The organism is Stenotrophomonas sp. YJH_SMC_101-4 (genome assembly GCF_059370395.1).
Window position 1 is genome coordinate 112758 of the sequence record NZ_JCAFTP010000004.1, and the last position, 56654, is coordinate 169411.

Sequence of the window (56654 nt, forward strand, 5' to 3'; positions counted from 1 at the left end):
CAGGCAGTGCGTGCCAGCGCCAGGCGCAGCAGTCGCGCGTCCAGGCGCTCTGCGAAATCCGTCGGAGCCTGCAGGCCCATGCGCTGCAGGTACACCGCATCGCCGTCGCCGGCCGGTTGCCGCAGCGCTGCCCAGACGGTACGCAGCTTGTCGCCGCGGGTCTGTGTGTTGGCCTTCAGCCAACCCAGCGCTTTCACCAGTACCTGCTCGATCTCGTTGAAGTCGCTGCCCAACGGATAGTCCGGCAGGCTGCCATCGGCGCGGAACGGTGCCAGCGCTGCCGCCAATGCCTGCGGCGTATTGCGCTGCAGACGCGCCGGGTCCGGTTGCGCGGTCGCCAGCAGCTTGCACGCGGCATGTGCCTGCTGCAGCAGATCGCCCTGGAACGGGGCTTCGGTGATCGCGGTCATCGCATGCACGCAGTCCTCGTCGGTCAGACCTCGCAGGTCGGCGATGCCGTACTCGTTCAGGTAGATATCGCGCAGGTGGCGCGGGATGGTGGTGTGCCCGTAGTTCCAGCGCACGTTGGACTCGCGCCGGCCCTTGTCATCGCGCGCGGCGCGGAACATCAGCACGCTGCGCGCTTCCGGCAGGGCATGTGCCATCGCCACGAAGTTGTACTGGCCACCCACGCCGGACACCACGCGGCCATCGTCCAGCGCATCCGACACCGCTGCGCCCAGCGCGGTGGCCATCATGCAGGAGTTGAAGAAGCGCGCATGGCGGCGCTGCAGGCGTTCCAGCGTTTCGTTGCCACCGTACAGCTGGTTGATCTCGCTGATGCGGCGCATGCCGATTGCACGGCATTCGTCTTCCGGCAGCGTGCGCAACCACTCGTAGAACTCCGGCGAACCCAGGTAGAACGCGCCATGCAGGTACTCGCCCTCGGCGGCCAGGGTGGCGTGGTCGATGGACAGTGTGCTGCCATTTTCGATGCGCTGCATCAGCGCCAGGTCATCGTGTACCTTGCGCTTGATCACCCCGGTCTGCACCAGCCGCCGGAAGCCCTCGTTGAGCATCTCGCTGCAGCCGTACAGGCCCACTTCGAACGGATCGAGCCCGCCGATCTCCTGCACCAGCGGGTGGCTGGCCAGCTGCGGATCCAGCGCATGCAGCACGCGGCGGTAGCGCGCGTTGTCGGTGTGGCGCAGCACAAGCGCATGGCTGAGCGCGTCGGCCAACGTGCCGATACCGATCTGCAGAGTGCCGCCGTCGCGCACCAGCGTGCTGGCGTACAGGCCGATGGCGTAGTCGGCATCGCCGACCGGCTGCCGCGGCAGCCCGAACAGCGCCGGGTACGGCGGCGGCGGGGTGATCACCAGATCGAAGAACGACACATCGACCGTCGCCGAGCCGCCCAGATAGGGCAGCTGCGGATCGATCTCGGCGATCATCAATGGGCGCGGCAGGCCGCGCGCGGTCATCGCATCCAGGGTGTCCTGGGTGATGTCGTTGTTGCACGACAACGACAGCCGACGGTCATCCGGCCGCATCGCCACCTTCTGCACGATCACCTGCGGCGCGCGCTGGGCGACCGCATCGGCGGCGTGGGTGTAGTTCAGGCTGGTGTAGCTGGACTGCGCCTGCCGCGAACCGAGCAGGGCGCCGGACTGCATGTAGAACTCTTCCACCTGCACATGTGCCGGCAACGCGTCGCGCGCGATCGCATCGGCATAGGCCAGGCGCGGGAAATCGTCGCCGAAATGGCGCTGCGCGAACGGTGCCATGAAGCGCGCTTCCAGACCGTTGCCGCGCGCCTTCGGCGGGTTGAGCGACAGCGCGGTATACAGCTGCAGCGGCCGCGAAGGGTCGTGCTCGACGCGTGCGTACAGGGCATTGAGCAACCGGTGTGGCTTGCCCAGTGCCAGCGGTGCCCCGATCCGCAGCGGCCCGTCCACGCGCGCAAACAACCAGTCGACGGCGGCGTCCAGGTCGGTGAGGTGTTCGGTCATGCGCGGCGGTCCTGCGTGTGGGGGGAGTGCTGGCATTACAGCATGTCGGGCTTGAACCGCCGTCGACGCGAGACTTCGGCGCCGGACACCATGAACTGCCCATCGCCCCGGTAGTGCACCGTGCGCGGCAGCTTCGGCCGGGGCGCGACGTGGGCACGCACGATTTCCCAGATGAACAGGTTGCTCGATTGCACCTGGCTGTCGTCGTAGAGACGGCATTCGAAGCAGGAATGGCATTGCCCGACCAGCGGCGCGCCGACCTCGCGCGCAGGTACTGCATCCAGCCCGAAACGCGCGAACTTGTCGACCTCGCGGCCGCTGCAGTTGCCGATGTCGACCACGGTATCGAGCAGCTCCACGCCGGGTACGTTGATCACGCACTCGCCACTACTGACGGCCAGTGCATGGCTGTGGTTTTCATTCCACAGGTAGGTGGCGACCAGCGACGGCGAAAAGCCCATCACCATGTGCCAGCCCATCGTCATCAGGTTGCGCTGGCCCTGCCACGCGGTACTGACCAGCACGATCGGGCCGGGTTCGAGGAAGCGGCGCGCCTGCTCGACCGGGAAATCCTTCTTGGACAGCGCTTTCATCCGGGGCCTGGGGCGGGAGGAATCGATGCTGGCGCAGCCGGGATGAACCCGGAGTCGAGGGGGCTTGACAGATGATTCGATTACGCGCGTAATCGGGTTGTCGATTACGGATGTAAACCATGACCCCGATCAGCGAAGCCGAAGCCGTTGTGATGGAGGTGCTGTGGCAGCAGGCACCGCGTAGCGCCGATGACGTGGTGGCCGCGCTGGCCCACCGCGACTGGGCCGAGCCGACCATCAAGACCCTGCTCAACCGCCTGCTGACCAAGGGCGCGATCGCTGCCGAGCGCGATGGCCGGCGCTACCTGTACCGGCCGCTGCTGCAGCGCCAGGCATGGGTGGAGGCGCAGAGCCAGGACTTCATCGGGCGTGTTTTCGAGGGGCGCGTGGCGCCGCTGGTCGCGCACTTCAGCGAGCGCGGCCAGTTGAGCGCGCAGGACATCGCCGAACTGAAGAAGCTGATCCAGGAGCTGGACCATGACTGAGCTGCTCGACGGATTGTGGCAGGCCAGCCTGTGGCTGGCGGTGGGCGCGGTCCTGCTGGCAGTAATGCGACCGCTGCTGGTGCGGATGGGCGGCGCGGGGCTGGCCTACCGCAGCTGGTGGCTGCTGCCGATGCTGCTGGCGGCACTGATGCTGCCGTTGCCGCAGGTTGCGTTGTTGCAGCAGGTGCCCACGCTGCCGCTGAAAGTGATGCCCGGTGCCATCGATGCCCTGAACGGGCCGTCGTTGCCATGGGCCGGGCTGTTGCTGGTGCTGTGGGCATTGGGCACGGGCCTGTGCCTGCTGCGCGACCTGCGCGCACAGCGTCGTTTCGAACGGCGGATGGGCCCACTGAAGCCGCGCGCCGATGGCAGCTGGCAGGCCAGCGGCGACCCCGGCCTGCCGGCGCTGGTTGGCCTGTGGCGGCCGCGCATCGTGGTCGGTCCGGCATTCGACCAGCAGTTCAGCGCACAGGAACAGGGGCTGATCCTGCAGCACGAGCGCAGCCATCGCCGCCATGGCGATCACTGGGCCAACGGCGCTCTGCTGCTGGCGCGCGCGGTGTTCTGGTTCCACCCGCTGCTGCCATGGGCGGCACGCCGCTTCCTGCGCGATCAGGAACTGGCCTGCGATGCCCGCACCATCGGTCCGCAGCCTGCGCTGCGCGGCCTCTATGCCAGCACGCTGCTGAAGGCGCAGCTGGTCCACCCGGTTGCGCCCGCGGTCTGCCATTGGCGCAGCCAACCCGTGTTGAAGGAGCGTATCGCCATGTTGAAGCAGTCCAAGCGGAAGGCATTGCCGTGGGTGTCCGGGCAGGTGCTGGTGGTCGGGTTGTGTGTGGGCATGGGGGCGGTGGCATGGGCCAGCCAGGGCGGTGCGGCCGGTGGCACCCGGATCGGTGTCGAGCCGTTCGAACATGCGCAGGACGATGCGGCCAAGGCGGGGTTGGACCGGCCGATCCAGGTGGACAAGATGCCGCCGCCGTCCTATCCGAAGTCCGCCGTCGAGCAACGCCAGGTAGGCGTGGTCAATCTGCGCATCGAAGTGGATGCACAGGGCCATCCGACCGATGTGCGGGTACTCAGTGCGACCAATCCGGGGGTGTTCGACGCCGTCTCCATCGCCGCCGCGCGCAGCTGGACCTATCGTCCCGCGGTGAAGAACGGCAAGCCGGTGGCCGGTGCCGTACGCATTCCGATCACCTACGCCATGGATGACACCGAGGACGCGAAGTGAAGTCCGCGCCGCTGTTGATGATGGCGGCGCTGCTGGTGGGGTGTGCAACCCAGGATCGCCTGACCACCGTCGATACCCGCAGCGAGAATGTCGGTCACCAGCGCCTGCAGCCGCAGGCGGGCGGCGGCAGTGGGCAGCTGCAGGTGTATTCGCTGGGTGCGACCGAGGGCTACCGGATGCCGCAACTGTACGCGGCACCGGACCCGGAGGTCGGTGATCGCGACCCGCGTGCGGAACTGGCGCCGACCACCATCTGCCTGCAGGTGGTGGTTGATGCCAACGGCGACGTCGAGCGCAGCCTGCCATTGACCGATCGCCCGGAGTGCGCGGCAGGTGCTGCGGGCGAGAATGCGCCCCTGCTGCAGGCAGCGCAGGAAGCCGTGGCGATGTGGAAGTACTCGTCCGCAGCGGTCTGCCACTTCGCGGCCGGCAAGGTGCCTGCCAATCGCGGTGACTGCCGGGGCGCCGAGCGTGTCGAGCCGGTGGCCGTCACCCTGCAATATGCCTTTACCTTCGAGATCGTGAAGGGCCAGCACGTGGTGCGCACGCAGGGAAAATGATCGCTCGCGATGACCGGGGTAGCGCCGGGCCATGCCCGGCGGGCGCAGCGGCGTGGATCAGGCCCCGCCCTGGATGTTGGCCTTCACTGCGGGCTGCATCAGCTTCGGTTCTTCCAGCGTCGCATCGCGGGCCTGGCGCACGCTGACGAACTCTGCCTCGGCTACGCCGTCGTGCACGTGGATGTTGTGCGCGCGCTGTTGGCCGATGGTGGTTTCGTTGGCGAACCCGCGGCCACCCGGGCCGTAGTCGTGGCAGACAAACACGCGCGTCGCATCGGGCAGGGCCAGCAGGCGCTGGATCGAGCGGTACAACTGCGCGGCATCGCCGCCCGGGAAATCGCAGCGGGCAGTGCCGCCGTCGGGCATGAACAGCGAGTCGCCGGTGAACAGCGCATTGTCGATCAGATAGGCGATGCTGTCGCTGGTGTGGCCGGGCACGGCGATCACCTGGCAGCGCAGTTCACCCAAAGCGAAGGTTTCGCCATCGCTGAACAGGTGGTCGAAGATCTCATCGGCCGCGGGAAGCTGCAGGCCATAGCGCGGTGCAAACGTGGCCTGCACCGCGCGGATGCCTTCACCGATGGCCAGCGTGGCCTGCGGGAAGCGTTGCTTGAGCCGGCGCCCGGCCGACACATGGTCGGCGTGGGCATGGGTTTCCAGCAGCCAGCGCAGCTGCAGGCCCTGTTGTTCGATGGCCTGCAACGCGGCATGCAACGGCGCTTCACTGCTGGCGTCGGTATCCGGGTCGTAGTCCAGGACCGGGTCGATCAGCGCCGCCTCGCCGCTGGCCACGTCGCTGACCAGGTAGCTGAAGGTGTTGCTGTCACGGTGGAAGAACGACTGCACCTGGACCGACATCGGAACTCTCCTCAGCGCGTGCCGAGCACGCGGTTCAGCAACTGCGCCAGGTTCTCACCGGCCAGTCGCAGCTGCGCTTCGGCCAGCGGCCGGTAGCGCTCGGTGTATTCGTCACCGATTTTACGCGTGGCCGGATAAACGCCAGCTTGCATGGAGATGCGGCAGCTGGCTTCGGCCCACGTCTGCGGGTCGCGCTGCGGGTGGGACTGGCGCGCGAGCTTCGGTGCGCGCTGGCTCTGCAGCACCGGCAGGTAGCCGGCGTCGTCCAGCTTGCGGGTGTTGAGCATGCCGCTGTCCCACAGCGAGTGCAGGTTGGTACCGCGGTTGCCGAACTGCAGCTGGAAATCGTTGCCGCCCTTGTCGTGGGCGTAACCGGCGTGCATCGGCTGGTGGATGTCGCCGACCAGATGCACCACGAACTTCAGCGCCTGCAGGCGCTCGCCGTCGGTCAGGCTGCGATCGCCGAGGATGGCGCTCTGTGCCTTCAGGGCCTCGACGATGCAGTTGCCGTTTTTGCAGTGCTTCGGTGCTTCGTAGTGGCAGTTGTCTTCGGCGATGTTGACGTAGTGCCAGCCGGCCGAGCGGCGGCCCAGGCCCGGGTCCTTGGCGCGCAGCTGGTCGGCCCACGGCGCGATGCTGGCCAGCGTGGCGTCCGGTTCGGTGGCCAGCAGGCGGTCCACTTCGGCGCGGGCGGTGGGGTTGAGGCGGGCGTCGGCGACTTCGGCGACAAGGCGGTGGCCTTGCGCGCCCCAGGCATGTGCGGGGGCGGAGACGGACAGCAGGGCCGGCGCCAGGGCGGCGGCGAGGAACAGGGAGTGCAGGGCTTTCATGCGCACATTCTAGCGGGGTAGGTGGATTGAAGAGCGGCGCGTTCCTGTTCCGAAGTGGGAGCGCAGAGGAATGGGTTTACGGCGTGTCCCGGCTCCGCTCCCCGCCTTGCCCCAGCTCCGGAACCGCTTCAGTCCCAGGCACAAAAAAGCCCCGGCAATCACCGGGGCAACATGCTGCGAGGGTTTTGCGTGCGGCGGGGGAGCGGGGGCGAAGCCCCCGCGCTCAACACACCGCTTTAGAACTTGAAGACGTACGAAGCGCCATAGACCAGCGGATCGATGTTGACCGTGCCGATCTTCTCGCCGTTCAACTTCACCTTGCTGTCGATGTCGATCCAGCGCATGTCCACGCGCAGCGCGCCCTTCTCGCCGATCGCGAAGTCCACGCCCGCATGCGCGGCCAGGCCCCACGAATCCTGCAGCTTCAGGCGGCTGTCCTTCAGCGCACCGGTGGTGTCTTCGCTGAAGAAGGTGGTGTAGTTCACGCCCGCACCGATGAACGGCGACACCTTGCCCTTGCTGTTGAAGTGGTACTGCACGGTCACCACCGGCGGCAGCTGCTTGGTGCTGCCCACGCGGCCCAGGCCATTGATGTTGATGTCGTGCTTGAACGGCAGCGCGGCCAGCACTTCGATGCCCAGGTTGTCGGCGATGAAGTACTCACCGGTGATGGTCGGCTTGACGTCGTTGTCGACGTCGACCTTCAGGGTGTGGCCGGCCAGCCAGCCGTTGTTCGACTTCGGGGCCACCTGGTGCACGCCGGCGGAAAGGGTCCAGTCGCCCTTGGACTGGGCCATGGCCGGGGCGGCGGCGAGCGACAGGGCGGCGGCCAGGCTGGCCACGATCAGGGGGGAGGTCTTGCGCATGGGGGTGATCTCGTTGCTGGGTGGATGTGGCCAGTTTCGGCCTCACATCGCGCTAACGCTTTGATCCGGATCAAATCCTGTCTGCCGGCCCGCTGCCCGCCGGGGCTGGCCCGCGGTGGCCAGCCCCGGTTTGCTAGACTTGTGGGCCCTATCCATCCCGCCGCACCCGTCGCGGCCGCAGGAGCTTGAGAACATGGCAATCAAGGTTGGTATCAACGGTTTCGGTCGCATCGGGCGTAACGTCCTGCGCTCGGCGGTGCTGAACTTCGGCGACGACATCGAAATCGTGGCCATCAACGATCTGCTGGAGCCGGACTATCTGGCGTACATGCTCAAGTACGACTCCGTGCACGGTCGTTTCAAGGCCGACGTGGCGGTGCAGGGCAACGACCTGCTGGTCAACGGCAAGAAGATCCGCCTGACCCAGGAACGCGACCCGGCCAACCTGAAGTGGAACGAAGTGGACGTGGACGTGGTGATCGAGTCCACCGGCCTGTTCCTGACCAAGGAAACCGCGCAGAAGCACATCGATGCCGGCGCCAGGAAGGTCATCATGTCGGCCCCGTCGAAGGACGATACGCCGATGTTCGTCTACGGCGTGAACGACAAGACCTACGCCGGCCAGGCGATCGTCTCCAATGCTTCGTGCACCACCAACTGCCTGGCCCCGCTGGCCAAGGTCATCAATGACAAGTGGGGCATCAAGCGTGGTCTGATGACCACCGTGCATGCGGCTACTGCCACCCAGAAGACCGTCGATGGCCCGTCCAACAAGGACTGGCGCGGTGGCCGTGGCATCCTGGAAAACATCATTCCGTCGTCCACCGGTGCGGCCAAGGCCGTCGGCGTGGTCATTCCGGAACTGAACAAGAAGCTGACCGGCATGAGCTTCCGCGTCCCGACCTCGGACGTGTCGGTGGTCGACCTGACCGTCGAGCTGGAAAAGGAAGCCACCTACGCCGAGATCTGCGCTGAAGTGAAGGCACAGAGCGAAGGCCCGCTGAAGGGCATCCTGGGCTACACCGAAGACAAGGTCGTGGCCACCGATTTCCGCGGCGAGACCTGCACCTCGGTGTTCGACGCCGAGGCCGGCATCGCCCTGGACGGCACCTTCGTCAAGCTGGTCACCTGGTACGACAACGAGTGGGGCTACTCGAACAAGTGCCTGGAAATGGCCAAGGTCGTCGCCGCCAAGTAAGGCCGGCGAAGATCGCACGCGGACCCCGGCCTGGCCGGGGTTCGTCGTTTATGGGGCCAGCCCTGTCGTAGCATGGGCCGGTCGACCGCTGCCGCTGGGGCGCGGGATTGCAATGGAAGCATGCAATGGAAGCATTGATCGCCCTGGTGGTACTGGTCCTGCTGGCCATCCCGCTGCTGCTGGTGGTGGCGCTGGTGATGATTGCCGGCCTGCGCCGCCGTGTGGCCGCGCTGGAAGGTGCCCTGGCCGCCGCGCCGGCCGCCCGGCCGGTTGCAGCCGAGCCTGCGCCAGAACGGGCTGCGCCCATGCCTGCGGCCGGCGCCGATCCGCCGTTCCTGCGGCCGGTGGCGGCTGCCGCACCGCCTCCGTCCCAGCCAACGCCGCCGCCGGTGCGCGAAGTGGTGCCTGCAGCAACGGAGGTGCCGCGCCCGGTCGCACCACCGCCGGTGCCACACGCGCCGTTGCAGCCGCCGTTGCCTTCCGAGCCGGCGCTGCCCAACTTCATCGAGCGCGGCATCGGAGCGGTCAAGCGCTGGTTCACCGAGGGCAACGTGCCGGTCAAGATCGGCATGCTGGTGCTGCTGGCCGGTGTTGCCGCGCTGTTGAAGTACGTCAGCGACCAGGGCTGGCTGGTGCTGCCGATCGAGCTGCGCCTGGCCGGTGTCACCGTGGGTGCGCTGGGCCTGTTGGCGTTCGGCTGGCACCAGCGCGAGCGCCGGCGCCTGTTCGCACTGGCGCTGCAGGGCGGTGCCATTGGCGTGTTGCTGCTGACCATCTTCGCCGCATTCAAACGGTTCGAGCTGCTCAACCCCAGGTTTGCCTTCGCCAGTTCGATCGCGCTGGTGGCCGGCCTGTGCGTGCTGGCGGTGGTGCAGAACTCGCGCACGTTGGCGGTGCTGGGCATCCTCGCCGGCTTCATGGCGCCGCTGTGGCTGTCCACCGGCAGTGGCAACCACGTGGGGCTGTTCAGCTACTACGCGGTGCTCAACGCTGGCATCTTCGCCATTGCCTGGTTCCGTCCGTGGCGTGCGCTGAACCTGCTTGGCTTCGCTTTTACCTTCGGCATCGGCACGTTCTGGGGCGTGTTGCAGTACGCGCCGGACAAGTTCAGCAGCACCGAGCCGTTCCTGCTGCTGTTCTTCGCCTTCTACCTGTTGATCCCGCTGCTGTACGCGCGCCGGCAGCCCGCCGGGCGACGTGACCTGGTCGACGGCAGCCTGGTGTTCGGCACGCCCTTGGTCGCCTTCTCGATGCAGGCGGGTATGCTGCACGAGCAGCCGATGACGCTGGCGCTGTGCGCGCTGGGCCTGGCGGCGATCTACGCCGTACTGGCGCGGGCACTGATCGCGCGCGCGTCTTACACCGTGCTGGCGCAGTCGCATGCGGTGCTGGCGGTGGGCTTCGCCACGCTGGCGGTGCCGCTGGCATTGTCTGCGCGTGCCACCGGCGCGGTGTTCGCGCTGGAAGGTGCGGGCCTGGCCTGGCTGGGCCTGCGCCAGAAACGCTGGCTGCCGCAGGTGTCCGGCGCGTTGCTGCAGATCGGTGCTGCGTTCGCCTTTGTGGCCGGCGCCGACCACTGGCTCGAAGACGCACGCTTCCTGCTCAACCCGACCGCCATCGGCGCGTTGCTGCTGGCCATTGCCGGCTTCGCGTCGGCGTGGAGTTACCAGCGCAGGGAGCGCCATGAGATCGCACTGGTCTACTACCTGTGGGGCCTGCTGTGGTGGCTGGGCGGTCTGGTGCACGAGATCTTCCGCTTCTTCCCGCAGCGCACGCAGGCCGATGCGTTGCTGGTGCTGGTCGCGGCCACGGCCTGGCTGGCGGCTGAAATGCAGCGCCGCCAGCCGGCACGCGCGCTGGGCGTAACCGCCCTGGCGATGCTGGCCCTGGGCTTCCCGCTGGCGCTGATGCAGAGCGATGCGCACCAGCAGCCGTTCGCCGGCTATGGCGCACTGGCCTGGGCGGTGTTCGCGGCGCTGGGCGTACGTACGTTGCTGTGCCTGCGTCAGGGCGGCAACACCGTGGCACGCATCGCGCAGTTCCTGTGGTGGCTGCTGTGGCCGTCGCTGCTTTCGTTGCTGGCCCTGTGGGGCGGCGGCGAGGCCGGGCTGGCACAGGGCTGGACGCTGCTGTTGTTCACGCTGCCGTGGCTGCTGATGGCGGCGCTGTCGTTGTGGCGCTGGAATGCACTGCGCTGGCCGTTGGGGGCTGCCTTCGACAGCGTGCGCCTGCCGTTGCAGTGCGTGCTGTTCGGCCTGCTGTCCGCAGGCTGGCTGTTCGGCCAGTTGCTGCCGGGGGACGCAGCGCCGCTGCTGTGGCTGCCGGTGTTGAACCCGGCCGAGCTGGGGCAGTGGTTGAGCCTGGCGCTGCTGGCGCGCTGGCTGTACAGCGGGCAGGCGCCGCAGGCACTGGTGAAGATCCGGCTGCCGCTGTTGGCATTGGCCACCTTCGTCGCGCTGACCAGCCTGGTGCTGCACGGCGTGCATCAGTGGGGCGGCCTGTCGTGGAGTTCGTCGATGATGCGTTCCAGCCTGGCGCAGACCAGCCTGACCGTGCTGTGGAGCGTGCTCGGCGTGATCGCCTGGGTATGGGGTTCGCGCCGCGGCCAGCGCGTGTTGTGGATGGTCGGTGCCGTGCTGATGGGTGTGGTACTGGCCAAACTAGTCATTGTTGATCGCCAGCACCTGGGCAACCTGCTGGGCATTGCATCGTTCATCGCCTACGGCCTGCTGTGCACGGTCGTGGGTTATCTGGCACCGGCACCGCCGAGCGCGGCGCCGACCGTGGAGGAAAAACAATGAAGACGTGGAGCAGGGCGCTGCTGCCGGCGATGTTCGGCATGCTGGCCGCCGTCACCGCACAGGCCGCCGATTACCGTACCCAGTACGCCGAACAGTGGCCGCTTACGTTGTCCAGCGCACAATCGGGTGCCTACCGTGTTGTGCTGGAACCGGCGATCTACCGTCGCGCCGGCAGTGCGGACCTGGGCGATGTGCAGGTGTTCAATGCCGCCGGCCAATCGCTGCCGTCGGCATTGCTGGCGCCGGATCAGCCGCTGGCACAGCCGCCGGTGCAGCGTGAGCTGCCGTGGTTCGCGTTGCCGCCACTGGCCAAAGCACAGCGCAACGACCTGCAGTTGCTGACCGAGCGCGATACCGATGGCCGTGTGCGTCGCGTGGAAGCCCGCGTGAGTGGTGGTGCGGCGGCGAGCGGGCAGGGTGGCTGGCTGATCGACGCCAGTGTGCTGGGCCAGCAGCCGCTGGCGGCGCTGGTGCTGGATTGGGCTGACAGTGGCCAGCCGTTGCAGGCTCAGGTGCAGCTGGACGTCAGCGACGACCTGCAGCACTGGCGTGCGATTGGCCGCGACATTCCGCTGGTGGATCTGCAGCGCGCCGGCAAGCGCCTGCTGCAGCGCCGCCTGCAGGTGGATGGTGAAGCGCGCTATCTGCGCGTGCTGGCGCAAGGCGATGCGCGTCTGCCGACGCTGCGCAGCGTACTGGCCGAGCTGCCGCCGGCACCGGCGACGCTGCCGTGGGAATGGTTGTCGCTGGAACCGACCTCGAAGGGCAAGGGCGAATACACCTTCGAGATGGATGGCCGCTTCCCGGCGGCACGTGCCGACGTGGCCAGCACCGACAACAGCCTGGTGCAGTGGACATTGTTCAGCCGCGATGACCAGAGCGCGGAATGGCAGCGCCGCAGTGCACCGTGGATTGCCTATCAGCTGCAGCAGGGTGCGCAGGGCCAACGGCAGCAATCGGCCGCGCAGCCGCTGGGCGGGGTGCATCGGGATCGCTATTGGAAGCTGGTGGCGAACCCGGCCGAAACGGCCACCGCACCGACTCTGCGCCTGGGTTACCAGCCCGAAGTACTGGTATTCCTGAGCCAGGGCGCGGCGCCCTACGCGTTGGCGGTGGGCAGCTCGACCGCGCGCCGCACGGAGGCGCCGATTGGCGTGCTGATCGAGGAACTGCGGTTGCGCAACGACCCGTCGTGGCAGCCGACGCTGGCGCGCCTGGAAGGCAGCCCGGAGCCGCTGGCCGGCGACGCGGCGCTGAAACCGCAGCACGATTGGAAGTCGTGGTTGCTGTGGGCGTTGCTGGGTCTGGGTGTGCTGGTAGTGGGCGGCCTGGCGGTCAGTCTGCTTCGGCAGAAGCCGGCGCCTTCGGCGTAGGTTCCGGCGAACGGCGCAGCCCCTCGTGGGTGGGGGTGGTCGTGCAAAGCAAAAGCAAAAGCCGCGCTTGGCCGGGCGGGGTGGGTTCGCGGGGGACGCCGCAAGTACGTCCTTGTAGGCTTGGCAGCCGCATCCATGCGGCTGACACCCCCGCGAACCCACCCCGCCCGGCCTCTGACAGTTTCCGGTTGCTTCCACCCACGGAAAGAAAAGAAGAAGAGCAAAAGCAAAGCAGCTTCGCTGGGCGCTTCTTGTAGAGCCGAGCCCACGCTCGGCTGCTCTCCGCGAAATCTCCAGCCGAGCATGGGCTCGGCTCTACAGAACAGCGGGGCCCTCGGGGTCAGATCCGTTTTCCGCAGGAAAACGGATCTGACCCCTTCTTTCTCCATCCGACATCAGAAACCGCTCTTGCCTTTGCCATCCGCTCCGTCACATGAACCTGTCGAGGCCGGGGCGGTGTGGGCTGGCAGGGGTGTCCGCGGCATGGATGCCGCGGCCAAGCCCCCAAGGACGGGTTTACGGCGTCCCCTGCCAGCCCACACCACCCCGGCCCACTCACAGCACCACGAAGCGCCAGCGCCTTGGCTGTTGCTGTTGCTGTTGCTGTGCGCCTCTGCCTGCCGCAGGCATCGACCCTCCCACCACCCGCACCCGATACAATGGCCGTCTGCCGTACCCCGGCATCCCGTCCCTGAGCCAAAGAGTTGCCCATGTCCATCGTCCGCATGACCGACCTCGACCTCTCCGGCAAGCGCGTGCTGATCCGCCAGGATCTGAACGTGCCGATCGAGAATGGCCGCATCACCTCCGAACAGCGCATCACCGCTTCGCTGCCGACGCTCAAGCGCGCGCTGGAGCAGGGCGCGGCGGTGATGGTCACCTCGCACCTGGGGCGCCCGAAGGAAGGCGTGTGGAGCGAAGCCGAGTCGCTGGCGCCGGTTGCCCAGCGCCTGTCCGAGCTGCTCGGCCGCGAGGTTCCGCTGGTGCGTGACTGGGTCGACGGCGTCGACGTGCAGCCGGGTCAGCTGGTGCTGCTGGAAAACTGCCGCATGAACGTCGGCGAGGGCAAGGACGATGAAGCCCTGTCGAAGAAGTACGCGGCGCTGTGCGATGTGTTCGTGATGGATGCCTTCGGCACCGCGCACCGTGCGCAGGCCTCCACCCACGGTGTCATCCGCTTCGCCCCGGTGGCGGCCGGTGGCCCGCTGCTGATGGCCGAACTGGACGCGCTGGCGCAGGCGCTGGATGCACCGGCCAAGCCGCTGCTGGCCATCGTCGCCGGCAGCAAGGTCAGCACCAAGCTGGAACTGCTGGCCAACCTGGTCGGCAAGGTCGATCAGCTGATCGTCGGTGGTGGCATCGCCAATACCTTCATTGCTGCCGCCGGCTACAACGTCGGCAAGTCGCTGTACGAGCCGGACCTGCTGGATACCGCCAAGAAAATCGTGGCCGATGCCAAGGCGCGTGGCGCCGACATTCCGCTGCCGGTGGACGTGGTCACCGCCAAGCAGTTCATGCCGGACGCGGTTGCTGAAGTGAAGGCGGTCGACGCGGTTGCCGAAGACGATCTGATCCTGGACATCGGCCCGCAGACCGCTGCGCAGTACGCGCAGCTGATCGACAAGGCCGGCACCGTGGTCTGGAACGGCCCGGTCGGCGTGTTCGAGTTCGAAGCCTTCAGCAAGGGCACCGAAGCGCTGGCCCGCGCCATCGCCAGCTCGCCGGCATTCTCCATCGCCGGTGGCGGCGACACCCTGGCCGCGGTCGACAAGTTCGATATCGCCCAGCAGGTCAGCTACATCTCCACCGGCGGCGGTGCGTTCCTGGAGTTCCTGGAAGGCAAGACCCTGCCGGCGGTGGCCGCACTCGACGCGCGCGGCGCATGAGTGCCGAGCGCGGCAAGGATGTGCTGTTCTTCGACCTCGATGGCACGCTGATCGATTCGCAGGTGGGCATCACCGCCTGCATCGCTTACGCGCTGCAGAAGATGGACCATCCGGTGCCGCCGCAGGAGACGCTGCTGGGCTGGATCGGTCCGTCGCTGCGGACCACCTTCGCGCCACTGTTCGTTGAACCGGCGCGGGTGGAACAGGCGGTGGGCTACTACCGTGAGCGCTTCGACGCCGAGGGCTGGCGCGAGCATACGGTGTACCCGCAGGTGGAAGACACCCTGCGCACGCTGCACGGTCGTGGCCACCGCCTGGCGGTGGTCACGGCCAAGAACGAGCCGCATGCGCGCCGCATCCTCGCCCACCTGCCGTTCGGCGGGCTGTTCGAGGAGATCGTCGGTTCGACCCTGGACGGCTCGCGCAGCCACAAGCCGGAGCTGGTGGGCGAGGCGCTGCGTCGGCTGCAGGTGCAGCCCGCGCAGTGCTGGATGATCGGCGACCGCCGCATGGACATCGAAGGCGCACGCCACCACGGTCTGCGCAGTGTCGGTGTGCTGTGGGGTTTCGGCGGTGAGGTCGAACTCACCGAAGCCGGTGCCGGCCAGCTGGCCCGTGAGCCGGCGCAGCTGACGACGCTGTTGGCCTAGGCTCCTGTAGAGCCGAGCCCATGCTCGGCTGCTTCGGCCTATGCCCAGCCGAGCATGGGCTCGGCTCTACAGAACTGCCTGCGCCAGCGTATGTCCGGCCGATGTCCGCTCCATGACCCGCGAAGTCAGGCAGCACAAGGCTGTAACCGTATACATGCGGCGTGAAGGATGTGCTAATTTCCGTTCTTTATCGGGAGAGGCCCATTCACCATGTTCGAGCGTCAGCGTCGCACCAAGATCCTTGCCACCCTCGGTCCGGCCACTGATCCGCCGGGCGTGCTGGAGGATCTGTTCCGCGCCGGCGTCAACGTGGTGCGCCTCAACTTCAGCCACGGCGATCCCTCCGGCCAGGCCAAGCGTGCCGCCGAAGTGCGTGCCGCTGCGGCCCGCGTGGGCGTGGAAGTGGGCATCCTGGCCGATCTGCCGGGCCCGAAGATCCGCATCGAGCGCTTCGCCGAAGGCAAGGTGCAGCTCAAGGCGGGTGACCGCTTCGACCTGATCGCCAGCGCCAACGCCGGCCCCGGCGATGCGACCCAGGTGGGCGTCAGCTACCTCGGCCTGCCGCAGGACGTCGGCCCGGGCGATGTCCTGCTGCTCGATGATGGCCTGATGCAGCTGCAGGTGGTCGAGGTGCAGGGCGAGCGCATCATCAACACCGTGCTCAATGACGGCGCGCTGTCTGATCGCAAGGGCCTGAACAAGCAGGGCGGTGGCCTCTCGCTGGGCGCGCTGACCGAGCGCGACAAGGAGCTGATCGGCATCGTCGCCAGGATCGGTGTCGACTTCATCGCCGTGTCGTTCTGCCGCAACGCGCAGGACATGAACGACGCGCGTGACATCGCCCGCTCGCATGGCTGCGATGCTGCGCTGGTGTCGAAGATCGAGCGCACCGAAGCGATCGAGAACCTGGAAGAGATCGTCGAGGCCAGCGACGTGGTGATGGTGGCCCGTGGCGACCTCGGCGTGGAAATCGGCGATGCCGAGCTGCCGGGCCTGCAGAAGAAGATCATCAAGGCCTCGCTGGCGCAGAACAAGGTGGTGATCACCGCCACGCAGATGCTGCAGTCGATGGTCGAAAGCCCGATCCCGACCCGTGCCGAAGTGCTGGACGTGGCCAACTCGGTCATCGACGGTACCGACGCGGTGATGCTGTCGGCTGAAACCGCTGCCGGTGCGTACCCGGTCAAGGCGGTGGAAGCGATGGCGCGTATCTGCCTGGGTGCCGAGCGCCAGTTCCAGACCGAGACCGACTTCAACGCCTCGCCGCGTAATCTGGAACGTGCCGACCAGGCGATTGCCATGGCCACCATGTTCCTGTCGCAGCACGTGGGCGTGCGTGCGATCGTGGCGATGACCGAATCCGGTGGCACCGCCCGCTACCTGTCGCGCTTCCGCGCCAAGGCGCCGGTGTTCGCAGTCACCCGCCACGACGGCGCGCGCCGCCAGATGGCCCTGATGCGCGATGTGTTCCCGATCAACTTCGACAGCCGTGGCCTGACCCCGCGCGAAGCCGCGCGGGGCAGCATCCGCCTGCTGGTGGAAGCCGAACTGCTGCAGGCCGGTGACCGCGTCGTGTTCACCAGCGGTGAGCACATGGAAACCCTGGGCGCGACCAACACCCTGCGCCTGCTGGAAGTGGGTGAAGACGGCCGCGCCAGCGGCCTGGGCGATCTGTAAACCCCGTCGGCCCCGGGTCGGAGCCGCCGTGCGGATCCGACCCAGGGTCAGATCCGCAAAGGGGCTCTGACCCGGCGCAACAGGACATCGCCTGTCCGGTGCGGACATTGGAATCGTTTCCAGACTGGCCTGCACGTCGGCGCAACGGGCGGCGGGGCTATACTTACGTTTTTCCCGCACCCGCCACAGGAAGTACATGAGCATCGAACAGCTGGCTGAAACCGCCCAGGCCATGGTTGCCCCGGGCAAGGGCATCATCGCGATCGACGAATCCACCGCTACCATCGCCAAGCGTTTCGCTGGCGTCGGTATCGAGAACACCGAGGAGAACCGTCGTGCCTACCGCGAACTGCTGCTGACCACGCCGAAGCTCAACGAGCACATTTCCGGCGCCATCCTGTTTGACGAAACCATCCGTCAGTCGACCAAGGACGGCGTGCCGTTCGCCAAGTACATGGCCGACCACGGCATGATTCCGGGCATCAAGGTGGATAAGGGTGCGCACCCGCTGGCCGGCTGCCCGGGCGAGCTGGTGACCGAAGGCCTGGACGGCCTGCGCGAGCGCCTGCAGGAGTACTACAAGCTGGGTGCGCGCTTCGCCAAGTGGCGTGCGGTGATCAACATCGGCGAAAGCATTCCGTCGGGCACCTGCATCGAGTCCAACGCCCACGCGCTGGCCCGCTATGCCGCCCTGTGCCAGGAATGTGGCCTGGTGCCGATGGTCGAGCCGGAAGTGATCATGGACGGCGACCACGACATCGAGACCTGCTACGAAGTCACCGAAGCCACCCTGCGTTCGCTGTTCGACGCCCTGTACCAGCAGAACGTGCTGCTGGAAGGCACCATCCTGAAGGCCTCGATGGTCATCTCCGGCAAGGGCTGCGATGAGCAGGCCGACGTCGAGGAAGTGGCCGAGTCGACCGTGATGTGCCTGAAGAGCACCGTGCCGGCCATCCTGCCGGGCGTGGTGTTCCTGTCCGGTGGCCAGAGCGACGAGCAGTCCACCGAGCACCTGAACGCGATGAACCAGCTGGGCAACCTGCCGTGGCCGCTGAGCTTCTCCTACGGCCGCGCCATGCAGCAGGCCGCGCTGAAGCTGTGGGCCAAGGACATGAAGGGCAACTACGCTGCTGCCCAGAAGACCGTGTACGAGCGCGCCAAGGACAACGGCCTGGCCGCGCTGGGCAAGTGGAACGGTTGATCCGTCCCATCGCTGGATGAACAAGGCAACGCCGGCATCACGCCGGCGTTTGCTTTTGCGGGTATCGTTTCCGCCCCCACGCGCCCGGCCGGTGCGTGGGAACCACATGGAAGGCCAAGGAGAAACAACATGCGTTTGGCAGCAATCACACTGGCCGTCGCCACGGTCCTGGTCGCCGGCGGTTGCAACCGTCTCGGCGGCGGTGGTGACGCAGGCAAGGCCGCGTCGCTCGATTTCGACAAGCCGGTGTCCGGCGAGATCACCTCGCGCAGCGGCATCAACTACAACGACGGCAGCCATCACCAGCTCTACCAGATCAAGCTGGAAGACAAGCAGCTGGTTGGGCTGAAGCTGACCGGCTCGCTGAGCGGCTCGATCGCCGTATTCAACAACGGCAGCCTGGTGGCCAGCAGCAACACCGGCTACGAGCGCGAGGGCGACGTCTCGCTGGCCTTCCGTGCCAACGGTGGCGGCACCTACCAGGTAGCGGTCAACGCCAACGGCTCGACCGATTACGGTCCGTACCGCCTGCGCGCCGAGAAGCTGGTGCCGTACGACGGCAAGCCGCTGGCGGGCAGCGGCGAGATCGTCGACATGCTGGCCGGTGGTTCCCAGGACTACACCCTGCAGGTGGACAAGGCCGGCCTGTACGAGATCCGCCTGGTGTCGGATGTCTTCGATCCGGTGCTGAAGCTGTCGGGCCAGGGCGTGGACGCCGAAAATGACGATGGCGGGGACAGCACCAACTCGCGCCTGACCCTGTCACTGAAGCCGGGCAAGTACACCCTGACTGCACGCGGTCTGGGCGACGGCGTCAGCGGCATGTTCACCCTGTCGGCCAACCGCATCGAGCTGCCCGGCAATCTGGTGGAACGCGATGGCACAGCGCTGCCGAAGTCGGGCAGCGTGTACACGATGCTCGACAACGACGGCCGCCGCCGCTTCCTGCTGACCCTGGACCGCCCGGCCGACGTGCGCCTGGATGCGATTTCCAGCCAGGTCGATACCGTGCTGCGCGTGGTCGGCGGCGACGTCGAGCTGACCGATGATGACGGTGGCAGCGGTACCAATTCGCGCCTGGAAGAGACCCTGCCGGCCGGTCACTACACCGTGGACGTGTCCAGCCTGAACAATGGTGCGGGCATGGTGGAAGTGCGCGTGCAGGTCGAGGGTGCCAGCGCCGACGGAGCTGCGGCCTCGGCGGCACGTGCCGCGGCCGATGCTGCCGCTGCTGTGGCCGATGACGCCGCTGCTGCGGTGGAAGCTGCCAGCCGCTGAGCGTGATCCACGCCGCGCGTGGATGACGACAACGATGTAACGGAAAAGGCCGGGCAATGCCCGGCCTTTTCTTTTACCAGCAGCGCTGCGGTTCAGTGCGCAGCGGCGAAGCCTGCATCGCCCAGCGGCGGCAGCACCGACCCGCGCGGTTCGTTGTCCGTGCTTTGTCCCGCAGCGCTCAATGCCTGCTGGTAGGCCTTTGCCGTGGCAGTGTTGAACGCCACCAGCACGATGCGCATCGGCTGTGCATGGCTGCGCTGCCACGCCAGTGTTTCCGTCACTGCGATCTGCGCGGCCTGGTACAGCGGATAGCCATACACACCGCAGCTGATCGCCGGGAACGCGATCGACTGCACGCCCAGCGACTCGGCCAGCTGCAGCGATTTCCAGTAGCAGTTGGCCAGCAATGCCGGTTCGTCGCGCTGGCCGTCGTGCCAGACCGGGCCCACCGTGTGCAGTACATGCCGCGCCGGCAATGCATAAGCGTCGGTGGCGCGCACTTCGCCGGTCGGGCAGCGCACGCCCGGGCGCAGCTCCGGCAGTTGCTCGCACTCGGCCAGCAGCGCAGGGCCCGCAGCACGATGGATCGCACCGTCGACACCGCCGCCACCGAGCAGCGTTTCATTGGCCGCGTTGACGATCGCATCCACCGCCAGGGTCGTGATGTCGCCCTGCCAAACCTCGATCTTCATGCGTCCGTCTCCTGCCTGTGAGGTGTTCCGCGCAGCATCTGCGCCGGCTGTTCCCACGGTAGGGGACAGGGCATCGATACTGCGTCATGACCGTCTCACGCGCTGCGATCCGACGGCCTTCACGCACGATGGCGGGCGACGCCTTCACGCAGGCTGAAGCAGGGCGCACGCCGGGCACGGCCCGGCGCTACCTGCAGTCGGACGTCGGTAGCGCCGGGCCATGCCCGGCGGATCGCATTACGGCAGGCCGGCCAGCCAGTCGTCGTCGGAACCCTCATTCACATCGGCGAACAGCGGCGTGGAGAAATAGCGTTCACCGGTGTCCGGCAGCATCGCCAGGATCACCGCGCCCGGTTCAGCACGGGCCGCCACGTCCAGCGCGCTGGCCACGGTAGCGCCGGCGGAGATGCCGACGAAGATGCCTTCCTCCGCGGCCAGTCGTCGTGCGGTAGCGATCGCGCGGTCATCGTCCACCGACACCAGCTCGTCCACCACATCGCGGTTGAGTACATCCGGCACGAAGTCCGGCGTCCAGCCCTGGATCTTGTGCGGCTTCCAGTCATCGCCCTTCAGCAGCGCGGCGCCGGCCGGTTCGGTGGCGATGATGCGGGTCTGCGGGCGCGCGACCTTCAGCACTTCGCCAACTCCGGTGAGCGTGCCGCCGGTGCCCCAGCCGCTGACGAAGTAGTCCAGCCGCTTGCCGGCGAAGTCGCGCAGGATCTCGGCGGCGGTGGTGTTGCGGTGGTACGCCGGGTTGGCCGGATTGGCGAACTGGCTGGCCAGGAACCAACCGTGCTGTTCGGCCAATTCAGCGGCCTTGCGCACCATGCCGCTGCCACGTTCGGCGGCCGGGGTCAGGATCACCTTGGCGCCATAGGCGCGCATCAGCTTGCGGCGCTCCACCGAGAAGGTTTCGACCATGGTGGCCACGAACTTGTAGCCGCGCGCGGCGGCGACCATCGCCAGTGCCACGCCGGTGTTGCCTGACGTGGCTTCGACGATGGTGTCGCCCGGCTTGAGCACGCCACGCGCTTCGGCGTCGAGGATGATCGCCAGCGCCAGGCGGTCCTTCACCGAACCGCCCGGGTTGAACGACTCGACCTTGGCGTAGACGCTGACCTGCGGGGGCGCCAGGCGCTGCAGCCTGACGATGGGGGTGTTGCCGACGGTATCGAGGATGGAGTCGTACAGGGCCATGGAAGCGCTCCGGAAACGGGGCCGCGCCGGGCTTCGGCGGGCGAAGGGGGAGGGCTGGCTGTTCAGGCCAGCGGCTGCCGGCTGACCGTAGCGCCGGCATATGACGCCCGGAAATGACCAGATACCTTTCTTAAACAACCTTTGGTTATAAGCTGGTGACGGCAAATGACCCTAGAGTGGACTTCCGCCCCACGCCGCCTGCCTCCCATGACGCTGACCCAGCTGCGCTACCTGGTTGCCATCGCCGACGCCGAGCTGAACATCACGCTCGCCGCCTCGCGCGTGCATGCCACCCAGCCTGGCCTGTCCAAGCAGCTCAAGCAGCTGGAAGACGAGCTCGGCTTCCTGTTGTTCGTGCGCAAGGGCCGCAGCCTGGAGTCGGTCACTCCGGCCGGCACCGAAGTGATCGCCCGCGCCCGCGCGGTGTTGGCCGAGGCCAACAACATCCGCACCTACGCGGCCAACCAGCGCCGCGAGAGCCAGGGCCAGCTGATCCTGACCACCACCCACACCCAGGCGCGCTTCGTGCTGCCGCCGGCGGTGGCAGCGATCAAGCAGGCCTACCCGCAGGTCAGCGTGCACCTTCAGCAGGCCGGCGAAGCCGACGCGCTGGACCGCTTGAACCAGGGCGATGCCGATATCGCGATCATCAGTACCGCCGGCGGTGAGCCCACCGATGGCATCGCGGTGCCGCTGTTCCGCTGGCGGCGTCTGGTGGTGGTGCCCAAGGGCCACCCGCTGGACCGCGCCGGCCGCGCCCCGGACCTGGCCGCGCTGGCCCGCCAGCCATTGATCAGCTACGAATCCTCGACCCGTCCGAACTCGTCGCTGCAACGCGCCTTCGCCGCCAATGGGCTGGTGCCCGACCTGGCACTGACCGCGCTCGATGCGGACCTGATCAAGACCTACGTGCGTACGGGTCTTGGCGTAGGCCTGCTGGCCGAGATGGCGGTCAGTTCCAACGATGAAGACCTGCGCTCGTGGCCGGCGCCGGACCCGATCAGCGAGTGCATTGCCTGGGCGGTGCTGCCGCGTGACCGCGTGCTGCGTGATTACGCGCTGGAGCTGGTGCATGTGCTGGCACCGCAGATTGATCCGCGCGATCTGCGAAGAGTTCTGGATGGCAACCAGGCCGCCGCGTGGCCGGTACCACCGACGTGGGAGTCACTGACCCAGACCATCACGGTGTGAGGTGGGTCGAGCAGGGCTTGCAGCCCTGCACCTGCCGCGGCATTCAAGCAACAGCAACAGCAACAGCAACAGCAGAAGCGGAATTCCGTGGGTTGGCGGGGCGGTGTCGGAGTGCGGGGACGCTGCAAGTACGTCCCTGTAAGCTTGGCAGCCGCATCCATGCGGCTGACACCCCGCACTCCGACACCGCCCCACCTCTGACAGATTCCGATGGCTGTTGGTAGGTGTCGACCTTGGTCGACACGGTAGATCCACGCCATGCGTGGATGCTTTTCGATTCCAATTCGAAATATTCGATTCCGATGGAGATTCATCCACGCATAGCGTGGATCTACGACAGATCGCAGAAATCTGTCGAAGGCGGGGTGGGTCCGGTTGCGGGAGTGTCCGCGGCATGGATGCCGCGGCCAAGCCCCCAGGGACGGGTTTACGGCGTCTCCCGCAACCGGACCCACCCCGCCATCCCACGGATTGCCCGCTTTTGACGTTGACGTTGACGTTGATTCAGCGGGTGCAGGGCTGCAAGCCCTGCCGATAAACCCCCTCCTGCGACCGTTCGTCGCACGAGCAACCCTGGACCCGCATCTACACTAGCGGGGTGACCCGCCTGTCCCGCCCGCAGCGCCTTCTGCTCCAGTTCGCCGTCCTGGCGACGCTGCTGATGGTGCTTGCGCCCCTGGTCAGCCGCGCGCTGCAGGCGCCGCCGATGGAGCACGCCGCGATGGCAGGCATGGACCATGCCGCCATGGGCCATGACATGCACGACTTGGCCATGGCCGGGCACGCTCAGCATGGCGCTGCGCCGGCAGCGCCCAACCATCCCGCCGATCCCCACGCCATGCACGGCGAAGCCTGCGAATACTGCGTGCTGGCCATGCGCCTGCTGCCGTGGCTGGCGGTGCTGGTGCTGCTGTTGCCGCTGCTGTGGCGGCCGCGCCTGGTGTTCCCGTGGTCGCAACAGGTGCTGCCGGCACTGCGTTGGCCGGCGCATGCCGCACGCGGGCCACCGTGTTTCTCCATCGTCCGCTGATGTCCCTATCGAATCTGCCGCACGACGCCTGACCGGGCGCCGTGCGCGCGTGCGTACTTTGGAGCTGTTCCGATGAAAATGACTTCCCGCCCCGCGGGCGCCTGCGCGCGCCTGCCGGTTGCCCTTGGCCTGGCCGTGGCCGCGTCATTGGCCCATGCTGCGCCTGCCGAGCAGGCGCGCACCCTCGACACGATGGTGGTCACCGCCGCCGCACCGTCCTCGCCGCTGCACTGGGTGACCGATCCGCGCCTGCCGCGGCAGCCTGTGCCGGCCAGCGACGGTGCCGATTACCTGAAGACCGTCCCCGGCTTCTCCGCCATCCGCAATGGCGGCACCAACGGCGACCCGGTGCTGCGCGGCATGTTCGGTTCGCGGCTGAACATCCTCAGCAACGATGGCAACCTGATCGGTGCCTGCCCGTCGCGCATGGACAATCCGCTTTCCTATATCGCGCCGGAGAGCTTCGACCGGCTGACCATCATCAAGGGCCCGCAGAGCGTGCGCTGGGGCGCAGGTGCCTCGGCCGGCACCATCCGTTTCGAGCGCGATACGCCGCGCTTCGAGGAACCCGGTCTGCGTGCCGATGCCAGTGGACTGGTCGGCTCGCGCAACCGCAACGACCAGGTGCTGGACCTGACGCTGGGCAATCCGGCCGGTTACGTGCGTGCCAGCGGCAATCGCTCGGAAGCGGACGACTACAAGGATGGTCATGGTGACGTGGTGCCGTCGAAGTGGCGCAAGTGGAACGGTGACGTGGCCATCGGCTGGACGCCGGATGCCGACACGCTGCTGGAAATCTCTGCCGGTGCCGGCGATGCCATCGCGCGCTACGCCGGGCGCGGCATGGACGGTGCTGCGTTCGAACGCACCAGTTATGCCGCGCGCTTCGAGAAGCGCAACCTGCCCGGTGCGTGGGATACGTTGCAGGCCAACGTGTACTACAACGAAGCCGACCACGTGATGGACAACTACACGCTGCGCACGCCGAACCCGCACAGCATGATGCCGATGCCGATGGCCTCGAACGTGGACCGCCGTACCCAGGGCGGCCGGGTCAGTTCCGAGTGGCGCTGGCAGGACGTACAGCTGGTGGCCGGTGTGGATGGCGAAGACAGCCGCCATCGTGGCCGCATGGGCATGGGCCGCGACACCTACCGCCAGGCCGCCTGGGAGACCGATGCCAACTTCCGCCGCTACGGCGTGTTCACCGAGTTGACCCTGGGCGCCGGCACCGACCAGCGCTGGATCAGTGGCCTGCGCATCGACCGTGCCAGCGCCCGCGATGAGCGGCAATCGATCCGCGGCATGATGGGCAACCGGCCCAATCCAAGCGCAGGGCAGACGCGCAAGGAATGGCTCGGCAGCGGTTTCCTGCGTTACGAGCAGGACCTGGCCGATGGCCTGACCTGGTACGCCGGCCTCGGTCACAGTGAGCGCATGCCCGACTACTGGGAGCTGTTCTCGCCCAACCATGGCCCGGCCGGTGCAGTGAACGCGTTCACCGGCGTGCAGCCAGAGCGCACCACCCAGCTCGACGTCGGCCTGCAGTACAAGGGGCCGCGCGTGCAGGCGTGGGTTTCGGCGTACGCCGGGCAGATCCAGGACTACATCCTGTTCACCTACCACGGCAGCGGCATGATGGGCATGAGCCAGGCCCGCAACGTCGATGCGCGCATCGCCGGTGCCGAAGCCGGGCTGGAAGTGAGCCTGGCCGAGCAGTGGAAGCTGGGCGGCACGCTGGCCTATGCCTGGGGCGAGAACCGCGACCAGCAGCGTCCGTTGCCGCAGATGCCACCGCTGGAAGCACGCCTGAGCGCGAACTGGGAAGGCGAGCGCTGGAGTGCCGGTGCGCTGCTGCGCGCGGTGACCCACCAGCATCGCGTCGCCGATGGCCAGGGCAATGTGGTCGCGCAGGACCTGGGGCCGAGTGCCGGCTTCGCCACCTTCGGGCTCAACGCAGCCTACCGCTTCAGTTCGCAGCTGCAGCTCAGTGCGGGCGTCGACAACCTGTTCGACCGCGCCTACAGCGAGCACCTGAACCTGGCCGGCAGCGCCGACTTCGGTTTCCCGGCCGATCCGGTGCGCATCAACGAGCCGGGCCGCAGCCTGTGGATGAAGGTGAACTACCGGTACTGATCCGCCGGGTGAAAAAAACCGGGGCCGGATCCCCGCCAGGATCCGTCCCCGCCCGACGCCCTCTGCCGGGCAGCTTCGACTCTACGATGGCAACGCCTGCGGTGCACGGCTGGATACACCTCGACACATGCCGACACCGCTGCTGCCAGCCTTGCACGGAACGGGTTCACGGCGCTATCGCGACGCCGGTTCCACGCCGGTAAACGCTTGGCACATATCGCTTCTGTGGGCGCTTGCCTACACTCGGCGGCCGTGGATCACTCAGGACCGTTCATGTTGGCTCGCATCGCTTCGACCCTGGCCCTTGGCCTCTGCCTGGCCGTGCTGGCCGGGTGCGCGGGCAAACAGGAGGCCGCCGCCCGTCGGCAGGGAGAAGCGGTGCCGGTCACCGCGCAGGTCGTGCAGTCCACGCAGTGGAACGACACGCTGCAGGCACTGGGTACGGCCAAGGCGCGCGAATCCATCAGCGTCACCGCCAAGGTCAGCGAGATCGTCGAGAAGGTGCACTTCGAAAGCGGCCAGCATGTTGCGGCCGGTGCGCCGATCGTAACCCTGCGCGGGCAGGCCCAGGAGGCCGCGCTGGTGCAGGCGCAGGCCACCTTCCATGAGGCCGACCAGCTGTACAAGCGCCAGCGCGAGCTGGCCACGCAGCGGCTGGTCTCCAGCGCCACGCTGGATACGCAGAAGTCGATCCGCGATGCCGCCGAGGCGCGCGTGGCGCAGATGCAGTCGGACATCGGTGACCGTCGCGTGCGTGCGCCGTTCGCCGGTGTGCTCGGCATCCGCCAGGTCAGCCCGGGCACGCTGCTGACGCCGACCACGGTGATCGCCACGCTCGATGACATCGAGCACATGCACATCGATTTCCAGGTGCCGGAAGTGGAGCTGGCCGCGCTGGGCGTCGGTGACAAGGTCAGTGCCACCAGCGTGGCGTGGCCGGGCCGTACTTTCGAGGGCGTGGTCAGCACCATCGACGCACGCATCGATCCGGCCACCCGCGCGGTGACCGTGCGTGCCGACTTCGCCAACGGTGACCATGCCCTGCGCCCGGGCATGCTGCTGGATGTGCGCCTGTTCCACCCCGAGCGCCCGGCGCTGGTGATTCCGGAAATCGCCGTGGTGCAGGTCGGTCGCGATACCTTCGTGTACCGCATCACCGCCGACGACAGCGTCGAGCGCGTGGACGTGATCACCGGCGCACGCCGTGCCGGCGTGGTCGAGATCAAGCAGGGCCTGGAAGCGGGCCAGCGCATCGTGGTCGATGGCACCGGCAAGCTGCGCCCGGGCCTGAAGGTCGCGGCCAAGGATGCGGCACCGGCCAGCGGTGTGAAGCCGGCTGACGCGCCGGCGCCGGTCGCGGCCGAGGGCCACGGCGGATGAAGCTGTCCGACATCTCCATCCAGCGGCCGGTGTTCGCCGTGGTGATGAGCCTGCTGTTGCTGGTGCTGGGCGTGATGTCCTTCACCCGCCTGACCCTGCGTGAGCTGCCTGCCATCGATCCGCCGATCGTGTCGGTGTCGGTGGACTACACCGGCGCCTCGGCGGCGGTCATCGAAAGCCGCATCACCCAGGTGCTGGAAGACGCGCTGGCCGGCATCGAAGGCATCGATACCATCAACGCGCGCAGCACCAACGGCCGCTCGCAGGTCAGCATCGAGTTCACCTCCAACCGCGATATCGAAGCGGCAGCCAACGACGTGCGCGATGCGGTCAGTCGCGTGGCCGACCGCATGCCTGAGGAAGCGCGTCCGCCGGAAATCGCCAAGGTCGAAAGCGATGCCGACCCGATCATCTGGTTCAACATGGTCTCCTCGACCATGGACACGCTGGAACTGAGCGATTACGCCGACCGCTACGTGGTCGATCGCTTCTCCAGCCTCGACGGCGTGGCCCAGGTCCGCATCGGCGGCCGCCAGCGCTATGCAATGCGCATCTGGCTGGACCGCGACCAGCTGGCCGCACGTGGGCTGACCACCGGCGACGTGGAAACCGCGCTGCGCAACGAGAACGTGGAACTGCCGGCCGGCCGCATCGAGTCGACCGACCGCGATTTCACCCTGCGCGTGGAGCGCAACTACATCAAGCCGGAAGACTTCGCGACCATCCCGCTGGGCAAGGGCCGCGACGGCTACGTGGTGCGCATGGGCGACGTGGCGAAGATCGAACTGGCCTCGGCCGAGCGCCGCGCCTACTACCGCAGCAACGGCGAGCCGGGCATCGGCCTGGGTATCGTCAAGACCTCCACCGCCAACTCGCTGGACGTGGCGCGCACCGCGCGCGCTGAAGCCGAGCGGGTGGCGCTGTCGCTGCCCAAGGGCACGCAGATCTTTGTTGCGTTCGACAACACCACCTTCATCGAAGCCGCCGTGGACCGCGTCTACGCCACGCTGGTGGAAGCGATGATCCTGGTGCTGGCAGTGATCTGGCTGTTCCTCGGCAGTTTCCGCGCCGCATTGATTCCCGCAGTGACGGTGCCGGTGTGCCTGGTCGCCGCGTTCATCGCGCTGTATGCGTTCGATTTCTCGATCAACCTGCTGACCCTGCTTGCCCTGGTGCTGTGCATCGGCCTGGTGGTGGACGATGCGATCGTGGTGGTGGAGAACGTGCAGCGCCGCATCGACCTGGGCGAGCCCCCACTGGTGGCCTCCAAGCGCGGTACCACGCAGGTCGCCTTCGCGGTGATTGCCACCACTGCGGTGCTGGTGGCGGTGTTCCTGCCGGTCGGTTTCCTGGAAGGCAACACCGGGCGCCTGTTCCGCGAGCTGGCGGTGGCGCTGGCGGCGGCGGTCGCGTTGTCCGCGTTCGTGGCGCTGACGTTGACGCCGATGATGGCCTCCAAGCTGCTCAAGCCGCATACCGGACAGGCACCGCGGGGCCTGCATGGCTTCATCAACCGCAATCTGGAGCGCCTGGCCTCGGGCTATGGCCGCGTGCTCGACCACCATGTCGACCGCACCTGGATCTACCTGCTGGTGATGGTGGCCGCACTGGCTGCCAGCTGGGGCCTGCTCAAGCTGCTGCCGTCGGAGTTGGCGCCGGCCGAAGACCGCGGTTCGTTCCAGATCATGATCGACGGCCCGGAGGGCGCCGGCTACGACTACACCGTGCAGCAGGTACAGCAGGTGGAAGCGATGCTGGCACCGCATGTCGGCCCGGACAAACCCATCGTGCGTGCCAACCCGCGCGTGCCGGGCGGCTGGGGCGCCAGCGAGGAAATGCACACCGGCCGCGTCAGCATCTTCCTGCAGCCGTGGCGCCAGCGCAGCGAGGCCACGCCGGATGTGGCCAATGAGCTGCAGAAGGAACTGGACACCATCCGTGGCGTGCGCGTGCGTACCCAGGTCGGTGGTGGCCTGGTGCGCAGCGGCGGGCAGCCATTCCAGATCGTGCTGGGCGGGCCGGAGTACGCCGAGATCGCGCAGTGGCGCGACCGCATCCTGCTGCGCATGGCCGACAATCCCGGCCTGGTCGGCCCGGATTCGGACTACAAGGAAACCCGGCCGCAGATGCGGGTCAACATCGATCGCCAGCGTGCGGCGGATCTCGGCGTGCCGGTCACCGCGATCGGTTCGGCGCTGGAAACCATGATGGGTTCGCGCCGCGTCACCACCTTCGTCGACAACGGCGAGGAGTACGACGTGCTCGTGCAGGCCGGTCGCGATGGACGCGCCAGCCCGGCCGACCTGGCCGCGATCCGCGTGCGTGCCACCTCCGGCGAACTGGTGCCGCTGTCCAACCTGGTCACGCTGAGCGAAGTGGCCGAGGCCGGCACCCTGAACCGCTTCAACCGCCTGCGCTCGATCACCATCAACGCTGGCCTGGCGCCGGGCTATCCACTGGGTGAGGCCATCGCCTGGGCGCAGCAGGTCACGCGCGAAGAGCTGCCGCAGTATGCGCAGGTGAACTGGAAGGGCGAATCGCGCGAGTACCAGAGTGCGGGCGGCGCAGTGCTGCTGACCTTCGCGATGGCCCTGCTGGTGGTCTACCTGGTGCTGGCCGCGCAGTTCGAAAGCTTCATCCACCCGCTCACCATCATGCTGACCGTGCCGCTGGGCGTGCTCGGTGCGCTGGTCGGATTGTGGGTGAGTGGTGGCACGGTGAACCTGTTCAGTCAGATCGGCATCGTCATGCTGGTCGGCCTGGCCGCGAAGAACGGCATCCTCATCGTCGAATTCGCCAACCAGCTGCGCGACGACGGAAGAACCGTGCGCGAGGCGATCATCGAATCGGCGATGGTGCGCCTGCGCCCGATCCTGATGACCTCGATCGCCACCGTGGTCGGCGCGATCCCGCTGGTGGTGGCCGGTGGCCCCGGTTCGGCCAGCCGTGGCACGATCGGCATCGTGATCATCTTCGGCGTGACCCTTTCGACCTTCCTGTCGCTGTTCGTGGTGCCGGCGTTCTACGCGCGGCTGGCCCCGTACACCCGTTCGCCGGAAGCGGTGAAACGCGAGCTGGAGAAGCAGGAAGCGGAATCGCCCTCGGTGGGTGGCCATGCCTGATCCGACCACGTTGCTGCGGGGCGATGGCTTCCAGCTGCGCCCCTGGCGCGCGGATGATCTGGAATCGCTGCTGCGCCATGCCAACGACGCCGAGGTGTCGCGGGGCCTGCGTGACCGCTTCCCGTATCCGTACACCCGCGAGGATGGCGAAGCCTTCCTGGGCGGGCGCGTGCTGGCCCCGGGCACGCTGAACCTGGCCATCGAGATCGACGGCCAGGCCTGCGGCAGCGTCGGTGCCCAGCCAGGCGTGGCCGAGCGCGGGAATACCGCCGAACTGGGTTACTGGCTGGGCCAGGCCTACTGGGGCCAGGGCCTGATGACCCGGGCGGTCGGTCTGTTCGCACCGTGGGTGATGGACGAGCTGCGCCTGTTCAGGCTGCAGGCCACCGTGGTCGACTTCAACCTCGGCTCGGCCAGGGTGCTGGAGAAGAACGGTTTCCAGGAAGAGGGCGTGGAGCGCTGTGCGGTCTACAAGCGCGGGGTGCTGCACGACCTGCGCCGCTTCGCCCGGGTGCGCACGCAGCTGCCCTGAACGCGCGGGCGGGCCGCTGTAGAGCCGATCCCATGCTCGGCTTGGGCCCCTGACGGCGGCCGAGGATGGGCTTGGCCCTGCAAAACAGCGCTACCGCAGCGGCCTTCGATCAGGGAGAATCGACCGGTCCCCTCCAGCCGACGGGACGTCCTTACAACCCGCCGACTGGAGAGAGCGCGCGTGGAAGCTACCGTACATTTCATCAACAGCATCATCTGGAGCAAGGCGCTGATCTTCATGTGCCTGGCCGCCGGCCTGTTCTTCAGCCTGCGCACCCGCTTCATGCAGATCCGCGGTTTTCTCGAGATGTGCCGCCTCACCGTCAGGGGTGAGAAATCCGACGCCGGCGTGTCCTCGTTCCAGGCCCTGGCCATGTCGATGGCCGGCCGCATGGGCATCGGCAACATCGCCGGCGTGGCCACCGCCATCGCCTTCGGCGGCCCCGGTGCCATCTTCTGGATGTGGGTGATGGGCTTCCTCGGCGCGTCCACGTCGTATGTGGAATGCACCCTGGCGCAGATCTACAAGACCAAGGACGCCGAAGGCCGCTACCGCGGTGGCCCGGCGTATTACATCGAAAAGGCCATGGGCCTGAAGTGGTACGCGCTGGCCTTCGCCATCGCCACGATCATCGCTGCCGGCTTCCTGATGCCGGGCGTGCAGGCCAATGCCATCGCCGACAGCATCATCAACGCCTGCCGTGGCACCGCGCTGTGCGGTCCGCTCGATGGCCAGGCTTTCGGCATGGAGTCGGTGCAGGCGCTGAAGCTGGGCATCGGCATCGTGGTCGCGCTGCTGCTGGGCGTGGTGATCTTCGGTGGCGTCAAGCGCATCGCCAACTTCGCCGAAGTGGTGGTGCCGTTCATGGCCGCCGGCTTCATCCTGATGGCCATCGTCATCATGATCATCAACTACGACCGCGTGCCGGAAATGTTCGGCATCATCTTCAAGAGCGCCTTCGGCACCCACGCCGCGTTCGGCGCGATGATGGGCCTGGCAGTGGAGTGGGGCATCAAGCGCGGCATCTACGCCAACGAAGCCGGCCAGGGCTCGGGCCCGCATGCTGCAGCCGCCTCGGAAGTCTCGCACCCGGCCAAGCAGGGCTACGTGCAGGCCTTCGCCATCTACTTCGACACCATGATGGTGTGCACCGCCACCGCGTTCCTGATCCTGGCCAGTGGCACCTACAACGTGTACTCGCCTGTGGCCGGCGCCGCGCCGATCTTCCAGGGCCTGGCTGGCATCCCGGAAGGCGCGGGTTACGCGCAGGCCGGTGTGGAAGCGGTGCTGCCGGGCTGGGGCTCGGCGTTCGTGTCCATCGCCATCTTCTTCTTCGCCTTCACCACCATCATGGCGTACTACTACATGGCCGAGACCAACCTCAGCTATGTGAACCACAACAAGAAGCGCCCGCTGACCGTGCTGCTGCTGCGCCTGGGCATCATCGGCATGGTGGTGTTCGGCGCGTTCCATAACGCCACCCTGGCCTGGGCGCTGGGTGACATCGGCGTGGGCCTGATGGCCTGGCTGAACATCATTGCCATCCTCATCATCCAGAAGCCGGCCATGCTGGCGCTGCGTGATTACGAACGACAGAAGAAGCTCGGCCTCGATCCGATCTTCGACCCCGATGCCCTGGGCATCAAGAACGCCGATTTCTGGCGTCAACGCAAGCTGGAGTTGTCCCGTAGTGAATGATCCCTGGAAGAACGCCCGCCGCCCGTCGTCGCGACCGCCGCGGGCCACCCCGCTGCCACCGCGTGAGGGCGGCACCCCGCCACCGCCGGGGCGTGGCAACGACGAGCTGCGCCTGTATGGCTGGAACGCCGTGCAGGCCCTGTTCGCCAAGCGCCCGCAGGCGTTGCGCAAGCTGTACCTGGTGGACGCGCTGATTCCGCGCATGCAGCCGGTGCTGAAGTGGTGTGTTGCCAACCGCGTGGGCTATCGCGTGGTGGAGGAGGGCGACCTCAACAAGCTGGCCGCTACCACGCACCACGAAGGCCTGGTGGCCGACGTGCTGCGCGCGCCGGTCGTGCCGCTGGCACAGTGGCTGGAGGATCTGGGCGAAGGCCCGGCGTTGGCGCTGTGGCTGGACGGTGTCGGCAATCCGCACAACTTCGGTGCGATCCTGCGCTCGGCCGCGCACTTCGGCGTCAAGGCGCTGCTGCTGCCGGCCGGCAGCACGCTGGCGCTGTCCGGCGCTGCCGCACGCGTGGCCGAAGGCGGTGCGGAATCGGTGCCGCTGGTGCAGCTGCCGGAGACTGCTCAGGCGATGGCGCAGCTGCGTGCGGCCGGCTTCGGGCTGGCCGCGACCCTCGTTGATGGTGGCGACGACGTGTTCCGTGCGTCCCTGCCGGAACGGCTTGTGTACGTGATGGGCGCTGAAGGCGAAGGCATGGACCGTGGCCTGGCGAGCCAGTGCGATCTGCAGGTCTCGATTCCCGGCAGTGGTGCGGTGGAAAGCCTCAACGTGGCCTCGGCCACGGCGGTTTTGCTGGCACAGTGGGCAAACCGCCGCAGCTGAGTGGCGCCCGGTGGGTGCGAAATCTACCTTGGTGGGTGCGAACCTGGGTTCGCACCGCTCCCGCCACTGCGCTCGCCGGGCATGGCCCGGCGCTACCGCATCACTCGTTCGGTGGCGTGGTCGCCTTGGCTTCGCTGCCGAAACTACCATCGGCTTCCGCGGCCAGATACGCGAATACCGCATAGGCGGCCACGTTCTGCGCCAGCGCCTTCGGGTCGATCTTGTCCAGCGTGTCGTCGGCGGTGTGGTGCAGGTGGAAGTAGTCCGAGCCGTCCTGCGCCAGCCACGCCCATGCACCGCCCTTGGCGGCCAACGGGCCGACGTCCGGGCCCGGGCCACCCTTGTCGGCCTGGTACTCGATGCCCAGTGGCTTCATCACCTCGGCAATCTGCTTCGTCGCTTCGCGCGAGCCTTCCGGGTTCGGCGAACCGGTGTTGAAGGCGTAGATGCGACCAGCACCGAAATCGCTCTCGGCAGCCAGCTGGTGCAGGGCCACGTCCTTGGCGTGCGCTTCGGCGTAGGCCTTGCCGCCGTACAGGCCTTGTTCCTCGTTGGCGAAGGCGATCACGCGGATGGTGCGCTTCGGTGCCTGCTTGAGCAGGCCGATCAGGTGGCCTGCGGCCATGGTGATGCCCACGCCCGCGCCGTCATCCACCGCGCCGGTGCCCAGGTCCCATGAATCCAGGTGACCACCAATCACCACCACTTCCTTCGGCAGGCTGCGGCCGGTGATCTCGCCGATCACGTTGTACGAGGTGGCGGTGCCATCCCAACCGCAATCCAGCGCGACCTTCACCGTGGTGCTGCCACGGGCCAGCAGGCGCGCCAGCTGGTCGGCATCGGGCACCGACAGCGCCGCCGACGGCACCGGCGTCAGGCCGTCATCGAAACGGGTGATGCCGGTGTGCGGCACGCGGTGCGAGTCGGTACCGGCCGAGCGCATCAGGAAACCGACTGCGCCCTTGCGGATCGCTTCGGACGGGCCCTTGCTGCGGATCGCGCCGCCACGGCCATAGTCGCGGCCATCGCGGAACGGCAGCATCTGGTAATCGACGAAGGCAATCTTGCCCTTCAGCGAACCGGCCGGTGCGGCCTGCAGTGCGGCCAGGTCGGCGAAGCGCACCACTTCCGCTTCCACCGTGCCGCCCGGGCTGCCGCCCAGTGCGGTGATCTGCAGCGGCTGCGGGTTTTTGCCGGTCACTGCGGCGTGCTCACTGCGGCGTTCCCACTTCGGGAAGGTCACCGGCTCCTTCCAGACTTTGTCGAAACCGAGTGCCTTGAACTTGGCCTCGGCCCAGGCCACGGCACGGGCGTCAGCCTCGCTGCCGGCAATGCGCGGGCCGATTTCGGTGGTGAGCGATTCGACCACCTTCCAGCCGGTGTCATCGGCCAGCGCCTGGTCGCGCAGCTGTGCGGCGGTGGCCAGCGACGCCGGGGGCAGGGTGGTGGTGTGCGGCGCCGCGAAGGCCGGGGCGGCCAGCAGGGCGAGGGAGGATGCGATGGCAAGGACGCGGCGACGCATGGACAGCTCCGGGAAGGGACCAAGCCTTGGAGCTTAACAGTCGTTCAGCCCGGCGCATGGGCGGGAGGTCATGGCTGGCGCGGATGCTGTTTTCCGCCAGATGCAGCAAAGCGAAAGCCCCGCCGGGGCGGGGCTTTCGCCTGCTTCTGCGGTAGCGCCGGGCCATGCCCGGCGAGCGCAGCGGCAAGATGGCGTCCCGCCGGGCATGGCCCGGCGCTACTACCTTATTTCTTCAGGCTGTCGCGGATCTCGCGCAGCAGCACCACTTCTTCCGCCGGTGCGGCCGGTGCCGCTTCCTTCTTGCGCGACAGGCGGTTGATCACCTTGATCACCAGGAAGATGGCGAAGGCCACGATCACGAACTGGATCAGCGTATTGATGAAGTCGCCGTAGCCGATCACCACCGCCGGAATCTCCTTGCCGTCCGGCCCGATGCGGGCCGGCGACAGCGTCCACGCCAGCTGCGAGAAATCCACCTTGCCGATCAGCATGCCCAGCGGCGGCATGATGATCTTCTCGACCAGCGCCGTCACGATCTTGCCGAAGGCCGCGCCGATCACCACGCCGACGGCGAGGTCGATGACGTTGCCGCGCATCGCGAATTCCTTGAACTCGGTGAGCATTCCCATTGTTGTTTTTCTCCGGTGGGGGAAGTGGACAGCGCGCAGGGTAGCGCAGGTGATGTCAGCCGGCGATCACGCCGTGGCGCTCGGCCACGTTTTCCAGGCGGGCACTGAAGCGGTCGCCGGGCTTCAGTGCGGCCACACCGGACGGGGTGCCCATGAACACCAGGTCGCCGGCACGCAGCTGCCACAGCTTGGACAGCTCGTGCAGGATCTCCGGCACGTTCCAGATCATCTGGTCCAGCAGCGCCTGCTGGCGCACCTCGCCGTTGACCTCCAGCGACAGGTTCAGCGCGGCCAGGTCGCCCACTTCCTCGGCGTGGACGATTTCGCTGATCGGCGCGGAGGCATCGAAGCCCTTGGCCGCGTCCCACGGGTGGCCCTTGTCCTTGGCGGCGGCCTGCAGGTCGCGGCGGGTCAGGTCCAGGCCCACGGCGTAGCCGTAGACCAGTGCGTCGGCATCGGCCACGGCCAGCTCACCGGCAGGCGCATCGCGGCCGATCGCCACCACCAGTTCCACTTCGTGGTGCAGGTTGGCAGTCGCCGGCGGGTAGGGGATGGCATCGTCGTGGCCGACCACGATCGCATCGGCCGGCTTGCTGAAGAACATCGGGCGGCCGCGGTCATCGGCCGCCGGCACCGCTGCGCCCATTTCGCGGGCGTGGTCGGCGAAGTTGCGGCCGACGCAGTAGATGCGGTGCACGGGGAAACTGCCGCCACCGGCTACCGGCACACGCGGCAGGGCTACAGCAGGGATCACATCGGAGACATCGGACATGCGGGCATCCAGGAAGGGCGTGCCCGCAGTCTAGAACGCATGGCGCCCGCCGTCAGCGGGCGCGGATGGCGTAAGTCAGCGCGAGACCGGCAACACCGGCTTGCGCACCACGCGGTACTCGCCCTCGACCACGGTCGGGTCGACCGGACGCGCGGCACCCGGCTTGCGCGAGGCCAGCAGCTTCCACGCCAGGCCGACCATGATCATCGCCGCACCAACAAACACGCCGATGAACACCATCGCGGCCAGGATCGCCAGGCCAAGCAGGCCCACGGCAACGCGCACCAGCGGGTGACGCGGCTTGCGCGGCGCGAACAGGGTGCGGAACTGGTTGAAGGCGGATGCGCGATTGAACATGGCGGCTCGATAGGCTGGGATCAGCGAAAACAGAGTATCGGGACGCGCCACTGTCATTGAGTGAAAAACTCGTTAAATATAGCCTGTGCTTATTACGGATCAATGACTTGTGTTCATGTCGCAGCCAGTCACCTGAGTGGGCATGCGACAATGCGGGTTTACTGTCCGAGCCTTCGCCATGACTGCCGCTGCTTCCCTGATCGCCCTTGATGCCATTGCCGATGGCGCGTTTGCCGAGGTCGAAGCGGTGGTGGATGGCGATGCCGAATCGCTGGTGCTGTACCGCGACGGCGCGCAGGTGCGTGCCTTCCTGAACATCTGCCCGCACGCCGGCCGACGCCTGGACTGGGCCCCGGGCCAGTTCCTGAAGAGCCGCGAAGGCCACCTGGTCTGCGCCGCGCACGGCGCCTCGTTCGCGCTGGACAGCGGCGACTGCATTGCCGGCCCGTGCAAGGGCGACCGCCTGCGCGCCGTACCGGTGGACGTGCGCGACGGGCAGGTTTACCTGGTTTGATGTATCGGTGTGCGGACCAACGGTCCGCACCCACCAAGCCAACAGTCCGCACCCAACAGATCAACAGGTATCCAGATCCATCCACGCATGGCGTGGATCTACTGCAGATTGCAGCGATCTGTCGAAGGCGGGGTGGGGCCGGTTGCGGGGGCGTGAGCCGCATGGATGCGGCGACCGAGCTTACAGGGACGTACTTGCAGCGTCCCCCGCAACCGGACCCACCCCGCCATCCCACGGAATGCACGCTGTTGCTGTTGCTGTTGCTGTTGCTTCGGCTTCGGCGGGTGCAGGGCGCAGCCCTGCCAACAAACCCAACCCTCAGAACATCAGGTTGATCATCAACACCACCACACAGGTGTAGATCAGCGACAGCGGTCCGCCGACCCGCCACATCTCACGCGGGGTGTAATTGGCCGGACCGGTGATCATCGAAATCACCGGGTTGGAGGCCGTCATCAGGTTGTTGGACGCCGACAGCGCCACGATCAGCGCGAACGCCGTCGGGTTGCCACCCGCCGCCAGTGCCAGGTTCACCGCAATGGGCACCATCACGATGGTCGCGCCCACATGGCTGATCACCAGCGAGAACGCCGTGGTCAGCAGCGCCAGCGCCACCTCCAGCACCCACACCGGGATGCCGGTCGGCAGCTTGTCGATGGTATGGCCGGCCACCCATGCCGCCGCACCACTGGAATCCATTGCCCAGCCGAGTGGAATCAGCCCGGCCATCATGAACACCGTCTTCCAGTTGATCGAGGCATAGGCCTCGTCCATGCGCAGCACGCCGGTCAGCAGCATGCCGGCCACACCGGTCATCAGCGTCAGCGCCACCGGCAGCTTGCTGGTCAGCGCGATCAGGATGGTCAGCGCGAAGATCGCCATCGCGATCTTGAACTTGTGCGGGCGCTGCTCGCCGGTCGGGTAGTCGGTCACCACCACGAAGTCACGGCTGCGCGCGGCCTGCGCCAGATCGGTCCAGATGCTGTGGAAGACCAGCATGTCGCCGGCGCGCAGCTGTACGTCGCGCACGTCCTCGCGGATCACCTGCTTGTCGCGGTTGATCGCCAGCAGGCTGATGCCGCGCTCCTTGCGCAGGCGCAGGTCGGCGGCGCTCTTGCCGATCACGTTGGAGGTCGGCGGCACCACCGCCTCGGAAATACCGGCACGGCTCGGGTTGAACAGGTCGCCCAGGTGCTTCAGGCGCGAAGACATGCGCAGGAACTGGTTCTGCGCGAAATCGTTGATCTGCTCGCGCGGGCCCATCGCACCGAGCACGCTGCCGACCCAGATGCGCATTTCCGCTGGCGGCGCCAGGCGGGTGTCGTTGCCGGTTTTCAGGGCCAGCAGCAGCGGGGCATCGTGCAGGTTCTCGGCCTCGCCCAGGGTCATGCCCACCAGCGGGCTTTCGGCACTGACCACCAGCTCGAACACATCGCCTTCGATGCCGTAGGTCTTGGCGAAGTAGCTCTCGGTGCGCGCGGGCGTGACCCCGTCGTTGACCAGGTTCTCTTCCTCGATCAGCTTGCGGTCGCCGTAGTAGCGGAAATACAGCAGCGAGGCGATCAGCAGGGCCACGCCGATCGGCAGCGGCGCGAACATGCGCAGCGGCTCGATGGTGGCCAGGCCCGAGGGCAGGTTGTTGTTGGCCGAGGCCAGCAGATCGTTCAGCAGGATCAGCGGCGAGTTGCCGACCATGGTCAGCGCGCCGCCCATCACGATTGCCGCCGAGATCGGCAGCAGCAGGCGCTGCAGGGTCAGGCCGGTGCGTGCCGCCAGTCGCGAGGCGACCGGCAGGTACAGCGCCATCACCGACGGGTTCTGCATGAAGGACGAGTTCAGGCCGGCGATGGCCGTGGTCATCATCAGCAAGCGCTGCTCGACGCCATGGCCACGCCGCAGCAGCCAGGCCGCCAGCCGGTTCAGCGCCCCGGTGCGGTCCAGGCCCGCACCGAGGATGGTGGTGGCGATGATGCTCATCACCGCGTTACCGGAGAAGCCGCCGAAGATTTCCTCCGGCGCGATCAGGCCGGTGACACCCAGCACCACCAGCACCACCAGCGCGACCACGTCGGCGCGGATGCGCTCGAACAGGAACATCGCCATCGTGAAGCCGACCAGCCCGAGCACGAGCTTCATGTCGTTGGTCAGCGTCAGCGCGGTATCCATGTGGGGCGCGGCGTCCTCAGGCGATCGTCAGGTGCGGTCGTACAGCAGGTCCCAGACGCCGTGGCCGAGCTTCTGGCCGCGGGTCTCGAAGTGCGTCTGCGGGCGCCAGTCAGGGCGCGGCACGCTGCCACGCGGGCCGGCGCGGTTGACCAGGCCGGCGGTGGCATCGAGCACGTCCCACATCTGCTCGGCGTAGTCTTCCCAGTCGGTGGCGCAGTGCAGGCGGCCACCCGGGCGCAGCTTGCGCACCAGCAGCTCGGCGAACGCCGGCTGCAGCAGGCGGCGCTTGTTGTGGCGCTTCTTGTGCCACGGGTCCGGGAAGTAGATGCGCACTTCATCGAGCGCGCCATCGGCGATCTCGTTCTGCAGCACTTCCACCGCATCGTGGTGGTACAGGCGCACGTGGTCGGCGTTGTCGTCGGCCAGCGCGTTCAGCAGCCGGCCCACGCCGGGCGCGTGCACTTCGATGCCGATGTAGTCGCGCGACGGGTCGTGCTGGGCGGCGAAGCGCAGCGCGGCACCGTTGCCGAAGCCGATTTCCAGCACCTTGTGCGCCGGGCGCCCGAAGGTGGCGTCCAGGTCACGCGGCTGGCCGTTGTAATCGATGCCGAAGCGCGGCCAGCGTTCGTCGAACGCGCGCTGCTGGGCGGGGGTGAAGCGCCCCTGGCGCAACACGAAGCTGCGCACCTCGCGGCGGCCTTCGCTGACGGTGAAGGGCTTGGGCGGAGCCTTGGAACCGGCGCTGTCGAAAGGATTGGTCATCAGCCGATCAGCCCATCCACCGGGGAGGAGGCGCTGGCGTAGCGCTTGCGCGGGATGCGCCCGGCCAGGAACGCCTCGCGGCCGGCCTCGACCGCCTTGCGCATGGCACTGGCCATCAGCACCGGGCTGCGTGCACCGGCAATGGCGGTGTTCATCAGTACGCCGTCGCAGCCCAGCTCCATCGCGATTGCCGCGTCCGAGGCGGTGCCCACGCCGGCGTCGACGATGATCGGCACCTTGGCGTCTTCGATGATCTGCAGCAGGTTGTACTTGTTCTGGATGCCCAGGCCCGAACCGATCGGTGCGGCCAGCGGCATCACCGCAGCGCAGCCGATCTCTTCCAGGCGCTTGGCCAGGATCGGATCGTCGGAGGTATAGACCATCACCTCGAAGCCGTCCTTGACCAGCTGTTCGGCGGCCTTGAGGGTCTGCACCACGTCCGGGTACAGCGACTTCTGGTCGCCCAGCACTTCCAGCTTGGTCAGGTTGTGGCCGTCCAGCAGCTCACGTGCCAGCCGGCAGGTACGCACCGCGTCTTCGGCGGTGTAGCAGCCGGCGGTGTTGGGCAGGATGGTGTAGCGCTCCGGCGGCAGCACGTCGAGCAGGTTGGGCTCGCCCGGGTTCTGCCCGATGTTGGTGCGGCGGATGGCCACGGTGACGATCTGGGCGCCTGCAGCCTCGGTGGCCAGGCGCGTTTCTTCCAGATCCTTGAACTTGCCGGTGCCGGTGAGCAGCCGCGAGCCATAGGTCTTGCCGGCGATCACCAGCGAATCGGGGGAGACATGAACGTTCATGGCGCGATTATCGCCTATCCGCCTGAAGATGGGATCACGCAATGGCGTGCCGGCCGCTGGCCGGCAAACCCGCGCAGGTCTCAGCCCCCGCCCAGCGCGTGCACGATCTCCACGATGTCGCCTTCGGCCAGGACGTGCTCGCCATGGCGGCTGCGGCTGATGATCTCGCCGTTGACCTCCACCGCCACCCGGCGCTGCAGCAGCTGCTCGGCCTCGAGCAGGTCGTGGAGGGTCGCCGAGGCGGGCAGGGTGCGGGGTTCGCCGTTGAGCTGGATGTTCATCCCTGCATTGTCGCTGATAGCCCGTCGGGATCGGAACGTTTGCAATTTGAACCGGGCGCCAGCTCCAGCACAGCGGGTTCCGGCGTGATCAGGCGACAATCCATGCGGCGGCGCAGCGTGAGCAAACGGCGGCGCGGTGAAACCATTGACCGTGCGCCGGCGTACGTGCGCCGGATTCCAACCTATTTACCCCACAGGAGTTCCTAGATGCAGCTCAGCAAACACCCGATCCGCTCCCTGATGGCGGCTGCGATCGCACTCGCCGCGCTGCCGGCCATGGCAGGCGAAAGTCCGTATTCCAAGGCGGTGTTCTTCGGCGACAGCCTCACCGACGCCGGCTATTTCCGCCCGCTGCTGCCTGAGGCCACCCAGGGGCTCTCCGGCCAGTTCACCACCAACCCGGGCTGGGTGTGGTCGCAGCAGGTCGCCAACTACTACGGCCTCAACAAGGACCCCAACGGCAACGGCCAGAACGGCGACAACTACGCTGTCGGCGGTGCCCGCGTGTCGGTCGAAGGCGGTGGTGCCCTTGGCGCGATCCCGTCGCTGAAGTCGCAGGCGGCCCGTTACCTGGCTGCAAACGGCGGCAAGGCTGATCGTAATGCCCTGTACACCGTCTGGGGCGGCGCCAACGACCTGTTCGCCGCGGCCGGTGCTGCCGGCGCGGGTGCGTCGCCGGCCCAGGTGCAGGGCATCATCGGCGCGGCGGCCACCGACCAGATCGCGCTGGTCGGCGCCCTGAAGCAGGCCGGCGCCCAGTACGTGCTGGTGCCGAACCTGCCGGACGTGGGCATCACCCCGCAGTTCCGCGGCCCCAACGCGGCAGCCGCCACCGCCATGTCGGTGGGCTACAACAAGGCGCTGTACGGCGGCCTGAAGCAGGCGGGCATCGAGTTCATTCCGCTCGATACCTTCAGCATCCTGCGTGAAGTGACCGCCAACCCGGGCATGTACGGCTTCACCAACGTCACCGGCACCGCCTGCAAGATCAACCCGGCCAACGCCACGGGCAGCATCATCGGCTGCAACCCGACGACCTACGTCAGCCCCGATGCGTACCAGACCTATCTGTTCGCCGATGGCGTGCATCCCACCGTGACCGGTCACCAGCTGCTGGGCCAGTACGCCGTCTCGGTGCTGGAGGCTCCGCGCCTGCAGCAGGTGCTGAGCCACTCGGCACAGACGGTCGGCCGTTCGCGTGCCGATCAGGTCAGCAACCACCTGGGCGCCCGTCCGGCCGATGGCCTGTCGTGGTGGGGTGGCGTGCGCGGTGACATGCAGCGCTATGACCACGCCGACCTGTACGACGGCGTGGCGCCGGCCGGCCTGTTCGGTGTCGACTGGGCACGCAACGGCGTGGTGGTCGGCGGCTTCGCCGGCTTCGGCCGCATGAGTGCCGACTTCGGCAACAGCCGTGGCGACTTCACCCAGAAGGACACCACCGCCGGCCTGTTCGCTGCCTGGTATGGCGACCGCGTCTGGGTCAACGGCCAGGTCAGCTACACCTGGTTGTCGTATGACGTGAACCGCAAGGTCCAGCTGGGTCCGGCCACCCGTGAGCATGGTGGTTCGCCGGATGGCAGCAACCTGACCGCCGCACTGAATGCCGGTTACGAGTTCGGCACCGAAGGTGGCTTCCGCCACGGCCCGATCGCTTCGGTGATCTGGCAGAAGGTGAAGATCGACGGCTACACCGAAAGCGCCACCGCCGGCACCATGGCCACTGCGCTGGGTTACGATCGCCAGAACGTCGACTCGACCGTCGGCCGCGTCGGCTGGCAGGCCCGCTTCGATGGCGGCACCGTCAAGCCCTACGTGCAGGTGACCTACGACCACGAGTTCGAGGACACCAAGCAGGCCAGCGCCTGGCTGCAGACCCTGCCGGAACTGGGCAGCTACCGCGTGCCGGGCCTGGACTTCGACAAGAACTACGCCACCGCTGTTCTGGGTGCGCGCATGGACCTGTTTGGCCTGCAGGGCAACGTTGGCCTGAGCACCACGGCTGCGCAGAAGCGCGCCCGTGACGCGACGATCTTCGCCACCGTGGGTGGCAGCTTCTGATGAAGGCAACATCCCGGGCACCGCAAGGTGCCTGGGATGCCTGCACGGCAGCGCCGGGCCGTGCCCGGCGGGTGCGGCGGCCACCATTGCGCAACACCGGCCGCTCCGCATAGACTTTCACCCGTAATGCGGGCGTAGCTCAATGGTAGAGCTGTAGCTTCCCAAGCTACTGACGTGGGTTCGATTCCCATCGCCCGCTCCATGTCTCCAGGGTATTCACCCCAGGCAGGCGCGGCGCACTCGTTGAACCACACCCAGGTCGAGCGTGTGGCAGCAGCGCCGGACTCTCTTTCCCCAGTGTTGGGCTGTGACTCCTCCGAACCACAGCCCGAGTGGCTTATGCGCCCGCTTGCGCAGCCGCGTCCTTGGCCGCGGCAGTTACAGAGCTCCCGAAACCGGTATAGGTCGATCCGTTGCAGTGCAGGTATGCGCGGAAGACGACGCCATTCAACTCGGCGTTGTCAAAATAGCAGTGCGTACCGGTCTTGGAAGATTTCTTCACAAGCCGCATTGCCATCGCGTTTGAATCGTCGACGCTGGAGCCAAGGCCGGCAACGCTCCAGGATTGGCCCGGGCGAGTGCAGCTGTAGGGATACTTATAGCCATGTGCCGACCCATAGTAGTAGTCGACATTGCACCGCGCCTGCGTCGCCGCCAGGGTGATGGCCAGCTCAAGCAGGTTCTGTCCCGCAGTGGTGGTCGTCATGCCATAGGCGGAAATCGGAGTGGAACTGCACTCTCCTTTGATGCCCACACCCGGTGCCGGGATGCTGACATAGGGATCGCGTGCGAAAACACTGCATACCGGGCCTTCCTCGGCGACGGCAAGGAAGCCATTGGTGTTGGCCGTCGCAGCATCGATATTGCTGCCAACGCCCGCGACCGTACCGTTCTTGCCGCAGCGCCGGATCACCACGCCTCCGCCGTTAGGCAGCATGTCCATACCGGGGTCGCAGATGCCCGGCCCGATCGATGCTGCTGCGGCTCTGGCGTAGTCACTTTCTGCGTTTGCGGCCATCGGGGCCTGGGTGGAAAGCAGTGCAAGCATCAGCGGAAAAGAAATCGCAGCCATTCAAAACCTCGAATCCATGAGTGAGCAGTGACGCTAGCAGAGGCGCCATTCTGGAAAACTGGAATTCGACCCATCCGCCACTGCTGCAAGCCAGTGATTCGATTCAGGATGCCCACGTCTGTGAAAATGTGCGGTAGTTCGCGCTGCGTCTCCGGCTGCGCGGCTGCTGCGGCGGGCTCCTGCAACCTCCGCTGTCTGCCGGGCCCGTCGGGCCGCAGGGTTCAGTTGGTGCTGGGCTTGGGGATGCTAAAAGATCGTTAACCGTCGACCCATCGTCCGCTGCCCGGAGCGCGAATGATCCCCGCACTTTTGCCCCTCAGGCGTTGCTTTGATTTTTCAGGGCGATCCAACCGGAAAGAGTTCTGGTCGTACTCCCTGTCTGCTGCGCTTGTGGTGGCAGCGAGCTACACCTTGATGGACGGCGGATACTGGCTGACGGGCACCGTGCTGCTAGATGGGGAGGCCTTCGAGCCGTTCCGGACGCTGGGGTGGGGCATGACGGTCTGCGCGGTCATCGTCCTCCTTCCGCCGATGCTGGCCCTGGCCGTTCGACGACTGCATGACATCGACGAGTCTGGCTGGTACGTCGTGATCGCCTTCATCCCGTTGGGCGTATTCGTCCTCTTCCCGGTCATGCTGCTGCCGGGCAACGAGGAAGAGAATCGATTCGGCGGCATTTCCGGTCTGCCGGGCGCCTGACTCAGCGCCGGGCGAAGTCCACCAGGTCGGAAGGGTAGTGCGGGCAGGTGCGCAGCGCGGCATCGTCGCCGCCATACAGCACCACCAGCGCTGCTACTTCAAGCGCCCAGTAGCCCCAGGCATTCGGTCCGGTCAGGCGTCGGGTCCGCTTCTGGGCTTTGGGCGACAGCAGGAAGAAGTCGCGGTACTGCACCTGCAGGTAGCCGGCCAGCAGTGAAGGGTCGAACGCTTCACCGTCGCGCAATGGCGCGAACAGCTCGGCGAACGGGCGCGGATGGAATATCGCATCGCTGGCTTCGGCAAGGCCGAGTGCCGGCGCGCTGAGGTAGTCCAGCACGCGGTCGGTTTCGAAGCAGAGCACCTGCTCCACCAGCGCCGGAAGACGATCCTGCGCATCCAGCAGCACGCCCAGTGACAACAGCTGCAGGGCGTATTCGTAGTGCTGCGTTGTGCGCGGTTGCAGCGGTGCGGCCAGCGCGATGTCGTGGCCTTGCTGTTGCAGGCTGTCCCGGGCTATCGCCAGCAAACCTGCATGTTCCAGCCACAGATCTGTCACGTCGGCATGCATCTGCTGCAATGCCGTGGGGGCGAAGCCGCGGTCGATGCCTTTCAGCAGCAGGTTGCTGCCGGTCTGGGCAACCGCTTCCCAGCCGTAGGCATGCTCCAGCGCCGCATGACCCTGCAGCGGTTCCTCCGCAGGTTCACCGCCATTGCGCGCATGACGCGCAAGCAGGGCCATGCCCGCGTTCCAGTCCGCCTGCCAGTCCGGCAGGCGAAGCATGCGGCGCGGTACTCCCGGATCCTTGGCCAGTGCTCTCCATCGCGGTAGTACGTCCAGCAGATTCCGGCGGTTCACGGCAGTCATCGGTTCCATCATCAGGGAAAGTCTAGCGGCAATGCCGGTTCGGCCCCCATTGCCTGGCACCGCGTTGAAGGTTTGAATGGTGCGCAATCGCAGTCACCCTGCCCGCATGACCGTTGATCGAATCGCCCTCCGCCGTTTCACCCAGTGGCTGCCGTTCCTGGTCCTGGTCGCCATCTGCGTGGCCTGGTGGTCGCCGCTGGGCGTGGTTGTCGCCCTGGCCGCGTGCCTTGCAGTGGGCGGCGTGCTGCAGCGCTTCGATCTGGTCGGCGATGCCGTAGGCGGCGCACTGCTGCGCTCGCGGGCGACGCTGCCCTTTGCCACACGGCCGCCCACGCATGATGTTCTGTTGGATTGGGGCGAGCTGGGCATGGGAGGGCCGGCCTACAGCACTCAGATGCTGCGCGATGGCGCCATTGTCGAGGGCGTATCCACCGGAGGCAGCCACGATGCCAGTGGCGAGTGGCAGACGCTGGCGGGAAGCGCGCTGCGCGTGGCCAGTGGCTACATTGATCGCAGCGAAGCGGTGATCGTCTACGACGAAGCGGACAAGAAGGTGATGCACCTGCTGACGATTGTTCCCCGCCTGTTCTGGCAGGAACTGCACGAGCGCCGGCAGCTTGGCGGGGATGCCGAAGCCGCGATGTGGTTGCGGGATCTTCCCTGCCGATCGACCACGCTGCGCCCCTGCCGGGGTCTATGGCTGGAACCGGAGCATCCGGCGCTGGCCGCCGGGTTGCCGCAGGCATTGCGGCATGTCCTGCCGGATGCCCGGGTGCTGCAGGCCATCCCGCTGCTTCCCGACGATCTGCGCCTGACCGCGCATCCGACCCTGTTCGCGCGCATCTGCCCGTACGCGCTCTGTCTCGATGGCGAGCCCAGTGACCGTCACGCCTGCGATCTGGAGACGGTGATCACCAGCCCGTCCGGACGATGCGTGGTGGTGGCGGGCAGCGTGCTTGATGGGGATCTGCGTCCCATCGAGGGCGTATGGCTCGTCCACTGGCAGGGGCGTTGGCAGGCCATTGGCCGCCGTGCCACGGGCGGCAGCGGCAAGGCCCGCAGTGGGGCCTGGGTCGATGTGATCGAGGCCGGCGATGACGGTACGCTTCGCTGCGACGCCTATGAGGAACACTGGACGTTCGACGCGATTACACGCATCCCCACGCCACACACGGCACTCGCCTTGCCTGTGGAATGGCGGGAAACCGCATTGGCCGTGCGTGTCCGCGATGGGCACTTCTCGTTGCGCCTGCCCCGCGCGGATCAGCGGCCGTCAGTCACAGGTTAGACAGCGTCGAATCGAACAAGGATGTTCCGGCATGCGTCGTCGATGCATGCTGGAAAGCGCTGGAAAAGCTCAGGAAATGGGCTGCGGGCAGTACCGAGTGCGGATGACTCATGCGTCTGCCGCCTGCACCCGCTGCGCATACTCCTCGGTAAACAGCCCGGACAATGCCCGGCGCTGCTCTGCATCGATGGCGCGCGAGGCGTTGGCGGTGTAGTCGAAATGCACCATCACGCAACGCCCGGTGGCCACCAGGGCCTCGAACTGGAACGCCTGCTGCACGATCGACAGCGAGGAGCGGCCGATGTTCTCGATGCGGGTCTCGATGCGCACTTCGTGCCCGGCCTGTATCTGCTGCAGGAAGTCGATCTCGTAGCGGCGCAGGATCAGCGTCAGGTCGCGCATGCTGGCCTCGCGGCTGAAATGCCGGAAGATCTCCTGGCGGCCTTCCTCGAACCAGACGGGCAGGGCGGTGTTGGTGACGTGGCCAAGCACGTCCACCTCGGAAAATCGTGGGAACACGGTGATCGCCATCGGCCGCTCCATGCGCGCTGAACAGGTCCGCGCAGTGTGCCGCCCGCTGCCGGTCAAGCCACGCCGCAGGGCATCATCCACCCGCCACACGCCCGCGCTATGCTGCGCGCCTGCCGTCCGATCCTGCCGCGATGAAGCTCGCCATCCTGTCCCGCAACAGCTCCCTGTACTCCACCCGCCGGCTGGTCGAGGCGGCCCGCGCGCGCGGCCACACCGTACGCATCCTCGACCCGCTGCGCTGCTACATGCGCATTGCCGCCGATGGTTTCTCGATGCACTACAAGGGCCGGCCGATGACCGGCGTGGACATGGTCATCCCGCGCATCGGTGCCTCGATCACCCGCTATGGCACCGCCGTGCTGCGCCAGTTCGAGCTGATGGGTGCGCGTACGCCCAACCCCTCCGACGCGATCCTGCGTTCGCGCGACAAGCTGCGTGCGCACCAGCTGCTGGCCGCCAAGGGCATCGACATGCCGGTCACCGTGTTCGGCGACAACCCGGATGACACCGTCGACCTGCTGTCCATGCTCGGCCCGCCGCCACATGTGGTGAAGCTCAACGAAGGTACCCAGGGACGGGGGGTGATCCTCACCGAGAAGGCCAGTGCTTCGCGTGGCATCGTCGAGGCCCTGCGGGGCCTGTACGCCAACTTCCTGATGCAGGAGTTCATCGGCGAAGCCAAGGGCGCCGACCTGCGCTGCTTCGTGGTCGGTGACCAGGTGGTGGCGTCGATGCAGCGGCAGGCGCCGGAAGGGGACTTCCGCTCCAACCTGCATGCCGGCGGCACCGCGGTGGCGGCCAAGGCCAGCCGCGCCGAACAGCAGGTGGCGGTGCGTTCGGCCAAGGCGCTGGGCCTGTCGGTCTGTGGCGTGGACCTGATCCGCTCCGCGCGTGGCCCGCTGGTGCTGGAGGTCAACTCCACGCCAGGGCTGGAGGGCATCGAAGCCGCCTGCGGGGTGGATGTGGCCACGCGCATCATCGAACACGTCGAGAAGCTCAAAAAGCCATGATTAATCAATGGCTTGAAATTCTCATGGGCAAATGAGGCCGGCTTTAACATGCCTTTAATCGGCGCCGGCGTAGCCTTCAGCGAACCGCAGCTCTGCCTCTCAGCAGGATCGGTATCGGGATACGACTTCAGACCCAGGCGGGGCACCGCCTGGGTCTTTTTTATGGCGATCCACCGCCCGTGAGGGCCAGCTCCCGGTTTCCTCTTCCCGAGCGGCACTTGCTCATATGAAGGGACGTCAATACAGTCGGCATTCACATTCGAACAAGGATACGTTTGCCATGAAATATGGATTGCTCTTGACGTGCCTGCTTTCCTGCGCCGCTCTGTCTTCCGTTGCATGGGCGGGCAACGATAAGGCCGCGGTGATCCGGCCGGGCAAGCCCCTGCTGGCAGAAGTCGAGCGGATCGAGACTGATATCAATGATGGCAAGACCTATTCGGAGCTCAAACCCGATGAGCGCAGCCGCGTGCGCGAGGTGCTGGGACGCCTGCGATCGGCTTCGGAACGCTTCCCGGATGCGGCGAGCATGCCTGAATCGACACGAACCCAAGTGTTCAATGACCAGCAGATCGTGAACACAGTTTTGACACAGGCGCGTGAAGATAGTCGTCTAATATGCAGGCGCGAACGGATTGTGGGTTCCAACCGGCCACAGACGAGTTGCATGACGGTGGCCGAACGGAATCGCAAGAGAGAAGAGAGCGATAACCAGTTGCAGCAGGCCCAACGTCTCGGCACACGCATGAATACAAGCGATTTTTAATTAAGAGGTGACAGTGAGAATCCTGGTAATCGAAGACAACAGCGACATTGCGGCCAACCTGGGCGACTACCTGGAGGACCGGGGCCACACCGTGGACTTCGCGGCTGACGGGGTTACCGGTCTGCACCTGGCCGTGGTGCACGAGTTCGACGCGATCGTGCTGGATCTCAATCTGCCAGGCATGGACGGCATCGAGGTCTGCCGCAAGTTGCGCAACGAAGCGCGCAAGCAGACCCCGGTGCTGATGCTCACCGCCCGCGACTCGCTGGACAACAAGCTGGCCGGCTTCGATTCCGGCGCGGACGACTACCTGATCAAGCCGTTCGCGCTGCAGGAAGTGGAAGTGCGTCTGAACGCCCTGTCGCGACGCGGCAAGGGCGTGCAGACCCGCGTGCTGGAAACCGGCGATCTGGAATACAACCTGGATACGCTGGAAGTGCGCCGCCAGGGCAAGCTGCTGCAGCTCAACCCGACCGCACTGAAGATCCTGCAGGCGCTGATGGAAGCGGCCCCGGCCGTGGTGACCCGCCAGGAACTGGAAACCCGTGTGTGGGGCGAAGAACTGCCTGATTCGGATTCCCTGCGCGTGCACATCCATGGCCTGCGCGCGGTGGTCGACAAGCCGTTTGAAGTGCCGCTGATCCAGACCCGCCATGGCATCGGATACCGCATCGCCACCCCGGAAGCCTGATTCGGTGGCAACCAAGGGGGAGCGCCGGCGCACGCCTTATCGGCGGCGCCTGCGCAGCCGCATCATCGTTTCGTTCGTGTTGTTGGGCTTCTGCCTGACGACACTGTTCGCGTTCGCCACCAACTGGGCCCGCCTGCGCGTGGAAAACCAGCTGGTGGAAGAGCTGATGAACCGCAACATCGACGAGTATGCGCGCCGCTATTACGAGCACCCCGGGCACAACCCGGACGCGCCGGTGCTGCAGATCAGGGCCTATGCCTATTCCAAGGACAAGTTCGACCGGGTGCGCGAAGAACGCGCGCAGTGGGCGGGCTTCTCCGATGGCATCCACAGCGTCAGTGGCGATGAGCACGGCGAGCCCTACTCCTACAAGCTGGCCGTGCGCAAGACGCCCGACGCCTGGTTCTTCCTTGCCTATGACATGACCGACAGCGTACGCGGCGGCAAGCAGCTCAACCGCGCACTGGTGCTGTCGGTGCTGGTGTTCAGCGTGCTGTCGCTGGTGCTGGGCTGGTGGTCGGCGTCGAAGGTGATGAAGCCGGTGTCGGATCTGGCCGCGCGGCTGCGTGCCTATCGTGGCGGCACCAGCGATCCCGAACCGCTCGCGCCGCGCTTCCCCGACGACGAAGTGGGGCAGCTGGCCCAGGCGCTGGACGACTATTCCTCGCGGCTGACCGAAGTGGTGCAGCGCGACCGTGAGTTCAATGCAGACGTCAGCCATGAGCTGCGCACGCCGCTGGCGGTGATCCGTGGCGCCACCGAGCTGCTGCTGACCCGGCCCGGCCTGGACGAGAAGGTGCTGCAGCGCCTGCAGCGCATCCAGCGTGCCGAACAGCAGTGCAGCGACCTGATCGGCGCGCTGCTGCTGCTGTCGCGCAACGAGCGCGGGCAGGGCACCAGCAACGTCGCCCGCGTGGCCGAGCAGCTGCTGGATGCGCATCGAGCGCAGCTCGGTGGCAAGCCGCTGGAGCTGCTGCTGGAAGGTGAGCGCAACCTGGTGATCGATGCACCCGAGGCGGCGCTGTCGGTGGCACTGGGCAACCTGATCGGCAATGCCGTGAAGTACTCGCAGGACGGCGAGGTACGCGTGTTCGTCGGCACCAATTCGGTGTCGGTGACCGACAGCGGCCCGGGCCTGAGCGAGGAAGACGCGGCCAAGCTGTTCCAGCGTGGCTACCGTGGCACCCACGCCGGCCATTCGCAGGGCGGCGGCATCGGCCTGTCGATCGTCAGCCGCCTGTGCGATCTGTACGGCTGGCAGGTGAGCGTGCGCCCCGGCGGCCAGCGTGGCGTGATCGCCACCCTGACGTTCTCGCCGAAGCCGTTGTAAGGGGCCTGCTTTGGTGGGGGCCGACCTTGGTCGGCACGAACCCTGCCGACCTTTGCGCTCTGTGTCGCTTGTGCCACCGAATCCCCCTCGCGCGATGATCGGGCCTCAGGCCCAACACGACACCACCGTGATCGCGGCCGCGCCCCGCGCGTGTTCCAGCGCACGCATTGGCAAGCCCGCGCCGCACTTGGGAATTTCCTTACAGATCGCCGCGTGCGGCGATGGCCTGATGACCTGGCCGGGGCAGGTGCCTTGGCCGGGATTGGCGTCCTGAAATCAACTGTTAGATGGAAAGCTTCCGATGCCTTGCGCGGCATCGCGGACAATGCACCGTGCTCGCTTCATGGCGGGCGGTGCGTGGGGATTCCCGGGAATCCGCCGGAGTTTCCATCCATCTGGGAGTTGTCCGGTACGCCAACCCGCACCGTCCGCCACCTTGCATCTGCAGGTGGCCTGCCGACTGCGAGGAGTTCCACCGTGTCCAACCGCCCGCTGTTCCCCCAGCTGCACGCCCTGATCGGCGATGCGGCCAACCTGCTGCCTGCCGACGTCGCCGAGCGTGTCGAAGTTCTGCTGGATGACCCCAAGGACCTGCTGCCCGCGCTGCTGGCGCGCATGGATGGCCGCGACGCCGCCGACGGCCAGCCGCTGGACGTGCAGGGGGCCAGCCCGGCGCAGGCAGCCATGATGGCCGGCCTCAGCCGCACGCTTGCCGGTCTGCATACCCTGATCCAGCTGCTGCACGCCGCCGAACTCGCGCGGGAGCAGGGCGGTGCCCGCCAGCAACTCAATCCCGATGTGGTCGACGGCCTGCTGCTCGGCGCCCGCGAACTCGCCCGCTACGCCCGCCTGCAGCTGGAGTAGATCCACGCCATGCGTGGATGCACTTCGGTAGTGCCGGCCGCTGGCCGGCAACCCGGCCTCAACCCCCGGCCAACCCCAGATACCGCGCATGCAGCTGTTCCACCTGCACCTGCAGGTCCTCCGGCTGTCCATCATTGACCACCACATCATCGGCCAGCGCCAACCGCTGCGCGCGGCTGGCCTGGGCAGCAATCATCCGGTCGGCCAGTGCGGCGTCGATGCCGTCACGCTGCATCAGCCGGGCGTGCTGCACGGCTTCGGGCGCATCCACCAGCAACACCCGGTCCAGCCATGGGTAGGCCTTCCGCCCGCCCACCTCGGTCAGCAGCGGAATGGCCGCAATCGCATAGGCGCTGGTGGCCTGCTCGCACTGCTGCTGCATCAGCAGGCGGATAGCCGGGTGGGTGATCGCTTCCAGCGCCGTCCGCTCGGCCGGGTCGGCGAACACGTGAGCGCGCAGGCGGGCCCGGTCAAGGCTGCCGTCGGCCAGCAACATGTCGGCGCCGAAGCGCTCGGCAATGCGGGCCAGGGCGGGGCTGCCGGCGGCCACCACGGCCCGTGCGGCCAGATCGGCGTCGGCCACCACGATCCCCAGCGCCTCGAAGCGCCGGGTCACTTCGCTCTTGCCGGAGGCGATGCCTCCGGTCAGGCCAACTACATAGCGGCTCATGGGGACTCCCCTCAGCGCAGCCCGCTCATCACCAGGTACTGCTCCACCAGCGGCGCACCCCACATGAAGTACAGCCAGCCGGCGATGGCCAGATAGGGGCCGAACGGGATGGGCGTGGCCCGGTCACGACCGCGGCTGTACAGCCAGATCGAGCCGATGATGGCGCCCAGCACCGACGACAACAGGATGATCGGCAGGATGCCCTTCAGCCCGCACCAGGCGCCCAGCGCCGCCAGCAGCTTGAAGTCGCCGTGGCCCATGCCTTCCTTGCCGGTCAGCTGCTTGAACAGCCACCAGACCGTCCACAGCGACAGGTAACCCACCGCCGCGCCTACCAGGGCGGGCTTGGCCGGCATGTACAGGTTGTCGATGCTGCCTATCAGCCCCAGCCACATCAGCGGCAGGGTGAGCTGGTCGGGTAGCAGCTGGGTGCGCAGGTCGATGCCGGACAGGGCGATCAGGAAGCAGGTCAGCACGATGGCACCGAAGCCCTGCCAGCCGAAGCCGAACTGCCAGACGCAGGCCAGCACCAGTACCGAGGTCAGGGCCTCCACCAGCGGGTACTGCAGCGAGATCGGCGCCTTGCAGTGGCGGCACTTGCCGCCCTGGATGATCCAGCTGAACAGCGGGATGTTCTCGTACCAGCTCAGCTTGTGCTTGCAGTGCGGGCAGTGCGACGGCTCCACCACGATCCCCGGTGGGGGGGGCTCGTAGAAGTCCGGTTCCTCCAGGACCTCGCGCGCATCGCGCTTCCACTGCCACTCCAGCCGCTTGGGCAGCCGCAGGATGACAACGTTCAGGAAACTGCCCAGCAGCAGTCCCAGGGCGGCCGCGGCGGGGTAGCCGAGGCCGGGGTGCTGGTCGAGAAATGCCATTGATACCTTTAGCCGACGACGGCGCCGAGTTTGAAGATGGGCAGGTACATCGCAATCACCATGCCGCCCACAATGGTACCAATGAACACCATGATCATCGGCTCCAGCAGGCTGCTCAGGGCATCCACCGAGTTGTTGACCTCCTGCTCATAGTACTCGGCCACCTTGAATAGCATGGCGTCCAGGGCGCCTGCCTCTTCGCCAATGCCGGTCATCTGGATGACCATGTGCGGGAACAGGTTCAGCTGTTTCATGGCCATGTTGACCGGATAGCCGACCGAGACGTCGTCCCTCATTCGCAGTACGGCTTCCTCATACACCTTGTTACCGGTGGCGCCGGCCACGATGCCCAGGGCCTCCACCAGCGGCACGCCAGCCTTGAATGTCACTGCCGTGGTGCGGGCGAAACGGGCGATCGAGCTGTTGTGCATGATCTGGCCAAGCACTGGCACCTTCAGGATTAGCCGGTCGACCGTATGCTGCATCTTGGGCGAGCGCTTGTAGAACATGATGGTGCCAACGATCGCGCCAATGAGGGCAATGAGCATCAGCCACCACCAGCTCACCATGAACCTGGACAGGTTCACCACCATTTGGGTGAACGCCGGCAGATCTGCGCCAAAGCTCTTGAAGACTTCCTCGAACTGAGGCACCACCCAGATGAGAAGGATTGAGCTGACCAAGAGCGCCACCACCAGCACCATGGCTGGGTAGAACATTGCCTTCTTGATTTTGCCCTTAAGAGTTTCAATGTTCTCTTTATAGGACGCGATGGTATCGAGTACGGTCTCCAGCACGCCCGCCCCTTCACCAGCACGCACCAGGTTGCGGTACAGCTCGTCGAACTGCACAGGATGCTTGCTGATGGCTTCATGCAATGAAGACCCGCCCTCGATATCGGTGCGAACGCCATTCACCATCTTCTTCATGCGCGGGTTTTTGTGTCCGCTGCCGATGATCTCCAGCGCCGAGACGATCGGCACACCGGATTTCATCATCGTCGCCATCTGACGGCTGAAGAAGGCGATATCCTTTGAATTCACGGCCTTACCGGCCGCACCGAAGAGCGGCTTCGGTTTCGGCTTGACCTGGCCTGGGTTGATTCCCTGCCTACGTAGCTCGGCGCGTAGCATGTTGGCGTTTTTGGCCAACTGCTCGCCCTTCATCTTGATACCCCGCTTATCGGTCCCCTCCCAGACAAACGGCTGCAGCTCCATGGTGCTACGCGCCACGGGCTCTTTCTTGATCGCACTGCGACTGACAGACATGTTGGCTCCCCAAGGCCCGCCATCCCCAGGCGGGCATCCTGACCGGCGATGGTAGCCGGTTCAGGGCCGTCCGGGGAGCCTGCTGGCGTGACGCCGCGCAGGGTTTTCGACCTGGCGAGACGAAAGGTGACGCACCGCGTCACATTGCCGCGTCCATCGCAGATTCGCTTCTGGGGGGTTCCCATCCGCGAAATTGCTGCCATCATTGGCTCGGGGAAATCCAGGGGGAGGCATGTCTGTGTTGGCATGCAACCTGCGTTGAACCACCCGCAGGGCGCAGGGCCCGCTCAGTCGGCCTGAAGGTCGGTCTGGTCTTGTGCACTGAAATCACCAACCACCTATCTTGGGGACGTACCGTTATGAAGAACCAGAAGGGCTTCACCCTTATCGAACTGATGATCGTTGTTGCGATCATCGCCATCCTCGCCGCGATCGCGCTGCCGGCCTACCGTGACTACACCGTCCGTGCGAAGGTCAGTGAATCTGTCATGGCGCTGAGCGCATGCAAGACTTCTGCGACGGAGTTCTTCTCGTCCCAGAACAAGCTGCCGACTACTTTGGCCGAGGCGGGCTGCAACGAGGCGACCACTGGCATCAGTCAGTATGTCGATAAGCTGGCCCTGTCAGCCACCACTGGGGCAATTACTGTAACCACGAAGGGCACTGGCGCGAAGACTGCGGAATGCGACTTGACTCTGACTCCGACCGTGAGCGGCGGCGAAATTACCGCTTGGGCTGGCACCCACGCCAAGTGCGATGCCAAGTACGTGCCGGCTAACTTCCGCTAAGTACAATTCGTCACCGTGATTGAATGAATCAGGCAGCTCATTGAGCTGCCTGATTTAGTTATTTTGCGGGTTGTGGAGGTTAGCTGGGGCGCTACTCCATGGTGCCATCTAGCAAATTCATCTGCGGACAGCTGTCCACACTTCCAAGGTATTCCATATTGCCAGCTGGCTATGGCGCCAGCTGAATGAGTCTCTGCCATTTGGGGCCATATGGAAGGCCTGTAATCACTTGTGTTCTAGCGCCGGCGCGTGAGGTACTCTTCAGCAGGGGAGTAGGAGTTTTACCTCAAATGAATACCGTAACCACCGCCAATCTCGTCGGCATCACAGGCCTGGCCCGCCGCTTGGTCCAGGACGGTGCCCTGGATGAGGCCTCTGCCCGCGACGCCATGGCCAAGGCCACGGCGGCCCGTCAGCCGCTGCCCACGTGGTTCGCGCAGAACAAGCTGGTCAGCGCCTCGCAGCTCGCTGCCGCCAATGCGGTCGAGTTCGGCATGCCCCTGTTCGACGTGTCCACCTTCGATGCCAGCCAGAACGCGATGAGCCTGGTCAGCGAAGAGCTGCTGCGCAAACACAACGTGCTGCCGCTGTTCAAACGCGGCGGCAAGCTGTTCGTGGGCACTAGCAACCCGACCCATGCGCTGGATGAGATCAAGTTCCACACCAATCTGGTGGTGGAGCCGATCCTGGTCGATGAAGACCAGATCCGCCGCACGTTGGAGCAATGGCACGCCAGCCATGACACCATCGGCGACGCGCTGAGCGGCGACGACGAGGGCATGGCCAACCTCGACGTTGGCCTGGGCGACGAAGACAACGCGGGTGGCGACTCC

51 protein-coding genes and 1 tRNA gene (2 of these 52 cut by a window edge) are annotated in these 56654 nt (G+C 66.6%); 31 read left to right on the forward strand and 21 right to left on the reverse strand.

Going from position 1 to position 56654, the window contains the following annotated elements:
• Window positions 1–1952, reverse strand: the 5' portion of a protein-coding gene (locus tag AC5P8D_RS14830) for an acetyl-CoA hydrolase/transferase C-terminal domain-containing protein (protein WP_049453717.1). Its footprint begins 1 nt before the window's first position; only the first 1952 of its 1953 coding nucleotides appear in the window; its start codon is at window positions 1950–1952; its stop codon straddles the left edge of the window (only 2 of its three bases are visible, at window positions 1–2).
• A 35-nt stretch (window positions 1953–1987) separates the two neighbouring features.
• The gene (locus tag AC5P8D_RS14835) at window positions 1988–2545 is read right to left on the reverse strand and encodes a flavin reductase family protein (protein WP_019660006.1); all 558 of its coding nucleotides are present in this window, start codon (window positions 2543–2545) and stop codon (window positions 1988–1990) included.
• Window positions 2546–2664: 119 nt separating this feature from the next.
• On the opposite strand from AC5P8D_RS14835, the gene AC5P8D_RS14840 reads away from it, so the two are divergent.
• From AC5P8D_RS14840 to AC5P8D_RS14850, 3 genes are read left to right on the forward strand one after another with little or no spacing between them, the layout of a single operon-like run.
• On the forward strand, window positions 2665–3030 hold the full coding sequence (locus tag AC5P8D_RS14840) for a BlaI/MecI/CopY family transcriptional regulator (protein WP_010484077.1): 366 nt from the start codon (window positions 2665–2667) through the stop codon (window positions 3028–3030).
• Complete coding sequence (locus tag AC5P8D_RS14845) at window positions 3023–4264, forward strand: M56 family metallopeptidase (protein ID WP_433897078.1); 1242 nt, start codon at window positions 3023–3025, stop codon at window positions 4262–4264. The genes AC5P8D_RS14840 and AC5P8D_RS14845 overlap by 8 nt, the downstream gene beginning before the upstream one ends.
• A complete protein-coding gene (locus AC5P8D_RS14850) occupies window positions 4261–4824 on the forward strand; it encodes a hypothetical protein (protein WP_010484079.1) in 564 nt (187 codons plus the stop codon). Before AC5P8D_RS14845 ends, AC5P8D_RS14850 begins: the two co-directional genes overlap by 4 nt.
• Before the next feature lie 57 nt (window positions 4825–4881).
• Here AC5P8D_RS14850 and AC5P8D_RS14855 read toward each other — a convergent pair whose 3' ends face one another.
• The 3 genes from AC5P8D_RS14855 to AC5P8D_RS14865 form a co-directional block, all read right to left on the reverse strand.
• Window positions 4882–5682, reverse strand: coding sequence for an MBL fold metallo-hydrolase (locus AC5P8D_RS14855; RefSeq protein WP_019338736.1), 801 nt, complete (start codon window positions 5680–5682; stop codon window positions 4882–4884).
• 11 nt (window positions 5683–5693) lie between these two features.
• Window positions 5694–6512 (reverse strand): S1/P1 nuclease, encoded by an 819-nt coding sequence (locus AC5P8D_RS14860; RefSeq protein ID WP_224328483.1) that lies wholly within the window; start codon window positions 6510–6512, stop codon window positions 5694–5696.
• Between the two features lie 236 nt (window positions 6513–6748).
• Complete coding sequence (locus tag AC5P8D_RS14865; RefSeq protein ID WP_191863586.1) at window positions 6749–7378, reverse strand: OmpW/AlkL family protein; 630 nt, start codon at window positions 7376–7378, stop codon at window positions 6749–6751.
• Between the two features lie 193 nt (window positions 7379–7571).
• On the opposite strand from AC5P8D_RS14865, the gene gap reads away from it, so the two are divergent.
• The 8 genes from gap (at window position 7572) to AC5P8D_RS14905 (ending at window position 19442) form a co-directional block, all read left to right on the forward strand.
• Window positions 7572–8576, forward strand: a complete 1005-nt coding sequence (gene gap / locus AC5P8D_RS14870; protein ID WP_010484083.1) for a type I glyceraldehyde-3-phosphate dehydrogenase — start codon at window positions 7572–7574, stop codon at window positions 8574–8576.
• A gap of 125 nt (window positions 8577–8701) precedes the next feature.
• Window positions 8702–11377 carry a DUF2339 domain-containing protein gene (locus AC5P8D_RS14875; RefSeq protein WP_495203448.1) on the forward strand — a complete coding sequence of 892 codons (2676 nt, stop codon included), beginning with the start codon at window positions 8702–8704 and terminating at the stop codon, window positions 11375–11377.
• Window positions 11374–12750 carry a DUF3999 domain-containing protein gene (locus AC5P8D_RS14880; protein WP_433897075.1) on the forward strand — a complete coding sequence of 459 codons (1377 nt, stop codon included), beginning with the start codon at window positions 11374–11376 and terminating at the stop codon, window positions 12748–12750. Before AC5P8D_RS14875 ends, AC5P8D_RS14880 begins: the two co-directional genes overlap by 4 nt.
• Window positions 12751–13460: 710 nt before the next feature.
• Complete coding sequence (locus AC5P8D_RS14885) at window positions 13461–14636, forward strand: phosphoglycerate kinase (RefSeq protein ID WP_049434788.1); 1176 nt, start codon at window positions 13461–13463, stop codon at window positions 14634–14636.
• Window positions 14633–15286: an HAD hydrolase-like protein gene (locus tag AC5P8D_RS14890; protein ID WP_010481434.1), complete on the forward strand. Its 654-nt coding sequence runs from the start codon at window positions 14633–14635 to the stop codon at window positions 15284–15286. Before AC5P8D_RS14885 ends, AC5P8D_RS14890 begins: the two co-directional genes overlap by 4 nt.
• A 210-nt stretch (window positions 15287–15496) precedes the next feature.
• Window positions 15497–16963, forward strand: coding sequence for a pyruvate kinase (gene pyk / locus AC5P8D_RS14895; protein WP_010481436.1), 1467 nt, complete (start codon window positions 15497–15499; stop codon window positions 16961–16963).
• A 196-nt stretch (window positions 16964–17159) separates the two neighbouring features.
• Entirely contained in the window at window positions 17160–18164 is a 1005-nt protein-coding gene (locus tag AC5P8D_RS14900; RefSeq protein WP_010481439.1) for a class I fructose-bisphosphate aldolase, read from the forward strand.
• Between the two features lie 129 nt (window positions 18165–18293).
• On the forward strand, window positions 18294–19442 hold the full coding sequence (locus AC5P8D_RS14905; protein WP_049408917.1) for an iron-sulfur cluster assembly protein: 1149 nt from the start codon (window positions 18294–18296) through the stop codon (window positions 19440–19442).
• A gap of 92 nt (window positions 19443–19534) precedes the next feature.
• On the opposite strand, the gene AC5P8D_RS14910 is transcribed toward AC5P8D_RS14905, so the two are convergent.
• Together AC5P8D_RS14910 and cysK are read right to left on the reverse strand one after the other, a co-directional pair.
• Window positions 19535–20134 carry an O-acetyl-ADP-ribose deacetylase gene (locus AC5P8D_RS14910; RefSeq protein WP_071306360.1) on the reverse strand — a complete coding sequence of 200 codons (600 nt, stop codon included), beginning with the start codon at window positions 20132–20134 and terminating at the stop codon, window positions 19535–19537.
• A gap of 237 nt (window positions 20135–20371) precedes the next feature.
• Window positions 20372–21331: a cysteine synthase A gene (cysK, locus tag AC5P8D_RS14915; RefSeq protein ID WP_495203449.1), complete on the reverse strand. Its 960-nt coding sequence runs from the start codon at window positions 21329–21331 to the stop codon at window positions 20372–20374.
• Window positions 21332–21538: 207 nt separating this feature from the next.
• On the opposite strand from cysK, the gene AC5P8D_RS14920 reads away from it, so the two are divergent.
• From AC5P8D_RS14920 to AC5P8D_RS14955, 8 genes are all read left to right on the forward strand, one after another.
• Window positions 21539–22522: a LysR family transcriptional regulator gene (locus tag AC5P8D_RS14920; RefSeq protein WP_010481448.1), complete on the forward strand. Its 984-nt coding sequence runs from the start codon at window positions 21539–21541 to the stop codon at window positions 22520–22522.
• 598 nt (window positions 22523–23120) lie between these two features.
• On the forward strand, window positions 23121–23552 hold the full coding sequence (locus AC5P8D_RS14925) for a DUF2946 family protein (protein WP_495203450.1): 432 nt from the start codon (window positions 23121–23123) through the stop codon (window positions 23550–23552).
• Between the two features lie 72 nt (window positions 23553–23624).
• The gene (locus tag AC5P8D_RS14930) at window positions 23625–25688 is read left to right on the forward strand and encodes a TonB-dependent copper receptor (protein WP_495203451.1); all 2064 of its coding nucleotides are present in this window, start codon (window positions 23625–23627) and stop codon (window positions 25686–25688) included.
• A 273-nt stretch (window positions 25689–25961) separates the two neighbouring features.
• Window positions 25962–27068, forward strand: coding sequence for an efflux RND transporter periplasmic adaptor subunit (locus tag AC5P8D_RS14935; RefSeq protein ID WP_241877627.1), 1107 nt, complete (start codon window positions 25962–25964; stop codon window positions 27066–27068).
• Window positions 27065–30190 (forward strand): efflux RND transporter permease subunit, encoded by a 3126-nt coding sequence (locus tag AC5P8D_RS14940; protein WP_043403057.1) that lies wholly within the window; start codon window positions 27065–27067, stop codon window positions 30188–30190. Before AC5P8D_RS14935 ends, AC5P8D_RS14940 begins: the two co-directional genes overlap by 4 nt.
• The gene (locus tag AC5P8D_RS14945; protein WP_049481706.1) at window positions 30183–30722 is read left to right on the forward strand and encodes a GNAT family N-acetyltransferase; all 540 of its coding nucleotides are present in this window, start codon (window positions 30183–30185) and stop codon (window positions 30720–30722) included. Before AC5P8D_RS14940 ends, AC5P8D_RS14945 begins: the two co-directional genes overlap by 8 nt.
• 180 nt (window positions 30723–30902) lie before the next feature.
• Window positions 30903–32420, forward strand: coding sequence for an alanine/glycine:cation symporter family protein (locus AC5P8D_RS14950; RefSeq protein ID WP_495203452.1), 1518 nt, complete (start codon window positions 30903–30905; stop codon window positions 32418–32420).
• A complete protein-coding gene (locus AC5P8D_RS14955; RefSeq protein WP_414614802.1) occupies window positions 32413–33246 on the forward strand; it encodes a TrmH family RNA methyltransferase in 834 nt (277 codons plus the stop codon). The genes AC5P8D_RS14950 and AC5P8D_RS14955 overlap by 8 nt, the downstream gene beginning before the upstream one ends.
• Before the next feature lie 100 nt (window positions 33247–33346).
• On the opposite strand, the gene AC5P8D_RS14960 is transcribed toward AC5P8D_RS14955, so the two are convergent.
• The 4 genes from AC5P8D_RS14960 to AC5P8D_RS14975 form a co-directional block, all read right to left on the reverse strand.
• A complete protein-coding gene (locus AC5P8D_RS14960; protein WP_010481457.1) occupies window positions 33347–34768 on the reverse strand; it encodes a M28 family peptidase in 1422 nt (473 codons plus the stop codon).
• A 224-nt stretch (window positions 34769–34992) separates the two neighbouring features.
• Window positions 34993–35397: a large-conductance mechanosensitive channel protein MscL gene (gene mscL, locus AC5P8D_RS14965; protein ID WP_010481458.1), complete on the reverse strand. Its 405-nt coding sequence runs from the start codon at window positions 35395–35397 to the stop codon at window positions 34993–34995.
• Between the two features lie 55 nt (window positions 35398–35452).
• Window positions 35453–36169: a fumarylacetoacetate hydrolase family protein gene (locus AC5P8D_RS14970; RefSeq protein WP_019660190.1), complete on the reverse strand. Its 717-nt coding sequence runs from the start codon at window positions 36167–36169 to the stop codon at window positions 35453–35455.
• A gap of 75 nt (window positions 36170–36244) precedes the next feature.
• Window positions 36245–36526: a hypothetical protein gene (locus tag AC5P8D_RS14975; RefSeq protein WP_010481462.1), complete on the reverse strand. Its 282-nt coding sequence runs from the start codon at window positions 36524–36526 to the stop codon at window positions 36245–36247.
• Window positions 36527–36704: 178 nt separating this feature from the next.
• On the opposite strand from AC5P8D_RS14975, the gene AC5P8D_RS14980 reads away from it, so the two are divergent.
• Window positions 36705–37040 carry a Rieske (2Fe-2S) protein gene (locus AC5P8D_RS14980; protein ID WP_071306355.1) on the forward strand — a complete coding sequence of 112 codons (336 nt, stop codon included), beginning with the start codon at window positions 36705–36707 and terminating at the stop codon, window positions 37038–37040.
• Window positions 37041–37358: 318 nt separating this feature from the next.
• On the opposite strand, the gene AC5P8D_RS14985 is transcribed toward AC5P8D_RS14980, so the two are convergent.
• From AC5P8D_RS14985 to thiS, 4 genes are all read right to left on the reverse strand, one after another.
• The gene (locus AC5P8D_RS14985; RefSeq protein WP_010481466.1) at window positions 37359–39206 is read right to left on the reverse strand and encodes an SLC13 family permease; all 1848 of its coding nucleotides are present in this window, start codon (window positions 39204–39206) and stop codon (window positions 37359–37361) included.
• 27 nt (window positions 39207–39233) lie between these two features.
• Window positions 39234–39968 (reverse strand): tRNA (guanosine(46)-N7)-methyltransferase TrmB, encoded by a 735-nt coding sequence (gene trmB / locus AC5P8D_RS14990; RefSeq protein WP_010481468.1) that lies wholly within the window; start codon window positions 39966–39968, stop codon window positions 39234–39236.
• Entirely contained in the window at window positions 39968–40762 is a 795-nt protein-coding gene (locus AC5P8D_RS14995) for a thiazole synthase (protein ID WP_010481470.1), read from the reverse strand. The genes trmB and AC5P8D_RS14995 overlap by 1 nt, the downstream gene beginning before the upstream one ends.
• 80 nt (window positions 40763–40842) lie before the next feature.
• Window positions 40843–41043 (reverse strand): sulfur carrier protein ThiS, encoded by a 201-nt coding sequence (gene thiS / locus AC5P8D_RS15000; RefSeq protein WP_049454766.1) that lies wholly within the window; start codon window positions 41041–41043, stop codon window positions 40843–40845.
• A 207-nt stretch (window positions 41044–41250) separates the two neighbouring features.
• On the opposite strand from thiS, the gene AC5P8D_RS15005 reads away from it, so the two are divergent.
• Together AC5P8D_RS15005 and AC5P8D_RS15010 are read left to right on the forward strand one after the other, a co-directional pair.
• Window positions 41251–43104 (forward strand): autotransporter outer membrane beta-barrel domain-containing protein, encoded by a 1854-nt coding sequence (locus AC5P8D_RS15005; protein ID WP_197645520.1) that lies wholly within the window; start codon window positions 41251–41253, stop codon window positions 43102–43104.
• 128 nt (window positions 43105–43232) lie between these two features.
• Window positions 43233–43306, forward strand: a tRNA-Gly gene (locus AC5P8D_RS15010).
• A gap of 135 nt (window positions 43307–43441) precedes the next feature.
• Here AC5P8D_RS15010 and AC5P8D_RS15015 read toward each other — a convergent pair.
• On the reverse strand, window positions 43442–44176 hold the full coding sequence (locus tag AC5P8D_RS15015) for a hypothetical protein (protein WP_049437318.1): 735 nt from the start codon (window positions 44174–44176) through the stop codon (window positions 43442–43444).
• 294 nt (window positions 44177–44470) lie between these two features.
• Here AC5P8D_RS15015 and AC5P8D_RS15020 point away from each other — a divergent pair, with 294 nt between their 5' ends.
• On the forward strand, window positions 44471–44875 hold the full coding sequence (locus AC5P8D_RS15020; RefSeq protein WP_043402812.1) for a DUF805 domain-containing protein: 405 nt from the start codon (window positions 44471–44473) through the stop codon (window positions 44873–44875).
• Window position 44876: 1 nt separating this feature from the next.
• Here AC5P8D_RS15020 and AC5P8D_RS15025 read toward each other — a convergent pair whose 3' ends face one another.
• Window positions 44877–45752, reverse strand: coding sequence for a PoNe immunity protein domain-containing protein (locus tag AC5P8D_RS15025; protein ID WP_495203453.1), 876 nt, complete (start codon window positions 45750–45752; stop codon window positions 44877–44879).
• Between the two features lie 94 nt (window positions 45753–45846).
• On the opposite strand from AC5P8D_RS15025, the gene AC5P8D_RS15030 reads away from it, so the two are divergent.
• Window positions 45847–47028: a hypothetical protein gene (locus AC5P8D_RS15030; RefSeq protein ID WP_495203454.1), complete on the forward strand. Its 1182-nt coding sequence runs from the start codon at window positions 45847–45849 to the stop codon at window positions 47026–47028.
• Window positions 47029–47136: 108 nt separating this feature from the next.
• Here the strand turns inward: AC5P8D_RS15030 and AC5P8D_RS15035 are convergent, their stop codons facing one another.
• Complete coding sequence (locus tag AC5P8D_RS15035) at window positions 47137–47559, reverse strand: acyl-CoA thioesterase (RefSeq protein WP_071306350.1); 423 nt, start codon at window positions 47557–47559, stop codon at window positions 47137–47139.
• Between the two features lie 131 nt (window positions 47560–47690).
• On the opposite strand from AC5P8D_RS15035, the gene rimK reads away from it, so the two are divergent.
• The 5 genes from rimK to AC5P8D_RS15060 all read left to right on the forward strand — a co-directional run bounded on the left by rimK (window position 47691) and on the right by AC5P8D_RS15060 (window position 52220).
• Window positions 47691–48569, forward strand: coding sequence for a 30S ribosomal protein S6--L-glutamate ligase (gene rimK, locus AC5P8D_RS15040; RefSeq protein ID WP_005410807.1), 879 nt, complete (start codon window positions 47691–47693; stop codon window positions 48567–48569).
• 280 nt (window positions 48570–48849) lie between these two features.
• Window positions 48850–49335 (forward strand): hypothetical protein, encoded by a 486-nt coding sequence (locus AC5P8D_RS15045; protein WP_159360514.1) that lies wholly within the window; start codon window positions 48850–48852, stop codon window positions 49333–49335.
• A gap of 13 nt (window positions 49336–49348) precedes the next feature.
• Window positions 49349–50026 (forward strand): response regulator transcription factor, encoded by a 678-nt coding sequence (locus AC5P8D_RS15050; RefSeq protein WP_005410804.1) that lies wholly within the window; start codon window positions 49349–49351, stop codon window positions 50024–50026.
• Window positions 49989–51356: a sensor histidine kinase gene (locus AC5P8D_RS15055; protein WP_032952284.1), complete on the forward strand. Its 1368-nt coding sequence runs from the start codon at window positions 49989–49991 to the stop codon at window positions 51354–51356. Before AC5P8D_RS15050 ends, AC5P8D_RS15055 begins: the two co-directional genes overlap by 38 nt.
• Window positions 51357–51833: 477 nt before the next feature.
• The gene (locus AC5P8D_RS15060) at window positions 51834–52220 is read left to right on the forward strand and encodes a hypothetical protein (protein ID WP_109814720.1); all 387 of its coding nucleotides are present in this window, start codon (window positions 51834–51836) and stop codon (window positions 52218–52220) included.
• A gap of 58 nt (window positions 52221–52278) precedes the next feature.
• Here the strand turns inward: AC5P8D_RS15060 and coaE are convergent, their stop codons facing one another.
• The 3 genes from coaE to AC5P8D_RS15075 are packed head-to-tail and all read right to left on the reverse strand — an operon-like array spanning window position 52279 to window position 55033.
• Window positions 52279–52890, reverse strand: a complete 612-nt coding sequence (gene coaE / locus AC5P8D_RS15065; RefSeq protein WP_097049714.1) for a dephospho-CoA kinase — start codon at window positions 52888–52890, stop codon at window positions 52279–52281.
• 11 nt (window positions 52891–52901) lie between these two features.
• Window positions 52902–53765 (reverse strand): prepilin peptidase, encoded by an 864-nt coding sequence (locus AC5P8D_RS15070; RefSeq protein WP_032128827.1) that lies wholly within the window; start codon window positions 53763–53765, stop codon window positions 52902–52904.
• Window positions 53766–53773: 8 nt separating this feature from the next.
• Window positions 53774–55033, reverse strand: coding sequence for a type II secretion system F family protein (locus AC5P8D_RS15075; RefSeq protein WP_272774732.1), 1260 nt, complete (start codon window positions 55031–55033; stop codon window positions 53774–53776).
• A 359-nt stretch (window positions 55034–55392) separates the two neighbouring features.
• Here AC5P8D_RS15075 and AC5P8D_RS15080 point away from each other — a divergent pair, with 359 nt between their 5' ends.
• Window positions 55393–55821: a pilin gene (locus AC5P8D_RS15080; RefSeq protein ID WP_272774730.1), complete on the forward strand. Its 429-nt coding sequence runs from the start codon at window positions 55393–55395 to the stop codon at window positions 55819–55821.
• Between the two features lie 290 nt (window positions 55822–56111).
• A protein-coding gene (gene pilB / locus AC5P8D_RS15085; protein WP_414614806.1) for a type IV-A pilus assembly ATPase PilB crosses the window boundary here: on the forward strand, window positions 56112–56654 show its 5' portion. Its footprint extends 1185 nt past the window's final position; only the first 543 of its 1728 coding nucleotides appear in the window; its start codon is at window positions 56112–56114; its stop codon lies off the right edge, out of view.

Bases quoted from the DNA above. Each gene is read 5' to 3' on its own strand.
- AC5P8D_RS14835 (WP_019660006.1), bottom strand. From the start codon at position 2,545: ATGAAAGCGCTGTCCAAGAAGGATTTCCCGGTCGAGCAGGCGCGCCGC.
- AC5P8D_RS14840 (WP_010484077.1), top strand. From the start codon at position 2,665: ATGACCCCGATCAGCGAAGCCGAAGCCGTTGTGATGGAGGTGCTGTGG.
- AC5P8D_RS14845 (WP_433897078.1), top strand. From the start codon at position 3,023: ATGACTGAGCTGCTCGACGGATTGTGGCAGGCCAGCCTGTGGCTGGCG.
- AC5P8D_RS14855 (WP_019338736.1), bottom strand. From the start codon at position 5,682: ATGTCGGTCCAGGTGCAGTCGTTCTTCCACCGTGACAGCAACACCTTC.
- AC5P8D_RS14860 (WP_224328483.1), bottom strand. From the start codon at position 6,512: ATGAAAGCCCTGCACTCCCTGTTCCTCGCCGCCGCCCTGGCGCCGGCC.
- AC5P8D_RS14865 (WP_191863586.1), bottom strand. From the start codon at position 7,378: ATGCGCAAGACCTCCCCCCTGATCGTGGCCAGCCTGGCCGCCGCCCTG.
- gap (WP_010484083.1), top strand. From the start codon at position 7,572: ATGGCAATCAAGGTTGGTATCAACGGTTTCGGTCGCATCGGGCGTAAC.
- AC5P8D_RS14875 (WP_495203448.1), top strand. From the start codon at position 8,702: ATGGAAGCATTGATCGCCCTGGTGGTACTGGTCCTGCTGGCCATCCCG.
- AC5P8D_RS14880 (WP_433897075.1), top strand. From the start codon at position 11,374: ATGAAGACGTGGAGCAGGGCGCTGCTGCCGGCGATGTTCGGCATGCTG.
- AC5P8D_RS14885 (WP_049434788.1), top strand. From the start codon at position 13,461: ATGTCCATCGTCCGCATGACCGACCTCGACCTCTCCGGCAAGCGCGTG.
- AC5P8D_RS14890 (WP_010481434.1), top strand. From the start codon at position 14,633: ATGAGTGCCGAGCGCGGCAAGGATGTGCTGTTCTTCGACCTCGATGGC.
- pyk (WP_010481436.1), top strand. From the start codon at position 15,497: ATGTTCGAGCGTCAGCGTCGCACCAAGATCCTTGCCACCCTCGGTCCG.
- AC5P8D_RS14900 (WP_010481439.1), top strand. From the start codon at position 17,160: ATGAGCATCGAACAGCTGGCTGAAACCGCCCAGGCCATGGTTGCCCCG.
- AC5P8D_RS14905 (WP_049408917.1), top strand. From the start codon at position 18,294: ATGCGTTTGGCAGCAATCACACTGGCCGTCGCCACGGTCCTGGTCGCC.
- AC5P8D_RS14910 (WP_071306360.1), bottom strand. From the start codon at position 20,134: ATGAAGATCGAGGTTTGGCAGGGCGACATCACGACCCTGGCGGTGGAT.
- cysK (WP_495203449.1), bottom strand. From the start codon at position 21,331: ATGGCCCTGTACGACTCCATCCTCGATACCGTCGGCAACACCCCCATC.
- AC5P8D_RS14920 (WP_010481448.1), top strand. From the start codon at position 21,539: ATGACGCTGACCCAGCTGCGCTACCTGGTTGCCATCGCCGACGCCGAG.
- AC5P8D_RS14930 (WP_495203451.1), top strand. From the start codon at position 23,625: ATGAAAATGACTTCCCGCCCCGCGGGCGCCTGCGCGCGCCTGCCGGTT.
- AC5P8D_RS14935 (WP_241877627.1), top strand. From the start codon at position 25,962: ATGTTGGCTCGCATCGCTTCGACCCTGGCCCTTGGCCTCTGCCTGGCC.
- AC5P8D_RS14940 (WP_043403057.1), top strand. From the start codon at position 27,065: ATGAAGCTGTCCGACATCTCCATCCAGCGGCCGGTGTTCGCCGTGGTG.
- AC5P8D_RS14945 (WP_049481706.1), top strand. From the start codon at position 30,183: ATGCCTGATCCGACCACGTTGCTGCGGGGCGATGGCTTCCAGCTGCGC.
- AC5P8D_RS14960 (WP_010481457.1), bottom strand. From the start codon at position 34,768: ATGCGTCGCCGCGTCCTTGCCATCGCATCCTCCCTCGCCCTGCTGGCC.
- mscL (WP_010481458.1), bottom strand. From the start codon at position 35,397: ATGGGAATGCTCACCGAGTTCAAGGAATTCGCGATGCGCGGCAACGTC.
- AC5P8D_RS14970 (WP_019660190.1), bottom strand. From the start codon at position 36,169: ATGTCCGATGTCTCCGATGTGATCCCTGCTGTAGCCCTGCCGCGTGTG.
- AC5P8D_RS14975 (WP_010481462.1), bottom strand. From the start codon at position 36,526: ATGTTCAATCGCGCATCCGCCTTCAACCAGTTCCGCACCCTGTTCGCG.
- AC5P8D_RS14980 (WP_071306355.1), top strand. From the start codon at position 36,705: ATGACTGCCGCTGCTTCCCTGATCGCCCTTGATGCCATTGCCGATGGC.
- AC5P8D_RS14985 (WP_010481466.1), bottom strand. From the start codon at position 39,206: ATGGATACCGCGCTGACGCTGACCAACGACATGAAGCTCGTGCTCGGG.
- trmB (WP_010481468.1), bottom strand. From the start codon at position 39,968: ATGACCAATCCTTTCGACAGCGCCGGTTCCAAGGCTCCGCCCAAGCCC.
- AC5P8D_RS14995 (WP_010481470.1), bottom strand. From the start codon at position 40,762: ATGAACGTTCATGTCTCCCCCGATTCGCTGGTGATCGCCGGCAAGACC.
- thiS (WP_049454766.1), bottom strand. From the start codon at position 41,043: ATGAACATCCAGCTCAACGGCGAACCCCGCACCCTGCCCGCCTCGGCG.
- AC5P8D_RS15005 (WP_197645520.1), top strand. From the start codon at position 41,251: ATGCAGCTCAGCAAACACCCGATCCGCTCCCTGATGGCGGCTGCGATC.
- AC5P8D_RS15015 (WP_049437318.1), bottom strand. From the start codon at position 44,176: ATGGCTGCGATTTCTTTTCCGCTGATGCTTGCACTGCTTTCCACCCAG.
- AC5P8D_RS15020 (WP_043402812.1), top strand. From the start codon at position 44,471: ATGATCCCCGCACTTTTGCCCCTCAGGCGTTGCTTTGATTTTTCAGGG.
- AC5P8D_RS15025 (WP_495203453.1), bottom strand. From the start codon at position 45,752: ATGATGGAACCGATGACTGCCGTGAACCGCCGGAATCTGCTGGACGTA.
- AC5P8D_RS15030 (WP_495203454.1), top strand. From the start codon at position 45,847: ATGACCGTTGATCGAATCGCCCTCCGCCGTTTCACCCAGTGGCTGCCG.
- AC5P8D_RS15035 (WP_071306350.1), bottom strand. From the start codon at position 47,559: ATGGCGATCACCGTGTTCCCACGATTTTCCGAGGTGGACGTGCTTGGC.
- rimK (WP_005410807.1), top strand. From the start codon at position 47,691: ATGAAGCTCGCCATCCTGTCCCGCAACAGCTCCCTGTACTCCACCCGC.
- AC5P8D_RS15045 (WP_159360514.1), top strand. From the start codon at position 48,850: ATGAAATATGGATTGCTCTTGACGTGCCTGCTTTCCTGCGCCGCTCTG.
- AC5P8D_RS15055 (WP_032952284.1), top strand. From the start codon at position 49,989: ATGGCATCGGATACCGCATCGCCACCCCGGAAGCCTGATTCGGTGGCA.
- coaE (WP_097049714.1), bottom strand. From the start codon at position 52,890: ATGAGCCGCTATGTAGTTGGCCTGACCGGAGGCATCGCCTCCGGCAAG.
- AC5P8D_RS15070 (WP_032128827.1), bottom strand. From the start codon at position 53,765: ATGGCATTTCTCGACCAGCACCCCGGCCTCGGCTACCCCGCCGCGGCC.
- AC5P8D_RS15075 (WP_272774732.1), bottom strand. From the start codon at position 55,033: ATGTCTGTCAGTCGCAGTGCGATCAAGAAAGAGCCCGTGGCGCGTAGC.
- AC5P8D_RS15080 (WP_272774730.1), top strand. From the start codon at position 55,393: ATGAAGAACCAGAAGGGCTTCACCCTTATCGAACTGATGATCGTTGTT.